We start from the raw sequence: 50,597 nt of genomic DNA, 5'->3' as shown, positions 1-50,597 counted from the left end.
GGGGAGGGGTGTGTTTGGGTCTTTGAGACGGCTTCTCTGTTACCGTGTGGTTGGGGACGGGGCTGGTTCGGGCTTTGAAACGGCTTCTCTGTTACCGTTTGTTGGGGGACGGAGCGGGTTCGGGCTTTGCGACGGCTTCTCTGTTACCGTTTGGCTGGGGTTGGCGCTTCTTCGGGTTTTGAGACGGCTTCTCTGTTACCGTTTGGCTGGGGATGGAGCTGCTTCGGGCCTTGAGACCGCTTCTCTGTTACCGTTTGGCAGAGGATGGAGCTGCTTCGGGCTTTGAGACGGCTTCTCTGTTACCGTTTGGATGGGGGCGGAGCTGGTTTCGGCCTTGAGACCGCTTCTCTGTTACCGTTTGGCAGAAGACGGCGCGATTTCGGGCTTTGAGTAAAGTTTCGATTAGGCCTTTCAACTGATTTCCACTCTGCTTGGGGAGTAAATCGCTTCTACTTGACTTTCCCTCTATTTTCTACCCAACTTCAGTCATATAGAACAACAACAAAAACCCGCCCAAAGATGCCCCTTACTTCAGCAACTCTAGACGGATTTTACTAACAAAACATCACTATTTCAACAAATAACTATTATATCTCCCCAACACCTTCACCGAACAACCAAGTGCCTCCAGCTCCTCAATCGCTGGCGGAATCAACGGATGAGCCACTCCCTCATTGATATCAATAATGAAAAAATAGTTACCCAAACCCGTTTTCATTGGGCGGGACTCTATTTTTGATAGGTTCAGCTTTCTCCAAGCAAATACGGATAACACTTGGTGAAGTGCGCCCGATTGGTCCGTTGGGAGCGACACCATGAGGGTAGTCTTCTCCCCGACATTGCCGTACTCTTCATTTTGAAGCATCACTGACTCATCGCGATGCAGGATAATAAACTTGGTATGATTGTTGTCATAGTCATGAATATTTTCTTGCAACACACTTAAGTTATATTCTTTTGCTGCTAGTGTATTTGCTATGCACGCAGCCTTTTTGGAAAGCCTGTGATCAGAAATCAGTTTTGCAGCAGCGGCAGTGGAGGACGTGGTTTCATACACTGCATTCGGATAGTTTTTATGTAAGAATTTATGGCATTGGGCAATTGCGTGGGAGTGGGAATAGATTACTTCCAGCTCTTCGCCATATTTTATATGATCAGGATGAACTAATAAATGCTGACTAATTGGAATGGTCAGTTCGCCTACAATCGGCAAAGGACAGTCGTGAATAAGGTAATCAAGCGTCACATTGACAGATCCTTCAATAGCGTTCTCTAGTGGAACGACCGCCATGTCGACCTTACCTTCTAACACTGCATCCATGCACTCTGGTATCGTGGAAAACGCTTTTTTACTAAACTCTGGAAAAAATTTTGTAACCGCCATATCAGTAAATGTTGCTTTCGGTCCTAAAAATCCAATTCTTGTCATGCTCTCTACTCTCCTATCTCCACTATGCTTCCTTAGGGTAACACATGTACTAAAAATTAAGCGCCTGTCCCTAAGATCTCTACTTTATCTACAAATTCTAATCGCTTCAGCATGGAAAGTAAAGCGTTGATATCACCTTTTAACCCAGACATATCCAGTGAAAGGGTCACATTTGCCTTTCCTTGTAACGGGATGGTCTGGTGAATGGTCAACACGTTACAGCCGACCGTTGCTACCGTTGCAAGAAGTTGCGATAATGCACCTGTCTGATCTTCCAGGTGAAAAAACAAGGTCATGATTTTTTCTTTGACCATGGTGTGAAACGGAAAAACGGTGTCACGATATTTGTAAAAGGCACTGCGGCTGAGGTCCACTTTTTGAACCGCTTCTGCGATGGAATCCACTTTGCCGCGTGCAAGCATTTCTTTTACTTCAATCGACTTTTTCATCGCTTCTGGCAGGACGTCCTCCCGAACTAAAAAGAACTTCTCCTCTAACATCGGATATCTCTCCTTTTTTTAAGGCATATTTTTTGAAGTATCTCGTTAACTTCCTGTTGACTTTCGTTCCAGGTGTTCGCTTTCCGTTGAGCGGTGCTTTAGCCTCCTCAGCAAACCTGCGGGGTCTCAAGTCTACCGCTACATCCCGCCGGAGCCTCACACCTTACACAACAGTCAACAGGAGGTGATTTCTGCAAATATTATGTATATGTAAAGAAGAGAGGATAAAATGAATTATCCCCTCTGGCCAATCTATTCAACAAATTCGAATTCGTATTTCTGTAGACGAACGATGTCGCCGTCTTTGGCACCGCGTGCACGCAACGCTTCATCGACTCCCATACCACGAAGCTGTCGGGCAAAACGTTTGATGGACTCTTCATGGTTGAAGTTGGTCATTACAAACAATTTCTCAAGTTTTTCACCTGAAAGTACAAAGGCACCGTCTGGATCACGTGTAATCATGAATGGTAGCTCTTCTTCCTCATGCTTGTAAACAACGCGTTGCTCAATTGCTTCTTCTTCATATAATGGATATTCTGGTGCATGTTCAAGCTCATCCGCTACTGCATATAAAAGATCACGAAGACCGCTGCGAGTTAGCGCAGAGATAGGGAAGACTTTTACATCATCGCCTACTTGCTGCTTAAATGTCTCAAGATTTTCTTCTGCATCCGGCATGTCCATCTTGTTTGCTACAACAATTTGCGCACGCTCTGTCAGACGCAGATTGTATTCTTTCAACTCTTCATTGATTGTTTTGTAATCTTCATAAGGATCGCGGCCTTCTAATCCGCCCATATCCACGACATGGATGATGACCCTTGTACGCTCAATGTGACGAAGGAATTGATGACCAAGCCCCACACCTTCATGTGCCCCTTGAATCAATCCAGGCAAATCAGCCATAACAAAGCTGCGGCCATCTTCGGTTTCTACTACCCCAAGGTTAGGTACAATCGTAGTAAAATGGTATTCCGCAATTTTTGGTTTTGCTGCAGAAACTACGGAAAGAAGAGTTGATTTCCCTACACTTGGGAAGCCAACAAGCCCAACGTCCGCAAGAACTTTTAATTCAAGGACAACATAGCGCTCTTGACCTGGCTCCCCGTTTTCGGAAACTTCTGGAGCAGGGTTTCTTGGTGTAGCAAAGCGTGTATTACCGCGACCTCCGCGGCCACCCTTTGCTACTACATATTGCTGGCCGTGTTCTGTTAAGTCAGCCAATGTTTCTTTAGTATCATCGTCCATAACAACCGTTCCCGGTGGAACCTTAACAATCATGGCTTCAGAATTTCTTCCATGCTGGTTTTTGGACATTCCGTGTTCTCCACGGTTTGCTTTAAAGTGACGTTTGTAACGGAAATCCATCAGTGTGCGCAAGCCTTCTTCTACTTGAAGAATGACGTCCGCTCCTTTTCCGCCATCACCGCCGGCTGGTCCACCATCCGGTACATATTTTTCACGACGAAAGGCAACCATTCCGTTCCCACCGTCGCCACCTTTTACATAAATCTTGACCTGATCGACAAACATTGATTATTCACTCCGATATGTCAAAAGGTAAATAAAAACCTTTTGCGTTCATTTTTTAAAACTTGTAAGACACTTGGATGGTACTTTGCTCAAGGGTTATTTCTTGTTCGACCACTGAGAAACGCTCCGGCTGTCTTTGCAGCCACTCCGTTAAAAAGTCTGTATCTTCTAGTATTCCATTTATATCAAAAAAGAAACGAATTTCCGCCTCTTCTATATGCAAACTTAAAAACAAATGGTTATCTGCTTTTTTGTTTACCGCATTTTCTAGGTCGGTAAACAAAGAAGAAATCCATTTGTACAATAGCTCATCCGCTTTTGACAGATTTACAGGCTCTCCGATGATTTCATATTCCATGGAAAATAATCTCGGTTCCCAATGGAAAGTAATCAGATATTCCGCAAATGCAGGGGCTTGTAAATTCGTCAAGTTGGATTCGTGATTGGCCTCAAGCACAATCTCCTCTATCAAATTATTCACTCGCTCCAAACGTCCAAGCGACAAATTCGCCTTAATTAACTGAATCTGATTCAGCCAATCATGCCTCGAATGACGCAACACATCCAACGTCCCTCTATTTCTCATAATACCGTACCCCTAGTCCAAACTTTAATTCCAAATCCTACTTAACTATGTCGATTATAGCACAAAAAAAGAAGAAAAGGGGGTCAGACCCCCAAAGGATTTTCGTTAACGATGTCGAATAATATCAAGTTACCTTCTATCTAACACGTGGTGTCTGCCGCTAGTCGGATTACGCGTTTATCCGGCGCATTAAAAAAACTCTAACCTAAACATAGGCTAGAGTTCCTTTGGAATTATGCTTCTTGAGCAACAGGATATACGCTAACTTGTTTGCGGTCACGGCCTAGACGCTCGTAACGAACGATTCCGTCAACCTTCGCGAACAATGTATCGTCTCCACCACGTCCAACGTTTGCTCCTGGGTAAATTTTAGTACCGCGTTGACGGTATAAAATAGAACCACCAGATACTAGTTGACCGTCTGCACGCTTAGCGCCAAGACGCTTAGAGATAGAGTCACGACCGTTTTTAGTACTACCTACTCCCTTTTTGGAAGCAAAGAACTGAAGATCTAATCTTAACATGTATTCCACCTCCTACTTAGAAATGGTTATATAATTTCCATAGTCACGTTCAATCGTCTCTAAAGACACAACCATACCTTCTAGCAACAGCTGTACCTTCTCATGTGTCGCCTCATCCAAACCGGATGGAACCGAGCACTTTAAAAATCCATCTGCACCTTGCTCAATATAAGGAGTAACCTGACATAATGACATGACCGCGTTCACTGCACCGAAAGATACAGCAGAAACACCGGCACACACAATGTCTGCACCCTTTTTGGCAAAGTTAGCATGTCCAGTTATGGTAAACGATTGGATCAGCTTGTGATCGTCTCGCTTAATTGTAACTTTAATCATCCGATCACCTTTAAATTACAGGTTGATTGCATCAACAGTAACTTTTGTGTAAGGTTGACGATGACCTTGTTTTTTACGGTAGTTTTTCTTCGCTTTGTACTTGAATACAGTAATCTTCTTCGCACGACCTTGTTTCTCAACTTTAGCCGTTACAGTTGCTCCCGCTACTAGTGGGCTACCAACTTTAACATTGTCGCCACCAACGAAAAGAACTTTGTCGAAAGTTACTACATCTCCAGCAGCACCATCAAGTTTTTCGATGTAGATCGTTTGACCTGCTTCAACCTTGATTTGCTTACCACCTGTTTCAATAATTGCGTACATTCTCTTGCACCTCCTCAATAGACTCAGACTCGCCAGTGTCAGGTATATGTAACGATTTCACGCCCATATTTCATGGAACCTGGACTGTGCGGTTGTAGCACGGGTGCTACAAACTAACAAAGAACATCTTAGCATATTCCAAACCCTTATGTCAATAAGGTTTCACAGCGTTTTTACCCTTTCTTTCGCATCCTCAATAGAACCGGCAAAACGTATGTCAAAACGTGGTACCCCGTCTTTTTCTATAAAATAAATCTGAAGTCCACTTCGCTCCATTATATCAGGTAACCCCATCAGCTTGTCCACGACTTCAGGACTTGCTTCCACAACTACAGCTTCCATATCGCTCCCCTTATACTCCAACAGTTCCCGTTCCAGCTGGTAGGTGACGGTATCCACAGAGAACACCACCCCTTTCCCGTCACAAGGTGAACAAGGTTGCAACAACATCTTTGTCAACGGCTCACGAACTTTTTTACGCGTCAACTGAAGCAGATTTAATTCTGTAAATCCAATCACTCTGACATGGGACCGATCTTTACGAGCAGCAACCTTAACCATCCGCAAAACCTGCTCCCGTTCAGCGTCACTTGCCATATCAATGAAATCAACTACAATGATACCACCGATTTGCCTTAGGCGAAGCTGTCTTGCAATTTCCACTGCAGCCTCGAGGTTGGTTTTCAACACGGTCTCTTGCAGCCCCGTCTTCCCTATGTATTTGCCTGTGTTCACATCGATGACCGTCATCGCTTCAGTATGTTCGATAATGATATATCCGCCGCTTGGCAGCCAAACAATCCGTTTCAACGCTTTCTCGAGCTCCTGTTCCATGCCCCTTCTTTTAAAAATGCCTTCCTTGCCTTGATAAAATCGGACAGGATAGCCCTTCTTTTTCAAAAACTGCGAAGTCCCCGCATGGTCTACCTCCACAAGTTTTACCTCAGTAGATGGGATCTCCCGAATAATTTTGGATAAAAAATGATCCTCTTCGTGGACAAGAGAAGGAACCTTTACTGATGCACTCTGTTTCTCATGCACCTCAAGGAACTGTCGCTGTAACTCTAGCAGTTCTGCCTCTACCACATCTGCCTCAACATGCTCACTTGCCGTTCGTAAAATAACCCCTTCATCCGAAGTCAGCCATTCTTGCAGAAGCTTTCTCCATTCCTGTCTTTTGGCATCCGACATTTTCTTGGAAATCGCTTTGTATTTTCCATAAGGCTGATACACGATATGTGTTCCTGGAAACTCTAGAAGCCCAGTTAATTTTGCCCCTTTTGTTCCCTCGCCCTCCTTTACCACCTGTACAAGAATTGCTTCCCCTTGATGGACAAAATGAGAGATCCCTTTCTGTTCCTTTTCCGCTTTAGAAAGCTTGGAGGTTTGATAGGAACACAAATGGTCGCGGTGAAGATATCCCGGCTTCTTTTGTCCAAAATCAACAAAAGCGGCTTGCATGCCTGGCAGGACATTCACAACGCGACCAACATAAATATTCCCTTCTATCGGATGCGTTGTCGGCCGGTCAATCAACAATTCGACAATTTTATCATCCTCTTTTATCGCGACTCTTTTTTCCGTCGCCTTCATATCCATAATTAACTCTATCAATGAATTAGCCTCAGCTTTCGAAGTGAAGTTTTTAGTATGAATACAGGATATCTCCTATATCAATTGTCGTCAACTTCTCCTTGAAATAAGCATGAAGCAGTTCATTTTCATCAAGCGGAGGCTGTTTGTCCTTCCCCTTCATAACGATGATACTGTGCTTGCAGTCCCGCTTGAACTTTTGAAGCACCTGATGAATCTTCTCTTTTTCATCCACAACAATAGGCGTAATTGTAGAAAACGAATTATTCTTTCCATAATAACGCTCCATCAAAAAGCGCATAAAGACAAAGTGACGTTGCTTCCACTCTGTATATAAGGAAAAAAACAGGAACACTGTGATGATCCATATATTAATGTGCAACGGGTCAATGACCAAATATGTTGTACAAAAAAGCGCCAAGAACACAAAGGAAGCTTGCAACGTTCGCTCATGCGCCTGTGCAAAAGCGGACGTACGACTAAACAACAACCCCATGATTTTCCCTCCATCCAACGGCCAGATCGGCAAAAGGTTCACGAGGAAAATCATGATATTAAAAGTAAAAAACATCTCCCACATGCCAGCAGAAAGATAGCCAAGCTTGAAAAGTAGGAATGCGCCCGCTGAAAGCCATACATGCTGCAGCGGACCAGCAAGCGTCACAACCAATTCCTCTTTTAACGGACGGTTTCCATGCTCCTCCATTTCGGCAACCCCACCAAATGGCAGCAACAATACCTGTTTGATGCGCCAATTATAGTGAGTTGCCGCAATCCCATGGCCCAATTCGTGGATAAAAACAATAAAAAACAAAATAAGCAACTCCCGGAAATTCGCCGTTAAAATGGCCAACCCGGCGAGAAACCACATAAGTGGATGTACATGAATCTTCTGTACTAGCCTCAGCCATTTATTATTCAAATGAGATCACCTGCATAGGGTCGATAAATTCATTATCTTTCTGGATCGCAAAATAAAACATCCCTTTTGAACCGTCTTCAAGCACCGTCGTTTTACCAAGCACATCGCCCGTTTCAATAAAATCAAAAAGCTTCACATCTACTTCTCCAAGCTGCCCATACCACGTATAACTATCATCTGGATGCTGGATGATAATCGTCTTGCCTGTATCCTCTCTGTTCCCCACAAACGATACAAACCCACCATTCATCGCCTCTACATTCGAATGAGCCATTGTTTCCACCATCACACCCTGCCCATTCGCTTCAAAGCTTTCGAAAACCCGTCCGGAAGCCGGTATCACATAATCATCCGCATTGACGTTTGGCTGATCGGTACTTTTCGGCAATGGCAACAACGCCAACGATTTCCCGAATTTCTCCTCATACCAAGAAGTGAACGCTGCAAACTGAAAACTCTGCTCCATCGTTTCAGAAACAAACTGACGCGGCTTTTCAAAAGTACTTGTAGGGTTCTGAAACATGATGGCTACCACCAGCACAAGAATCGCCGATGCCAAAATCTTAAACAGAAAAAGCTCTTTGTTAAATAACGGATGTCCCCCGCCTCCATCAGGTCCCCCTTCATAAGAGGTATAACTAGAACCCCCATATCTTTCCTCATCCCTCATGAACTGTTGCGTAGACCCTATGTTGTTCCGTTTCGGCAACTGATTTTGCCGTTGACGTCTTCTCTTTGCGGCCCGTCTCTTTATTTCCGCTATCCGATCATTCATATAAACACCCTTCCCGGAAATAGGTTTGTACCATTTTATGACTTGTCCGGTTAGGATATGACGGAGGTATTGTGCAAAAAGAAAAACTTTCCCTATGAAGAGAAAGTTTATTTGTATTCTTGGTTATTAACTTTGATACTGCCGTTACCTTTTCTTGATGGTGTTTTGTCAAACTTTTCTGAGCCATCAATAATAATTTTTCCATTACCTCTTACAAAGACATTCTCCTTAAAATGAATGGATCCAAATATATCTAATTTCCCTTGTCCTGCAATATCAACGGATTTGCTAAAAACAACGGAGCCATCGATTTCAAGCTTAGCTTGACCGGTAATCTTAATTGTCTCATCAATAACAAAGCTACCGTTAAGATAACAATATGTTTGTCCGGAAAGGTGAATTTTTCCATTATTACTATTTAAGTCTAAGCAGCTTCTATCATTTCCGCCAGACGATGGTGGTTGTTCTTTATCTTCATCATCTACAGGTGGACCAGTGTACTTCAAGCGATATGTTTCCACTTTGTCATCCTTGGCATCATTAACATATGCTTCACTCATATAATCAATCAGAATATAGTTTGAATCCTCAGGATCATATCTCACTTCATTTATGTACCCCACTCGATACTTCATCGTACCACTGTCTGTATCTAATGAGATCAATTCCGCTTCATCTACCTTTTTTAACACAGCCATAATCTCATCAGGACTCTTCGCTGTAGTCATGCCACTAGCAGTAATATTCTTCGCCACATCATTTCTAAAATAATGAATTCCCATCTCAGTTAGATTCTCAAGTTGTACATTTTCTTCCGTTTTTTTATTTTGAAGGGAACTGCTCATAACGCTGTTAATTAGTGGTGGTGCTATCAGGCCAATTACTACAATTGTAAGAAGAACAATCAGAATAGTATAACCTTTATCATTCCTTACTACATTCAACTTAAATCCCCCTTCTATTCAAAAAGATTTACATATTGATAGGTTTCATAAATAAAGCGGTCCTGACTAGCATTATTCATAGATTGATATGTTTTAATATGTACTCGGTGCAAGTTTAAATCTGTTTCCTCTGTTGATTGACATATGGTAACATATGAGTAGTAAGTCCTATTATTTTGGGTGAAAAAAAGTTTTGTGTAGTCTGGAGGATAGGATAGCCATTCATCTTGAGGGTCTTGGTCTGCAATGTACGAGACTAAAGAATGAGGTTCCGCATCACAGGAGTATGTATTGGTACTTAGAACTGATTCTATTGTACTACTTCCTTCGACATAATACAAAATTCTTTCAGAGATATTCACCCCAACTAGATTATCTTCTTCTTTGACAGAAAAAAGCAATGCTTGTGAAAAAAAGCTTAAGAATGCTAAAATTATAATACTTAATATGACAATTGATACTAAAACCTCCAACAAAGTAAAACCACTGTCATTATTTATCTTCTTCCTAGTAAATTTCAACATAATCAACCTACTATTCTTTTTAAATTTATGGATAAAGTGGTGAAGAAATTGAAAAAATATGTTCAAAATGAACGCGGTTTAACTCTTATTGAGTTGCTCGCAACTATCGTGATCGGATCTATTGTTATCGGCCTTGCAACAAGTGTATTTGTGTCTGCTGCCAAGCAGAATAAAATTACCTATGAGCACAATGCCCTAAGACAAGAAGCTAATTTAATTATTACCAAATTGCGACAAATACATCAAGAGCCAGATTCAAATCAAGGGCTCTATTCTTATTCTTTATGTTACGAATCTAATGAAAAAATATATTTAGACACCACTTTAACTAATTCCTTAGGAAATGAAAATTACACATTCAAAAACGTAGAATTCGTAAATGCAATTGAAAACCCTAACTCATATAAAACAATTGATAGTGCAAATGATTGTATAACAAATGTAGATATATATTCCCCGCTGCTAGTGAAGTTCACACTAGTAAACCAACAAGGCCAAGAATTTGACATGAATACAGCGATCGCAAGGATTACACCTCTTGAAGAAGTCATAAGAGAATGGAAAGAAAATGAGGATGAGCCGGTTGAACCCGAAGCTCCAGGAAAACCACAACCTGACGAAGAAAATACGAAGTTTGAAGAAATTAGTAATGATAATTTTAGAAATTATGAAGAGTTATCAAATGGGGATCTAAATAGTTGTAAGTATGTTAATACAAACAATAATTACAAAGTAACGGGGACTCTTGAATATCCTCCCAACAATGGTGGTCATTGCAATAGTTTTCCCAAAAGCTTATATGTAAGTAAATTGGAACTTTCTTCAGGATCCCTGAACATAATGGAGACTTTCTATAATGACGGTAAAACAGAGGTGAAAGGAAATTCCACCCTTAATGTTTTGTCCAACGCAAGACTTTCGGGAGACCTCGAATTAAAGAATGGTGCCTCACTGATTATCGGGAATAAATTGCAGGCTGCAAAAGCCACGCTAGAAGCAAACGCTGATATATATGTAGGAGACTCTGGAAAGTTCACCAGCGATCTGACGTTAAAAGACAACACGGAACTTTATGTGGAGAATAATTTATTTGCTCAAAAGACAACTGTTGGAAACGGTGCAAGGATAATTGTAGGTAACTCTGCTGTTTTCGATAAAACAATCACGCTGGATAACGGTAGCATTTGTGTAGAAGGAAATGTTTCATTTGGGTTTAAGCCAGAACCGATTGTTGTTCAGGCTGACTCATGCACAAACCCTTCTAAAAATAGTATTACTGTAGTGAAAAAGCCTTGAGGTAAGCTAGCTCTAATTCAGAGCTGGCTTTTTCATTATAATAAAACCGCCCCTATAAATAGAGACGGCCTGAATCATTTCCTTAGCGTACACCAAAGAACTTTTTAATTTTAAACATGACTCCCCTGTTTTCATCTTCAAGGGACTGTAACGGAACGGATTCACCTAAGATACGCCTTGCAATGTTGCGGTAAGCAATGGATGCTTTGCTTGTTGTATCCATGACGATTGGTTCGCCGCTGTTAGAGGCACGGATGACACTGTCATCGTCTGCAACGATTCCGATGATATCGATTGCCAGTATGGATACAATTTCATCAACATCGAGCATCTCACCGTTCTTCACCATGTGGTTTCGGATACGGTTGACTACAAGCCTTGGTGGTTCCATATTTTCTTCTTTTTCAAGCAGTCCGATAATTCGATCTGCGTCCCTAACAGAGGAAACTTCAGGCGTGGTCACGACAATGGCTCTGTCGGCGCCGGCAATGGCATTTTGAAAGCCTTGTTCGATTCCTGCAGGACAGTCTATGATGATATAGTCATAGTCTTGTTTTAGCTCTGCAACCAGCTTCTTCATCTGTTCAGGTTTTACTGCCGATTTATCACTCGTTTGGGCAGCAGGCAGAAGTTTTAAGCATTCAAATCGTTTATCATTGATTAAGGCCTGGTGCGTTTTGCAACGTCCTTCGATAACGTCGACCAGGTCATAAATGATGCGGTTTTCAAGCCCCATGACAACATCGAGGTTTCTTAGCCCGATATCTGTATCTACTAAACATACTCTTTTTCCTTGCAAGGCAAGAGCCGTCCCGATATTTGCAGAAGTTGTTGTCTTCCCGACTCCACCCTTACCAGAAGTAATTACGATAGCCTCTCCCACTTGTTACATTCTCCTTTCAAGCCGTGTTAACATCGGTCTTAGTTGTGAAAGCAATTGTAAGCGGTCTATGACAATTTGATCTGAATCATTTATATAGGCGCACTCCATTTCACTGCTTCCTTCTAGTTGCTCACTTAAATCTGGAGCGCGGTTTATCGTGTTATCGATAGAAAGCAAGGTCGGCTTCATCAAGCTCGCAGCAATGACGGCATCTTTTTTTCCTTGAAGTCCTGCATACGCGCTGCCGCGCAATGCGCCAAGGACAAAGACATTGCCGCCTGCCTTCACTGTTCCACCGGGATTCACATCGCCAATGAGTAGAAGGTCTCCCTCTACCTCGAGGACTTGTCCTGAACGGATCATCCGTGCAACGGGAACAATTTCTGATTCCTTTTTCCACTGAATGGCCTGTTCTTTTGTGACAACATTGCTTTCGATATCTTCCACGATAAAGTTTTTCTTGCTTCGTATTACATCTCGCAGTTTTTCTTGTTGCTTATTGGTTAGAAAACGATTCCCTACTTTTAAACGTACTCCTAAGAGCGGGGTTTCGTCTGGATTGCTATTCGACGTTAGTTTTGCTTCTATTTCAGCTAAAAGCTCTTGAAATGAGCATGTATCATCGAGATGCAGGGTTAGGCCCTCTTTTGTGCCCTTAATGGTTACATACTGTTGTTTTTGTCTATTCACGACGTTCACCTCAACAAGTATATAATTCGACATTGTCCTTCTATTTCCTTTTTCCTATACTCATAAAATAAAAAAAGATTGCTAGAATTAGTATGTAATGGAAAAGCCCGTCCCTTTTTTAGGGATTGGGCTTTTTTAGGATTAACTATACGCCGCTGTTGATTTCCACGCCAGGCTTCGCTTTCCGCGGGGCGACCTTGAGCCTCCTCGCTCCGCTGCGGGGTCTCAACATTGTCGCTACTCCCCCACAGGAGTCTCAGCCTTCCGTTCCAATCAACAGCTAGAAATCCCATTTATTAATCAACTACTCTATATTTCCTTTTAAGTCAACTCATCTTTCTGCTCGATTGCCAGGCGTTCCATGAACAGTTTGATTGGGAAGAGCAGAATTGATGCGATGATGGCATTGAAGATGAGTGTTGGTACCATGCGCATGGATAGGAAGTCGGAATGTGTCAGTTCTGTGGTTCCGATCAGGGAGTGAATGCCAAATACGAGATGCTCTGTAATGGAGATGGACACCAGCACCATTAGGAAGGAGATCAAGTAATTTGTATTCACAAACCGTAAGATACCTGACACGATATAGACGGATATTCCAAATGCGAACAGGTACACACCTAAAATTTCTGTGTAAACGACATCGTACAAAAAGCCGAAGAGCATCGCGCAAATCAAACCTACATAGGGGCTTGTGTAGATGGCACATAAAACAATGACAATCAGCATAAACCTTGGCACAATAATCCATTCTTCATGAAAGCTGTGCAGTCCAAAGAAGTCCACACTCATGCTTTCCAGGATAAACAAGAAAAGAAGCAGGGCTGGTAAGATGTACTTTCTCACTCAGAGCCCCCCTCTTTAGGTGCTTCGTCAGATACTTCCTCGGAAATTAGTGTTCGTTTAACTATCATTACTTGGTTGATGTCATAGAAATCAGCTGCAGGCTTAACATAAGCCATTTGCGTTAATCCATACTCATCTGCCACGACTTCCGTTACTTCCCCAATCATTAATCCTTCAGGGAATACACCACCAAGGCCAGAGGATAGAACGGTCTCCCCTTCTTTTACTTCTGCTTGGTGAGGAATTCTTTTCAATAGCAGGGCACCTTTTTCTTCATCATATCCTTCAATCAATCCGAAGATATCTTCTTCTCCTTGTATGTATGCAGAGATTCGATTCTTAGGATCCAGTGAACTCAACAATTGCACAGTGGAAGTGAAAGCATTGGCCTGCTTGATTTTACCGATCAGGCCGCCAGATGTGATAACGGCCATATCTTTTTCCACGCCATTTTGCTTACCCTTATTCAGTGTAATTTGTTCGACCCATTGATCTGGATTTCTGCCAATCACTGTGGCTGGTTTTGGTTCATAATCGCTCAGTGAATCGAGCTCGCCGATCACTTCGCGGAATTCTTCATTTTCTTGTTCTAGCTTTTGGACTTTCGTTTCTAAGAGAGCATATTCTTCTAGTCTAGCACGCAGCACTTTATTCTCTTCATACGTATCCTTTAGATATCCTACATTATCAAAGAAGCCCGCGACAACATGTGCGGGCCTATAAAAGATAGATTGGACAAAGCCTGTGGTGTCTTTTACAAACTGTTCAGGCCATGTCAAATCGTCCCGTTCTTTTAAAGAGAAACCAATCAATGCCACCAGAAAAATTAAGCTCACCAACAAAATAATCAACCTTTTATTGAGGAAAAATTGTGGCATGACTTAACACCTACTTAGCGATAATCTCTTGATTTCTTTTTAAACTCATCAATATAATCTAATGCTTTCCCTGTTCCAATGGCAACACAATCCAATGGGTTTTCAGCAATGATAACCGGCATTTTCGTTTCTTCACTGATCACTTTATCTAAGTTGCGAAGTAGTGCTCCGCCCCCAGTAAGTACGATTCCGCGATCCATAATATCCGATGCTAATTCTGGTGGAGTGCGTTCTAATGTAGCTTTTACAGAATCAACGATAGCCGTTACTGTATCTTTTAACGCTTCTCCCACTTCTTTAGCACTGATTTCTACCGTTTTAGGCAATCCTGTCAATAGGTCACGACCACGGATATCCATTGGTTCAATGCCTTCTGGATTTCCTGCAGAACCAACTTCAAGCTTCAATGCTTCCGCAGTTCGCTCCCCGATCATCAGGTTATAATTTTTGCGGATATATGCAATGATTGCATCATCCATTTCATCTCCGGCAACTCGGATGGACTGGCTGGTGACAATTCCACCTAGTGAAATGATGGCAACTTCTGTGGTACCGCCACCGATATCCACAACCATGCTTCCAGTTGGTTCCCAAACCGGAAGATTGGCACCAATTGCTGCTGCAAACGGTTCTTCGATTGGGTATGCGTCACGAGCACCTGCTTGGCGAGTCGCATCAATTACCGCTCTTTCTTCTACCGCTGTAATACCGGATGGTACACATACCATCACATAAGGCTTACGGGAAAAGGAGCTTTTGTTTTTTAACGCTTGTTTAATATAATATTTCATCATCGTTGCCGTTGTTTCATAGTCAGCAATAACTCCGTCTTTCATCGGACGCAATGCGACAACATTCCCCGGCGTACGACCGATCATATTCTTTGCATCGTTCCCGACCGCAACAATGGATCTTGTGTCGGTTTGCAGAGCCACAACAGAAGGCTCACGCACAACAATCCCTTTTCCTTTAATAAAAACTAATGTATTGGCTGTTCCCAAGTCAATACCAAGATCTCTCGTTCCAAACATATAAGTGTATCTCCCTTTCTGATACTAATGCGTAATAGTGGTAAATGAAAAGTGATTAAACGGACGCAGCATGCCCATATATTTTCATTAACATGTGGATAATGTTTATTGTAGAAATTTGATGGATTAAGAAGGTTGTCCTTCCAAACTCATGAGTAATATTATAGCGTAGGATATGAAAAAAGCATAGTACTTACACATAGCCTTTTTCTTTCAAACTGATGAATTTCTGATCACCAATGATTAAATGGTCCAAAAGCTCTATGCCTATTAGCTTTCCGCATTCGCTGAGACGTTTCGTCACATCTATGTCTTCACGACTAGGAGCTGGATCTCCGGATGGATGATTATGGATACAAATGAAGGATGCCGCTGAACGCCTAAAAGCTTCCTTGAACACCTCGCGCGGATGAACGATGCTCGCATTCAAACTTCCAATAAAGACAGTTTGCTGGTGAAGAACCTGATTTTTTGTATTCAAGTAAAGGCAGACAAAATGCTCTTGTGATAGAAAGCGCATATCTTCCATGACATAATTGGCTGCATCCTCAGGAGACCGGATAACGTACCTGTCCTCATATTGTAGCCGGTGAATTCTTCTCCCAAGTTCCACCGCTGCCATTAATTGGACAGCCTTTACCTTCCCGATACCTTTTGTGTCAGTTATCTCTTCAATTGATGCGTCCTTTAACAACCGCAGCCCTTCAAAATTAACCAACAATTTATTTGCGAGTTGCAGGACAGATTCCTCTTTGGAACCCGTACGAAGCAAAATTGCAAGGAGCTCGTGATTGGACAGACTTTTTGGGCCATCCTGGATCATTCTCTCTCTCGGCCGTTGATCTTCAGGGTAATCTTTAATCATCAGTGCTGTGGATTTAGTGGATTCCAATTCATTTTCCTCCTTAAATAGATGGAGGGTCATACAAAGGTCATTTTATCGAAAACTTTTCAATTCACGAACCGTTCTTGAAAGCGGAAGCCCCACAATAGAAAAGTAATCTCCTTTAATTTCTTTTACAAAAAGAGCTCCTACTTCTTGAATACCATAAGAACCTGCCTTATCCATCGGTTCTCCTGATTGAATGTAGAAATTAATATCCTCATCCGTCAGTTCCCAAAACGTAACAGATGTCTTTTCATAAAAGGTTACTTCTTTTTCCTTACTGAGGATAGCCACTCCACTGATGACATGGTGTGTGTTTCCACTTAATGTTCTTAAAGTAGCTCTTGCTTCATCTTCACTTTCCGGTTTTCCAAGCACCTTATCACCAAGGACAACAATTGTATCAGAGCCGATCACAACGGCTTCTTGATTTTCTTGAAAAACACTTTGGGCTTTTTGATAGGCAAGAGTAGTGGCGATTTCTTCTGGTGTTAATTCTGGATCGAAGGTTTCTTCGATGTTGCTTACCTTCACTGTGAATGGGAGATGTACTTGTTGGAGAAGTTCCTTTCTTCTGGGGGATCCTGAGGCTAAAATAAGAGGTTTCATGTTTTATCACCTTCCGCAAATAGTTAGAAATTCGAGAGATACAGGTTAATCCTAACACAAAGAAAGTCGGTGGAACAAATTTCTTATGGCATTTTATAAAGATTCTTTTTTGACCAGAAAAAAAGCCTCAAAATTTGTTTTTGAGGCTTTTGATCCATCTAGCGTTTAGTATAGGAATGCTGTGGCATCTAAGAGTTTTTGTTGGGCGTTCCATAGGGTTTGGGCATTTTTAGAATCTTGGTAGGATTTTAGGTCCTGGTAGGCGCCGTCAAGGGATGCTTTCCATCCTTTTGTTATTTCTGAGAGTTCGGCATCTTTAATGGCTGTCACTTTTTCATAGGTTGCATTTAAACCTTCTGCTGTTGAGCTGTCTAGAGAGCTGCCTTGTAATAAAAGAGCTGTCGCCACCGTTAACTGATTGTACAACACTTGTCCCTCTTGCAGTACTTGCGTATCTTGTTGCGTAAGGGAGTCTAGTGTTTTTTCTGATAAGGATATTTCTTTCGCAAAAGGTTCAAAGCCCTTATCTTTAACTCCTGTTGCAATCTGTTTCATCCCATCCACACTATGTCCTACCGCCATCAAGACAAAGGTTGGTTCAGATCCGACAGCAACTGCAGGTAAACCAGCAGCTTTCAGTTTGTCCATTTCTGCCTGTGCACCATCCTGTGTGGAAAAAGCACCAGCCTGGAGAACGGAAATATTTTGAGCAGCAATGGTAGCACTGCCATCCCCATTTACAGCTGCTGGAGTGTCTGTTTGTTCATTTGACCCTGTTGGAGCCGGGGCAGCTGTAGGCACGGAAGGATTAACAGGTGAATCTGACATGTTCATGACTCCTAAAATGAGAAAACCGAGACAGGTTCCAATTCCGATTGCCATTCCAATGGAAACCAATAACTGTTTGGAGAAAGATGGAGGGGCTAATTTTTTCTTTTTTCCAAACGGGGCTGGCCGCACTTTCGATCCTTTTCCTTTTTCCTTGTTCAGCTGGCGGAGATCTTCAATATAAGAGGGCTTAGTTGAAGAATCTTCACTGTTATTTTTTGGTTTCTCTGGTGTTTCTTCTGGAAGGACCCACTCAAATTCTTCCTCTTTTTTCTCCGCTGCTGCTGCAGTTTCATCTACAATGATGATTGGCTTTTCCTCTTCCGGGAAATCATCTCTTACCGGAACATCCTTTTGCTGTGTCTGTATTTTCTCCTTAATGTGCTTTTTTTTCTTTTTACCGTAGCCGTACGAATTTTCTTTCCCATTAATTTTTATTTTCACCTGGTGATTGTCCACTTTTCCCACCTCCGTGTACATTTGACAATTTTTGTCTTGGTCAGATTTGTTTCATCCTATCATAGGCCATAAAAAAAAGAACAAGACTTTTGTCGTCTTGTCCTAATTCTTTTCCGACACTTTCTTTGACGGACTTACTATTTCGACCATTTCCACAGAAATAATTTAATCATTGTCGATAAATGGATTAACTCGGTTAGCAGGTTCAGGCACGGATAAAGGAGGAAGTTCCTCGATTAAATCATCCAACTCAGGGTGATAAAAAGCTGAAAGTGTAACTGAATAAGTTAATGGTTGCAGTTCCTGATCTGTTGAAGTGACTTCAGGCTGACCAGTGAAACTAACCGATTCAATCTGAGTAATTCTAGTTAAACTTTCTAATGAACTAAGAAAGGTGGACAAATCTTCGTATACTTCCGATTCAACGGACAGGTTGACCGTCACTTTTTTCAACCCTTCCGGAAGATATGCCTCTTCTTCTACAGTCTCGTCCTCTTCATCATGCATCGTTTCATATTCTTCCAAAGTAGTGGTGGCTGGGACAAATTCCTCTTCCCCAAAAGACATATTTACAATGGTGCTATCAGATAGCACTTCTGCTTTTTCCAATTCCAAAATGAGTTGTTCCAGAAAAGGAGTAACAGGAATTTTTCGTTGCAGTTCAACTGTTGTATTTCCATTTGCCTGTGCGGTTACTTCTTGTTGTTCCAGCACTTGAATAAGCTGTTCTTCAATTGCTTTTTCCTGTTGAAGTTGTTCTGCTCGTACTTCCTTTGGTGCATAGGATAAATAATAGAAGCCTGCAATACCTAATACAATAAGGAGAACACAGGAACTAAGAAGAACATAATGTTTGCGCTCCAGTTCAATCATCATAGTTCTTCGCCTCCGTCCTCGTCCGTTTCAGTATCATTTTCCGTGCCATCCTCTGTTCCTTCCTCTTCTAATTCATCCATTGCTTGAAATGCAGTTCTATCAAACCCAAGGGTAAATTGACCAACATATCTAGGCAGTACATTCACTGCTTCTTCATCTCCTATTTCAACAGTAGAGATAGAGGAAAGATCAATCGAGTGATATTGAGGAGACTCATTTAAATGATAAAGAAAATATGCTGCATCTCTTGACTCGTCAAACTGAACGGAAAGATTTAATAGTCCTGTTTCATCATAAGAAAAGCTTTGGATGAATCCACGTTCTGGTAGCAACCTGATCAAGTCCTGCATGACTGGAACCATTTCAAGAGGATACTCTTCTGCCCAAGCTACTGTATCTTCTAGACGCTGTGCGGAAGAAGAATTTTGCGGGCGGTTCATCGCCTCTTCTTTTGCAATCCTTAATTGCTGCACCATCTCGAGATCCTGTTCAGCCGTTTCCACATCATTATTCACCATATTAGAAAAAGTAAAAAGAATGATTGCCACAAACAATAGGAAGAAGGCGCAAATGCCGTACACAAGAGGTGTGGTGATATTTCGTGATTTTCTCTTTGGTAATAAGTCGATATCAACTAGCATCATTGCACCTCTTTTAATGCCAACCCTAAGGAATAGTAGTATTTCGGGTCAACCGTCTCTTGGTCTTGTGTATAAACATCCTGCTCAAACGTATCTACTTTTACAGAAATCTTTTCTCGGAGCTTTGACAATATTAACGGGAAGTTCGGATGATCGCCATGAAGGAGAATTCTATTGATTTCCTCATTTCCTTGATTTAAGGAGTAGCGGAAAAAGTTCATGATTCTCTCCACTTCCACGATGAAATCCTCTAAAAATACATTAAATTGCACGATATCGCCTGCCCATTCCAGTTGCGTATTGGTAACCGATACCTCCCACACTTTCATGTCCTGAGGGAAGGTAACAGTGCGCATAAAAACAGGAACATGGTTCACGAAAATGCTTAGAGTAATGCAACTTACGTCAAAATGAACAACCAACAAGTGATCCTGTTCGTTTCGCTGACCAAATTCATAATAAAGGCGGTACAAACAAAGGGCTGAAACATCTGCTGCTGCTGGTTTTAATTTACTTTCTTCAAGTAAGTTGGACATCTGAGTCACCACTTCTTCTGGTGAAGCAAAAAGGACAAGCTCCGTCTTTTCCGAACGATGAAGCACATGCACATCAAATACCGGATCTTCAAAAGGCAAGTGAATGGTGGAACCTAACTCCAAATACAAGTGACCAACAATCTCATCGTCCATAATATTAGACGGGATGGTCAGTTTACGTGTGACAACGTATTGATCTGGAACGACAAAGCGGACATGCTTCCGTTTAAGCCCCCAGTCTTCTACACATTCTTCTAAAATCAGCCGAAAAATATTTTCGTCGACAATTTTTCCATCGCGGATAATATTTGGCGGCAAAAAACGCTCATTTGTGCGTTTAACGGTGAGAGGATCCAAACTCTTCAACTCTACCATTCGAATGACATGGTCACGGATAATAATATTTATGAAGTTGTTTTGCTTTGGTTGCAGAAACGAAAATTCCATCCAGAAAGCTCCTTATGTAAGATGTTTTACTAGAAGAGTAAAGTAAAATACCAACGCAGTATTTGTTCCCCTTTAAAATACGTGATAAGTGCAGCGAGTGCGATAGAAGGCCCAAAAGGAAATGGGACACCCCTTTTGACTTTTCCAAACAGCATCCCTATAAGTGCAGCAATCATGCCGATTAGTGAAGAAAGAAAGAATGTGAGAATAACTATTTCCCATCCTAAAACAAACCCTAATACAGCAAAGAGTTTGACATCCCCTCCACCCATGCCCCCTTTGGAGATGATGGCAACCAAAAAGGGAATTAAGAACCCAACTGCCATTCCAATGAGATGCTCGGGTATCGTTTGGTAAGGAATGAAAAATCGTTCCAAGATAAAAAGTCCAAAGAAGAAAAGTAAGATCCTGTTTGGGATAATCATAAAATGCAAGTCTGATATAACAATAATAATCAACATGGAAATGAAGGTCCATGCGACAATCAGTTCATACGTCCATCCCATCATAAGCGGAGCTAGGACAAAAAGCACAGCTGTCAAAAGCTCGAATAATGGATAAATAGGAGACACGGACTTTTGACAGTGCCGACATCTCCCTTTAAGAAATACATATGAAAGGACGGGAACTAAATCTAGCCCCGTCAATGTGGTCTTGCAATTCGTACAATGTGATCTTGGTGTGACTATTGACTCACCCTTTGGAATCCGTAGGCCGACTACGTTGTAGAAGGAGCCTAGGAGGAGGGCGAAAATAAATAAAATTGATTGAATGAGATTAACCTCCTGCAGGTGGAACAATTTCACCGTTCTCATCAAAAACTTTTGCTGAACCGTCATATGTCAATGATGCACCTGTAACTTTCCCATTAGTAGTTATTACTTTTACCGCAGTATATTTAGAGTCAATTTTTTCTACATACGTAGCAAATGTATCAAGTGCATGCTCTTTATCAGTTGTATTGGCTGATGGTTGAATATCGCCATTAGCAATAGCTAATCTTGCTCCACTCATCACTTGTAAAGCTGTTGCAGAGTGTGCTTCATTACGGCTTTTTTCAATTATATTCCCAATACTCGGTATAGCAATCGCAGCAATAATCCCCAAAATAACAACAACAGCAAGAAGCTCGATCAACGTAAGACCTTTTTCATTTTTAAGCATTTTTCTACATTTTTGTAACATCGTAATTTTCCTCCCTAACTGGAAATATGTAGTATTCGAATCTACTATAATTCTATTATACTATCTTTCAAATTTCAATATGATTTTACACGTTTCTACATCTGAATATGGTTAAAAATATCGAACATTGGAACTAGAATGGATGTGACTATAGTCCCGACTATGACAGCGAGCACGACAATCATTAATGGCTCTATCAAACTCTTCAATCTATCGGTTGCATAGTCTACTTCTTTTTCATAGAACTCGGCGATTTTCTCAAGCATCGAATCCAGTGATCCTGTGCTTTCTCCAATAGTAATCATCTGCGTGACAAGCGGTGGGAACGCCCAGTGTTCTTTCATGGGACCTGTGAGAGACTCCCCTTTTTCTAGTTCTATTTTACTAGCAGCTAGCACTCGAGCAATGACCTCGTTCTCGACAATCTTCTCCACAATGGATATTGCCTGCAGAATAGGCACCGAACTAGAAAATAAAGAACTGAGTGTCCTTGTTAACCTGGCAATTACCGCCTTTTGTAAAAGCGGTCCGAAGATAGGAATTCGCAGTAAAGCATAGTCTATATAGTATTTGGTCTGCTTCTGTTTATTCATTGCGCTCAAGCCCACTACAGCAGCTAACACGATTAGAAGAAACAACCACCAAAAGCTCTGCATCCATTCGCTCGCCCCAAGGACAAATCTCGTAATTAATGGCAGGTCTGCTCCAAAATCACTAAACATCGCCACGAACGTTGGTACAACGCCTACAAGTAAAAAGATAACGACCCCAATGGCGATAACACCGAGTACAAGCGGATAGGTTAATGCTGACACGATTTTTTGCCTTGTCTCGTTCTGCTTTTCAAACTGTGTTGCTAGGCGATCTAACGTATCATCCAAGGCACCGCTTGCTTCACCAGCTTTGATCATATTGATGAACATAGTGGAAAATACCTTTGGATGCTTGGCTGCCGCCTCTGATAGCGGATTCCCTTGTTTCATCTCTTCTTCCACATCAAACAATACCCGCTTCAACGCCTTACTGGAAGTTTGTTGTGCCAGAACATTTGTCGCCTCTACCACTGATATCCCCGCACGGATCAGGGTGGAAAATTGGCGCAGGAAGATGACAAAGTCACGAAGCTTGACTGGATTCCCAATGATAATTTCTTTTGTAAAAATCGATTCGGGAACTTCCTCTAGATTCATGACTCGAATCCCTTTTTCTTTTAACTTCACAATTGCTTCACGGCGTGAGCTGCTTGTGATGCTTCCTGTTTGCTTGCCGGCTGTATTTCTGCCGGTATAGGTGAACCTAGGCATGATGCATCGACTCCTGTAAGAAGCTTTCGGCTGACAATCTGCTTATGTCGCCTTGTTGGATGAGCCTTTTGATGCTCATATCAAGTGTGTGCATCCCTTGCGCCTTGCTTGTCTGCATCACATTTTGGATTTGATGAATTTTTTCGTTCCGGATAAGATTAGCCACTGCCGGTGTATTGACTAAAATCTCAGTGGCCACCTTCCTTCCCTGTCGATCTATGGTTGGAAACAGACGTTGAGAAACGATAGAAACCAATACGGACGCAAGTTGAATGCGAATTTGCGCCTGCTGTGGCCCAGGAAATACATCAATAATACGGTCAATGGTGGATGGTGCATTTGTCGTATGTAAAGTACCTAAAACAAGATGTCCTGTTTCTGCTGCCGTTATCGCTGTTTGTATCGTTTCTAAGTCACGCAACTCCCCAACCATAATGATATCTGGATCTTGGCGCAAAGAAGCGCGTAAACCTGATGCAAAGCTTCCGGTATCAATGCCGACTTCACGCTGGTCGATCATACATTGATTATGGCGATGCAAATATTCAATCGGATCTTCCAGTGTAATGATATGTTTTTTCTGCGATCTATTCATAAAATCGATCATCGATGCTAGAGTCGTCGATTTTCCACTTCCTGTAGGTCCTGTTACGAGAATCAATCCTTGAGGCTTGTCCATCAAAGATTGGAGAATGGAAGGAAGCTGCAGTTCTTCCAATGACGGAATCCTTGTTGGGATGATTCGTATCGCTATCGCTACAGAGTTTCGTTGTCTGTATGCATTCACACGAAACCTTGAAATCCCCGGAACACTGTAGGAAAAGTCCAAATCTCCTCTTTCTACAAAGCGTTCCCACATAAATTCTGGAATCATTTGCTTTGCCAATGTTTCCGTGTCTTCAGGAGTCAGGGTGTCTTCTCCATGTCGCCTTAGCTCCCCGTTAATACGAAAGACAGGCGGCACTCCAACAGATAGATGAATGTCTGATGCTTTGAATTCATATGCGGCATGAAGCCAACTATTTATTTTTTCAATCAATGTTATTCACCTACTCTGATAAAGCGACACGTAAGATTTCCTCTGTTGTCGTTAGTCCCATTTTTACTTTTTCCAACCCATCATCTATCAAGAACACGGTGTCTTGTTCATATGCTAATTCACGAATATTGGAGACGGATTCATTGTTCATAATCATTTTTTTCATTTTGTCATTGATGACTAAAAGCTCATGGATGGCAAGACGCCCCTTGTAACCTGTCATATTACAGGTTCCACAACCTTTTCCGCGCGGTACCTTTTCGACGGTTAACCCACGTTTGGCAAAGATCTCTATCTCCCTTGCTGTCGGTTCTTCCATTTTGGCACAATCACGGCATACTTTTCTTACCAAACGCTGGGCAAGCACTCCATTGATGGATGACGCCACAAGGAAAGGCTCTACCTTCATATCAATCAATCTAGTGATGGTACTGATAGAATCATTGGTATGAAGGGTGCTCAGTACCAGATGACCTGTTAAGGAAGCACGAATGGCCACTTCTGCTGTTTCTCTGTCACGAATCTCCCCTACCATGATTACATTCGGATCTTGACGAAGAATAGCACGGAGCCCCTTTGCAAAGGTCATGCCGACATTCGTATTCACTTGAATTTGATTGATTCCTTCAAGCTGGTATTCTACTGGATCTTCCACGGTAATGATGTTGATTTCTTCACTGTTTAAGTGATTCAATGCTGCATAAAGCGTCGAGGATTTTCCGGAACCTGTTGGACCGGTAATTAGAATGATTCCAGTCGGTCGATGGATCAAATCCATAAAGCGTTCGTTGTTCTTTTTATTGAACCCAAGCTGAGATATATCGTTCAGTGCGCTGCTCATATCAAGGATACGCATTACAATTTTCTCCCCGAAAACGGTAGGCAATGTGGATACACGGACATCTACAGGGTGAAAATCAATATTCGTTTTGATTCTTCCGTCCTGCGGTACGCGGTGCTCTGTAATATCCATTTTTCCAAGTATTTTTATTCTTGCTATCAGTACGTTCTGAGTATGTTTCGGTAGTGTCCTCTCGGTCCGAAGTACGCCATCAATACGGTAGCGAACGACCACTTTCGTTTCATGAGGATCAATATGAATGTCACTGGCCCTTTGTTGAACTGCATTTTGAAGGAGTTGATTCACGATTCGTACGATTGGAGAGTCATCTTCTGTGATACTCTCTTCCTGCATCTTCATTTCCACATTTGGTTCAAATCCATCCAAAAGTTCGTCCATGGAGTCAGTTGTTTCATAATATTTATTGATGGATCGCAGTATATCATCCTTGGTTGCAATGACCGGCTCTACTTCAAACCCTGTGGATAAACGCAGGTCATCCATGGCGAAGAAGTCCATTGGATCTGCCATTGCGACAAATAGTTTATCCTGTTCTTTTTTTAACGGAATAATCAGGTTTCTCTTTGCAAAATCCTTGGAGATCAAATGAATCAATTTTTCATCTAGCGGATAACGGTATAAGCTGACATGCGGTATTCCTAATTGGAATTCTAACACCTCAATCAGCTGCTGTTCTGTGATATATCCTTTTTGAAGCAGGACATCTCCAATTTTCTGTTCACGTGATTTTTCTTTTAATGCGCTCTGCAATTGACTTTCTGTGATGATCCCGGCATCAACTAGCAGGTCACCCAGTCTTTTTCTGATTTGTACCATTGGATTCATCCTTTTGCGTTACTTATTTACCGATATAGCCATTGCCAGTTCCCGGGTCGTCGTTTTCATCATCGTTTGCATTCCCGTTCCCTGAACCTGTGTTGTTAGTATTGTTCGTGCCACCCGTGTTCGTATTTTGGTTTCCGGTTGTATTGTTATTGGTACCCGATGTGTTTGTGTTTGTGTTGGTATTATTATTTGTGTTGCCAATGTTTGTGTTCGGCCAGTTATTGTTATTTGTATTCGTCCCGGTATTATTTCCGATTGTATTCGGATTGGTTGGATCTGTTGTAACGACCGGTTTGGTCAATGCATGTAATTCTACGCGTTGGATTGGGGCGTAGAAGTCTTCACTGTAAACGATGGTTTCTGTAATTTGCCCTGAAGCATCCGTTGCCGTTCGAACGAGCTGAACATATGCACCATTTTTGCCGGACTCTTTTACACGCGTTCCGGATCCTGGAATAGAAGCCGAATACTGGACTACAGTTTTAGGTGAAAGAGTCTGCATTTCCACTTGCTCCACTTCATAGGTGTATGGAAGTGGCCCGCCCTTTAGTTCCCCTGTAAGGGATGCGCCATTGACAGACATAGAAATGGTATATTCACTCGTATTTGGGTTAGTAAAAGCAAAATCCATCTTTTCTTTTTGATAACGAGCTTCATAGCCTTTAGATGCCCAAGAAGGAAGTTCTTTTGAAATATGTCGCTCTACTACGTCAAAGTTGGTAGGTGCGATTAATTCAAATAGCATGGAAGCAAACATGCTCGCAGCCTCATCAGATAGAGTAAGCTCTTCATTCTCTAGCCAAGTCTCCACTGAGAACCCTTCATTTCCTCGAAGTTTAATTTCCTTTCCATCCAGTGCCTCTTTTAGCTCTGTCATAGCCGCTTGGCCTGCTATATTCAATGTGATTTGAAGATTTGTCTGTTCCATCACTTCATCATCCACTAGATAGTTTGAAAATGAAAAAGTATGGTCCCCTTCTTTGAGGTGAGAGGCTACAACTTCTAAATCCTTTTTCAGTTTCTCTGTATCCATAGCAGAAAATATATCGGAAGTTTGAGAGAGTAGTTCAATCTGTTCCAGCAATGTTCCATTTGGAAGTTCTACCTTCAACGGATTATGAGAGCCATCCTCTGCAAGTTCTACAGATTCGGGAATGTAAAAGGTGAATACTTCTTTTGGAAGGGGTTGAAGATCTCCCGCCCATTCTAAATAAATCGTTCCATTAGTTAACCAACTATTTTTAGCAGCCTCCACCTTTTCCAATGCATCTGTTTTTGACGTATTGCTCACTTCTGCATTTGCAATAAGCGTCGCTTCAGAAAATGAATTGGTGTGCGGCAACCACTGATTGGTGATCAAGGTTCCCACTTGAGAAAAACCAAATATAAATAAAGTACAAACTAGCAAAGCAACCAAGAGTTTAATACTTTGCATCCCTTTCCCTCCAAACAATCACCTAATCTGTTTTAATATATTCCATCAAGAGTTTTCTAGTAGTCTTTCGTCGACCGGCTAGTTATGCTATTTTTGTGATCCATTGTGTGTTGTTTGTCTGTTGTAGATATGAATAATGGCAATCTTTGAAGAAGAATAGCGGTAAGCAACAGAAGAAGAGTCATTGATAGTATGCTATGCCATAGAGTGAGAAGTTCAAATATGTATATTCCTAACACGCTGACCACAAATGCGATAGTGGGAATGGCCCATTTTCCTATTTTAGAAAATTTCATTGGAAATAAAAAGAATAGTGCCAACAGTAATAGAAGTGCCAGACCGGCAAATAGATAGTCCCCCAACTCGTCACCGCTTTCTGTGTATTTTTACGTATTTTGTAGAAGTAAGTAGACTATTGTAATTGTATAATAAAGCCAGGTAATTTGAAATAGTAGATTACAAGATAAAACATTTTATTGAAAAAATTGTTTATCTTATTTTAGATATTACACTAACACCCTGTTTCCTTTCATTCCAGGTGTTCGCTTTCCTAGGGGCGGTGCTTGAGCCTCCTCACTTCGTTGCGGGGTCTCAACCAACCGTTACTCCCCCGCTGGAGTCTCACACCTTGCACTTCAGTCAACAGGGGAGCATTTTTCTAACCTTTATTTTAAAAATTTTACATATCCTTGAAACATTTTTGAATCTTGAACGTTAGTGTTGTGAAAGGGGGGCCAGATGAAACAGTCCATTGATGATATTTATGAAGAGCATATGCAGGATATATTCCGGTACCTCCTTTCTTTGTGCAGGGAGCATCACCTTGCGGAAGATCTTGTACAGGAGACTTTTTTGCGAGCTTATTTATTTTTGGAAAATTACCGGGGTGAGGAAGTGAAGCCTTGGTTGTTCCGAATTGCTCATAATGCGTTTATTGACCACTACAGGAAACACAAGCGAACCATCGTGAAGGAACAAGGCTTTTTTCAACGCCTTTTTAGTAAGGGGAAAGGAACGGAACATGAAGTCCTCTTGAAGTCAGAGGTTGCCGAGGTGATGGACGCCATTAACTCGTTGAATGAGCAACAGGCGCAGGCGATCCTTCTCTATGATTATCACAGTTTCACCTATAAGGAAGCAGCTGAAGCGATGGGCGTAACGGATACGTACTTTAAGGTCCTGCTCTACCGCGCTCGCCAAAAAGTAAGAACCATTCAAGGAAAGGAGAACGACATAAATGAATGATGACTTTAAGGATAGATTGGAACGTTATGATAAAGGCGAAATGACGCCCGAAGAAAAAATGGAGTTTGAAAAAGAAATGAGTGCCCAGGAAAAACAATGGATGAAGCCCACTTTGGAAAAAACGAAGCAACGAAAAATATTGCGGGCAAGCAAGTGGAAGGCGCGGATAGGGACGGCATTGACCGCCATACCCATTCTCCTCTTAATAATGATGGCCTCCTCATTCATAACAACCATTTACTACCATGGCTTTTCTAAGGGCTTATCAGAAGACTATACACGATCTCAGAAGTTGGCTGATATCATAAACTTCTCTCAATTAATAACAGACCCTTTTGCGGATAAGTATGGGGCTGATACGGAAGTAGGAACTTTCTTTAAAATGGGAGTAGATAAGGAGTTAAGAAAGCAGGTTGGGAAAGAATTCTATACTGTTGGAGAAATGAATGTTGATTTCCTGTTTTCTAAAATGGGGTCAGTTGAGAAAAGGTATTATGGAACCGATGAAGATACTCTAACAGAATTTCAGCACCCTTCCCTATTATCAGAATATAAATTTGATTCTACTCCAGAGTGGGAAAGGCTTGAAATGCTTCCTGAAGGAACAGTTGCTACCGCCTTTATTACCTTTAATGAGCTAATGTCAACGGAAAAAGTTTTTCAGCAATTTAAAGGGAAAGATCTTGAATTAATTTGGTTTCCAGTGGATGTAGCTGGTGAAGTGGATGAATATCATTCCATATCTAACATAGGTTTCCCAAATTATCCTATCTTTCACACTGATGATTGGACCCTTACTTCTAGAACAGAGGAACGTTCACTGTTCGGATCGACCATCACTGAAGGCAGGTCTGCACCTGCTTATACAATAGGCGACGCAGACATGCTCCATGAACAGTTTTTAAAGACGCTTCACTTCCTGAAAGATTACCAAAAGGAATTCAACCAACTTCAAGTGATGCATAATGATATAAAGTTGAACGAAGTGGTCCGCTATCTCGAAAAAAATGACATATCCCATCATGGGGTGGTGATAACTGGGCCAACCAAAGAAGTTCTCGCCTTAAAAAGCGAAAAGTGGATCGGAGCCATTCAAGTGGACGAAGTTGCCTTATGGAATTGGAGTAACTAAATAAAAAACTCTCGCCAGTAAATCTGCGAGAGTTTTTTATTTATGAAGTTTTCCGATATTCCGCAACTTTATTCCGTCCAGCCTTTTTCGCACCGACATACATGGCTCTGTCTGCGTGACGGATCAAGTCAAGTGTGTCCTCGGCATCATCTGGTGCTGTGGCAAACCCGATGCTTGCGGTTACTTTTACCATTTGAGCTCCCTTTGTTTCGCGGATATGCTGTTTCAGAGCAAAGGATCTTGTCGCAAGGTTCACCCTGATGCGTTCGGCAAGTTCAAAGCATTGACCACGTTCCATATCAGGGAGTAAGATTACGAACTCTTCTCCCCCATAACGAGCAACTGTCCCTTTACTACCAACTAGGACGGTAAGCCTTTCAGCAACCTGCATGAGAATCTCATTGCCGCTCTGATGTCCATACACATCATTAATTTTCTTAAAGTGATCCAGATCCAACATCATGAGGGACAGAGATTTGGAATGTCCTTTGTTTAATTTATCAAACTCTTTATCCAGGACACTTTCAAAAAAACGATAGTTGTATAGTTTGGTTAATGCGCAGCGTTCACTTTTCTGTTTGGTCTCTTGATAGTGGCGAGCTTTTTCCATTGCCACTCCAAAGTATGAGCAAAGGATATCAACAATCATCAATTGAGATTTATCATAAGTCCGTTTGGAAGTGCTTGCTAGCAATACAAGCCCTTCAATCTTGTGATTTCGGATAACCGGAACACACATAAGACTCTCAACATTTGCTGGAAGATGCGTTTTGGACATATGCTTCCATTCTTTTTTAGTGAGATAGCATAAGCTTTTTCCACGTTTCAGCATATATGCCAGAAGCTCTTCATCATCCGTATGCAAAATAGCATTTGCCTCCACACTGTTCTGCTTGTCCATGACGCGAAGGACTTTCATGATTTTTTCTCCATTTACGTCAATGATGGCAGCATAATCCACCTTAAAGAGCGTCGATATTTTATCTAGGAAGACATCCAGAACGCCTTGTGTATCAAGTCTTTCTGTCAACTGATGTCCCACATCCGCTGCTTGCTGTAAGTGAACATTTACCTTTTGGCTAGAATGATAGAGTTGAAGAATCAGTGTAAGGATGACAAAAGGCAATCCTACGTATAGAAGTGCTATCGGACCAACTTGTTCATATAGTATGTATAGGATCAAGCCTACCGGCAAGACCATGATGCTAGTAACCGCATCCCATTTGGTATCAGGTGTGATGAATTTGCTTTTACGTTCATATATTTGTACTTGTATAAAATATAGTGCCACTGTATTAAGCGTAAAATAGACTAGTTCATGCGCAAGGATCGGCGTGATGACACCAATGTTCAATAGTCTTGTATCTCCAGGGGTTCCCCCAAATAAATAAAATACGAACCCAGCAATTAAGGAAATGCTTGAAAACATAAGCATATTGATAGGAATTCTGAGTCTATTTTCCCTATTCAAGCGCATATAAGCCATCAATGCTAAAACGGATACTAGGGTCACAATCATTTCAATGAATATACCGAAGGATAAGAGGGCTGCCAAGGAAACACCCTGTGCCAGAAACAAAGGTACCTCTCCGACGACGATTGGGATTAGGGCGAGTATGATAGCCAACGCCAGAAATCCAATAATGTGCCACATAGGCAAATCTTCTAACACAACAGGAGAAAGCTGATATCCGAGCCATAAAAAGACGGGAACCATGACAACGAAGCTTGTCCAGATTACCACTTCTTTTTGGCGACTAACTGCTTGAACCACCAAACTAACCCCTCCCTTCTCTATCCTTTTTTCGACACACTTTCACAATAATTAAATATTATCAAATTTTCTAACATTTGTCACAACAAAAATAGGATAATTATCCCTTATTTCTTTTCCCTACCTTGTGTGAGTTTAGTCCTAATTTCGGAGATAAAATATAAGGAACCGGTAATCAGCAACACAGAATCGTTCCCAACCCTTGATATAGCAAGCTGTAACGCAATTCTCCAATCCTCTTCAAACTCTTTTTTGGCAAGTTCGCTCACTTTACATATATCTTCTGCTCGAGCCGCCCTTGGAAAATCAAAGGAAGTGAAAATTATCTCATCCGCGATAGTTTCCAACTTTCCTACCATCATTTCAATGGGTTTATCTTTCAGGGCACTGAACAGTACTACTATCTTCTTATTAGAAAACTTCCTATCTATAGAGTCCACTAACGCGTCCATAGCCTCTTCATTATGGGCACCATCGAGAATAATGGGAGGTTCTTTTTGGAGGATCTCAAATCTTCCAGGGTGTACGGCTTTCAATAGCCCAGCTTTTAACACACTCTCATCGTATTCCCATTCCCACTTTTCTATTAATAGGAAATAAGCCATGATGGCCAATGAAGCGTTGGCGGCCTGATGCTCTCCATACAGGGATAACTCTAATTCCTCCACATTTTTCGTTGCAAATCGAAAAGAGAGTCTCCCTCTTTCTTCCAAACGATAGGAGAAATCTTCATCGATAAAATAGACAGGACTTTCTTTTATTAAAGCCTCTTTTTGAATTACTTCTTTTGCAGCAGACTTTTGTTCCCCGGAAATGATTGGAACCCCGTTTTTGATGATACCTGCTTTATGATAGGCAATTTCTTCAACCGACGATCCAAGGAATCCTATATGATCATGTCCAACGTTAGTGATGATGCTAAGCAATGGTGTCATCACATTCGTGGAATCCTCTCTCCCCCCGAGTCCTACCTCAATCAACGCGATGTCCACCTTTTGGAGCGTGGCAAAATAATAAAAAGCCATGGCCGTTTGCAGTTCGAATTCAGTTAACCCAGCTTCATCTAACCCATGTTTAGTAAACAACTGAATAATTTCTATCATTTCTTCATCTGTTATGTATGTTCCATTGACAGAGAGTTGATCATTGATAAATTGATAAGCTGGTGAATGGAACACCCCTACCTTTAATCCCGCTTCTTTTAATACACCCTCTAAAAAACGCAATGTGGAGCCTTTCCCGTTTGTACCACCGATATGTACGACCTGTAATTGATTTTGCGGATTACCGACTTTCTCTAAAAACTGGACAATCCTGTCCAATCCGAGGTTTATTTCATTTTTTAACGTAAAATTCACTTGCTCTTGCAAATCTTTAAATGAACAAAACATATTAATCTCCTTTTTGCTTATCTGTTAGGTTAAAATGAAAAGTATTAATAACTAGAGGTGGAGCTATGATTAACAAACTGCCAAATGCCTTCTCCATACCGGAAAACATACGGACAGATTTCTCAAAAAATAAAAGTATGCTGGTTAAACGAAAAATTTTCTCGCCGTTCGGACAAATAAAGCGATACAAAGGTAGTTCCCCCATCTTAATGGTGATCCCTTCTACAGACATCAACCTGCTGGCTCTAGGCATCACCTTGCAAGAAATCAGCCTATGTCACTTAATGATAGTAAAGAGATTCACTCCAAAAGTAGAAACCAGAATAGAACGATATATCGCCCAATACAATATCCGTGGGTTGATAGGCATAGAAGAGCACGAAAACAATGGGTATGAATATATGTACAATGATCACTTTCATCCCCTCATAAACTATATAACAGAAAAATATATAGGGACAACTGTTCCAAACGCCATCACTATGGAAGAGGATTATTGCCTGAAAGAAAATAAGCCCTCAGTGAAGTTCTTCATCCATAACAAGGATGCTGCATCGTTCCTACCGGTTCTTCTTTCCATATTAAAAGTGTTACCAACTCAAATTGAGCATAACCAAAAACCTTGGACGACAGCTTCTGTATCGGATGCCTTTAAGGTAAGCATGATAACTCCTTTTAATCGCCTGGAACTCACGATAGAAACGCAAAAAAAATGGGGGCTCAGGGAACACGATTATGTATTTGTATTAAATCCCATCACAGGATCTTTCCGGAAATGTATCGTCTATGAAACAAAGAAAAATCTAAATTCCAATGAGGTCACCTTAAGTGCGGGAGTCAAGAAAAGCCTGTTTGGTTCATCCCCTCCTGGCCCAATTCTTATTCAGAAGGCGGCAAGGTATCCTGTTCATCAAATTCAAACACAGAACGCGGCTGATGTTCAGTTGAACCGAATCATTGTATCAGAAAACATGTTGAATAAATTAAAGGCAACGGAATCACCTTATGTAGAACTAATGAATCCTCACACCGGCGCATCTTTTGATTTTCATCTTTCGCAGTTAGCTCAACAGCCAGGTCTTAACGACGATAAGACGATCAAGCTGAACTATATTCAAAGACAGTTTTTAGATTATGAACAGCCCCCAGATTACATACCGCCAACTGTCTTGACTAATCTTTGCCTAAGAACGGACGATAGTAACAAGGAACTATGCCTGACAGATGCTGAACAAACCATATTAAAAGAAACATACGGTCACGGAAAGGTACTGGAACGCATTAGTTATCAAGAATCACTTCAATTGAAAAAAGTTTTGAAAAAGGCAGGATATTATCATACTTTTATGTATCCTGTTAATCATTATTATAAAGAATCTAGAAAAACGCCAATATTAAAGCGCTTAGGCAACAAACTACTCACTGCTTTTATCGGGAACAAACAACTTTCATTAAAGGTAATTAGACCTTATACTTCTGATGAGACAAGCAATATCATCCGCTTGACGAAAAGCACGATGACATTGCTTGGTATTGAAGAAGCGGATACAGTAATCTTATCCTACCGCAACAAAACCGCTAAAGCGCAAGTTCTGGAAATGAATGATTTAGACTTAATTAAAGAAACGAACATCATGTCTTCTAGCAGTCTGATGAATATATCGGTTGCGGTGCCTTCAACCATTAGGACCCACCTAGGGTTAAACAATATCGGCAAAGTCATCGTTGTTGAACGAGATATGGCATTCCTGTTGAAGAAAAACTTTAACATCCAGTTTGTCCCGATCATCGCGGTCATGTTCACCGTATTATCTGTTTCCATCTTAACTACATGGACACGGATTCTTTTACTCCTGCTTTTCGTTCCGTTATCTATGTACGTTACGCTTTCAAGAGTGCGTTATAGCATCTCCAATAAAAAACAGAGTTACTAACCAAAAGGATGGACGACTCATGAATTTTAACCTATGGGAAAAAACATTCATAGAAGAGAGCTTTCAAAGCAATCAACAAGGCTTTCACTATATCAAAGGAGTTCTACCAATTCTCCTGTCTGCCCCCCACAGCGTAACACAGATACGAAATGGGAAAGAGAAACAGGGAGAATTCCTGACAGGGCCAATGGTAATACATCTTCAAGAACAATTAAACTGCCATGCTATCTTTAAAACGAAAAATCTCAGAGATGATGCCAACTATGACCAAAAAAGCTCATATCGTGATTTTATAAAAAGAATAGTTCGGGAACATTCGATTCACTTTCTATTGGATTTTCATATTATGGCACCTTCCAGACCTTATAGTATTGATCTTGGGACTGGTAGAGGGAAAAACATTCCCCACAGTCAAGGTCCAACTATGGTGGATCATATCCAAAAGACGCTTATAGATCATGGCATCAATGATGTACTTATTGATAATATTTTTACCGCAGGCTATCCACACACTGTATCTGCCGATGTTTCAAAAAGCTGCAATATCTTTTGTTTACAAATGGAATTGAATTGGAGGCTGCTTGAAGGCGGCCCAAAATCTCTGTACTTTAAGAAGGTTCTTAAAGCATTGGAGGCTATCATTCATTATCTCGCATCAATGGAGGATCACACATGAAACATTTAGTTTGCTGGATTATTTATAACGGAAATCTCCCACAGCAAAAATTTATCGAACTAGCAGATTGGTTTGATAAGGAAGCTAGAAAACATCATATCTCAACTAAGCTATTGAAAAATAATGAACTGTTTCCGACTGTAGCAGACGGCCGGGCAATATTGGAAGGCGCTCACAACCATCAGGAGCTGCCAAATTTCGTTTTTTTTCTTGATAAAGATGTGTTACTTGCCCGCCACCTGGAAAAGATGGGAATTCCCGTTTATAACAGTGCCGCCTGCATTGAAATCTGTGATAACAAATCGCTCACATTTCAGACTCTAGCAGATCATGGGATACCAATGCCCAAAACACTGTTAGCCCCAATGGTGTTTCACGCTCATGAGAATGTAGAACCCTTTTACCACGCTGCAGAAATCCTAGGTTTTCCACTTGTCTTAAAGGAAGCTTACGGTTCATTTGGCATGCAGGTTTATTTGATTCATACAATTGATGAACTCCTCATCAAAGTGAAGGAGTTAGGAAACCGACCATTCCTTATGCAAGAGTTCATCTCTTCAAGCAAAGGCAAGGATATTCGCCTGAATGTTGTAGGAGATGAGGTGGTTGCCTCCATGATGCGTGTCTCGGAGACTGATTTCAGGGCTAACGTGAGTAACGGGGGTAGGATGTTTAGGTATGAACCAACAGACATTGAAAAAGAAGTCGCGATTAAAAGCGCAAAACTTGTTGGTGCAGACTTCGCTGGGGTAGATCTCCTGTTTGCTGAAGACGGCTCTCCACTTGTCTGTGAAATCAACTCCAATGCTCATATCAAAAATATCTTTGATTGCACAGGAATCAATGTTGCGACATATATTGTTCCGCATATTTTACAGAAGTGGAAAGAGACCAGGCAATGAGAACGAAAGGCTGGCTTATATACGAAGCAGAACACGCAAAAAAGAATCAAGCTTTTATTCAGTGGTTTTTGGACGAGGCAAAAGAGCTGGAGATGGAGTTAGATTTCATCCTTCAGTCCCGAATTTCGTTTGGAGTTCAGCTTAATGAATTAGTCATTATGTTAGATGAAGAAACAATCGCCCCACCAGACTTTGTCATCATGAGAAACATCGATCCACTTTTTAATGAACAGCTAGAACGCATGAACATCCCTTGCTTCAACTCCCACCACGTTTCCGTTATTTGTAACGATAAGGCGAAAACCCATCAATACTTGGCAGGTAAAGGGATACCGATGTTGGATACGTATTTCACTTCAGCTGAGGAACTCCTGACAGGAAACCTCCCACTTCCATTCCCGTTTATCGTAAAAGCGCGGACAGGCAGAGGCGGCGGGGATGTATTTATGGTGGAGGGTCTTGAACAGTTGGAAGCAGTCCATACGCAGCTATCTGCTCGTTCCATTATCCTTCAGCCTCTTGCAGGATCACCTGGTAAAGATTTACGAGTGTATGTGTTAGGACGGAACATCGTTGGAGCTGTACTTCGATCTAATTCAAAAAGCTTTAAAGCCAACTTCACATTAGGTGGTCAGGCAGAAGCATATACATTGAATGAAGCGGAGCGTACTGTCGTAAATAAAATAATTCATCAGTTTGATTTCGGTCTCGTTGGCATTGATTTTTTGTTTGATGAAAACGGGCGTCTTCTTTTCAATGAAATAGAAGATGTGGTTGGTTGTCGAACATTATGTCTAACAAGTGACATCAATATTGTGAGAATGTACTTGGAATTTATCTTACAAAAGCTTGGATATGGAGGGGAACCTACATGACATTTCAAACAATGAAGGAAGCAATTCCTTATATCTACTCCTCCCTTCTTAAAGCAAAGCCCTTTCAACGGGAGGAAAATGATGCACTAACACGGGCGCCCCACTTAACGAGGGAACTATTGCACACTCTTGACCTTATCCCTTCCGGTGACAAAGTAATTCTTGTCACCGGAAGTAAAGGAAAAGGCTCCACATCACGTATGATGGCAGCAATCCTCAAAAAGATGGGGTTAAAAGTTGGATTATTCACCTCTCCCCACCTGATTGATTATAATGAACGCATTAGGGTGAATGGAAAAGCAATCTCCGATGAAGCGTTTCTAACCTATTTAAACCGGCATGTACCTACCATTGATACCATTACAGCTTCCATTGAAAATCCCCAACATTACCTTGGACCGACGGGGATTTTGCTATCTGTCGCTCTTGCTCACTTTCAATCAGAAGGCACCGATATCAATGTTATTGAAATTGGCCGCGGTGGAACATATGATGACACAAATGTATTAGAAAATAATTGGGCTGTGGTGTCAAAGGTCATGGAAGAACATTTAGGGTTCCTTGGGCACTCTTTGGAAGACATCGTGAGGCATAAAGTCGGAATAGTGAAAGAGTGTACGCACTATGCTGTGATTGGGAAACAGTCCAGGGAAGCGTTGGAGAGGATGCGTGATTTGCTTCACGAGTCAGCGGCTTTTTTTGGCGAGGAGTACACGCTTTCAAACGTATCTACTAGCTTGAGTGGAAGTACTTTTACTTTACAGACCATGTTTGGGAGGTATGTTGATTTATCCCTCCCATTATTGGGATCCTTTCAAGTGGAAAATGCGGCACTTGCAATCCAGGCTTGTGAAACAGTGATAGGACGAGCATTTCCGAACGACTTATTGAAAGAAGCGTTACGGGAGTTAAGATGGCCTGGTAGACTAGAGGTGGTTGCTGATCACCCGACTGTTGTGTTGGACGGTTCCATTAACCGTGTTTCAGCTGAATATTTAAAGGAAATCCTGCCACTCGTAGATTCCAAGAAGGTCGTTACTATCATTGCGGTACCTTCGAATAAAGATTATGTAGGAGTCATCAAGGTGTGCAGTGAGTTTTCGGATATATTGGTTGTGACGACGCCGGATAACTCGCATAAAATGTTTCCTACCGATGCACTTGAGGTTGCCCGGAAATATCATGCTGCGGCGATGGAAGTCGGCTTGCTATCAGAGGCTGTTGCGTTAGTGCGGACTTTTGAGCCTACTCTTATTTTTGTTGTTGGAACTCAGTCGATGATCGGAAGTGCCAAAGAGATTTGGAAGGATTCATTGATGGATATTGGATAAATTACCGCTTCGGCTACCTCTATGAGGGGCGCCGGAGCGTTTTTTAATTGGATGGGAGGTTGTGGGATTGGAGGTTCTACATTTCCCCGCTGACCTTCTACATTTCCCGGAGAAGCTTCTACCGTTTTGGCGAAAACCTTCTACCCTAAACTGGCAAGGTTCTACCACTTACCCGCAACCTTCGACCTTTCCACATTTTTCGACACACATCCCCTCCCGAAAAAACCGCTAATCCCTCTGAACCCACCGACAAATACCTCAAATAAAAAAAATCCCAAGCGGACGCCCCCTAAAAAAGGACATCCACCCAGGATCTATCTCACAAAAAGCACTTACCCTTTCAACTCATCAATACGAGCTTGAACAGCGTCACGCTTTTCTACATAATCTTTCTCTTTTGCTTTCTCTTCTTCAATAACATTTGCAGGTGCTTTCGCGATGAAGCCTTGGTTGGAAAGCTTCTTCTGCACGCGCTCTACTTCCTTATCAAGCTTTGCAAGCTCCTTGTTTAGACGCGCGATTTCTTCGTCAATATTAATCAGCCCTTGCAGAGGAAGAATCAACTCCGCTCCAGTCACTACTGCCGTCATCGCCTTCTCGCCGCCATCTAACGCAACATCCGTTCCAATCAATAGCTCGCTAGGGTTACAGAAACGCTCTAGGTAAGAACGGTTACCCTCAAGTTTATCAGCAATCTCAGAAGTTTTCGCTTTTACAAGCAATTTAACCTGTTTGCTCATTGGCGTGTTCACTTCTGCGCGAACGTTACGTACACTGCGGATAATGTCTACTAGTAAACGCATATCTGCTGCGGCTTCCTTGTCCGTTAACTCATCGCGAACTACCGGCCAATTTGCAAGCGTGATGGACTCGCCTTCGTGAGGAAGCTGCTGCCAGATCTCCTCCGTGATGAATGGCATAAACGGGTGCAATAGTCGCATGGTGTTATCCAATACGTAAGCTAAAATAGAGCGTGTTGTCTTTTTCGCCGCTTCATCTTCGCCGTACAATGGAATTTTCGCCATTTCGATATACCAGTCACAGAAATCATCCCAGATGAAGTTGTAAAGGGCACGACCCACTTCACCGAACTCATATTTGTCAGCAAGCTTCGTTACTGTTTCAATTGTTTCATTCAAACGAGTCAGGATCCACTTGTCTGCAACGGATTTCTCTCCGCTCAAGTCAATATCCTCAAACTTCATGTCGCCCATGTTCATCAAGGCAAAACGGGATGCGTTCCAGATCTTGTTTGCAAAATTCCAAGTCGACTCTACTTTTTCATAGCTGAAGCGTAGGTCTTGACCCGGTGAGCTTCCTGTTGATAGGAAGTAACGCAGAGAATCCGCTCCGTACTTTTCGATAACTTCCATTGGATCTACACCGTTACCAAGGGATTTACTCATCTTGCGGCCTTGCTCGTCACGAACGAGTCCGTGAATCAGAACATCTTTAAATGGACGCTCTCCAGTGAATTCTAGTCCTTGGAATATCATACGGGAAACCCAGAAGAAAATGATATCATAACCAGTTACTAAGGTACTTGTTGGATAGTAACGTTGGTAGTCCAGAGATTCTGTTTCCGGCCAGCCCATGGTAGAAAACGGCCATAACGCAGAGCTGAACCATGTATCAAGTACGTCTGTATCCTGCTCCCAATTTTCCGTGTCTTCAGGAGGATTATGGTCAACATGGATTTCGCCTGTTTCTTTGTGATACCAAGCTGGAATTCGGTGACCCCACCATAATTGACGGGAAATACACCAGTCACGGATATTCTCCATCCAGCGCATGTATGTGTTCTCAAAGCGGTTCGGTACAAAATTAACCTTGTCTTCTTGAGACTGAAGGTCAATCGCTTTGTCAGCAAGCGGCTGCATCTTAACGAACCATTGTGTGGAAAGATATGGCTCAACAACCGCTCCACTACGCTCACTGTGACCAACAGAATGCATATGTTCTTCAATTTTGAAAAGAACGCCGCTTTCCTGCAAATCTTTTACAAGCTGCTTACGGCATTCAAAGCGATCCATGCCATTGTATTTGCCAGCTTTTTCGTTCATGCTTCCGTCTTCCTTCATAACAAGGATTCGCTCCAGGTTATGACGGTTTCCGATTTCGAAGTCATTCGGGTCGTGAGCAGGTGTAATTTTCACAGCACCGGACCCGAACTCCATGTCAACATAGTCATCTGCTACGATTGGAATCTCACGGCCAGTGATAGGCAGTGTTACCATTTTTCCGATTAGATGCTTGTAGCGCTCATCTTCCGGGTGAACCGCAACGGCTGTGTCTCCAAGCATTGTTTCAGGTCGCGTTGTTGCAATTTCAATGTGGCCAGAACCGTCAGTCAGCGGGTATCTCATGTGATAGAAGGCACCTTGAACATCTTGGTGGATAACCTCGATATCAGAAAGAGCCGTTTTCGTAGCCGGGTCCCAGTTGATGATGTACTCGCCACGGTAGATAAGTCCTTTTTTGTACAGTGTTACGAACACTTCGTTAACCGCTTTGGAAAGCCCTTCGTCCAATGTGAAACGCTCGCGGCTGTAATCAAGGCCAAGTCCTAGCTTGGACCATTGCTCTCTAATATGTTTCGCGTATTCGTCTTTCCATTTCCATGCTTCTTCCATGAATTTTTCACGACCAAGGTCATAACGGTTGATTCCTTGGTTGCGAAGCTTTTCGTCTACTTTCGCTTGCGTTGCGATTCCGGCGTGGTCCATTCCCGGTAACCATAGAACGTCAAAGCCTTGCATGCGCTTCATCCGCGTGATGATGTCTTGCAGGGTGGTGTCCCATGCATGACCTAGGTGAAGGCGGCCCGTTACGTTTGGTGGCGGGATAACGATTGTGTATGGTGTTTTGTCTTGGTCGTTTGTCGCTTCAAAAAAGCGGCCGTCCAACCAGTATTGATAACGGTTTTTTTCAATTGTTTGTGGATCGTATTTTGTCGGAAGGTTTACTTCATTCATTTCCATCCTGATTCCTCCTGTTCTCTTTTGTGGTTCTCTTGGATTCCGCTGTTGATTTTCCGCGCTAGGCTTCGCTTTCCGCGGGGCGGTGCTTGAGCCTCCTCGGCTCCGCCTGTGGGGTCTCAAGCTACCGCTGCCTCCCACCGGAGTCTTCGCCTTTCGATCCAATCACCAGCTGCAAATCTTTAGAACCAAATAAAAAACTCCCTTCATCCAAATAAAAGGACGAAAGGAGTTAAGTTTCGCGGTACCACCTTTTTTTACAGGGTGAAAATAGATAGACTATCCCCTGTACACTCAAATCTGTTAACGGCTCTCCACCGGTTTCAACTACTAGACGCAGTGCGTTCGCTGAAACTACTCGAGGGCGACCTTCCAATCCGACATTCCTGAGAAACCTTTCAGCTAATGGTTTCCCTCTCTAAAGGGGTCTGCAATTGTACTCTTCCCTGTCACTGTATTTGATCGTTATCTTATTACCTTACTATGTTACATAAAGGATATGCTAATAGTCAATAAGCTTCTCCAATTTTTTAATAAGTTATGCACAAAAAGAAATATTTGTTCCGAACTGGGCACTATTTTCCGCTCCAAATCATATCTTAGGTATATATACATCGAGAAAAGTGTGCTTAAGGAGGTACCATATGCGAAAATATAACCCTTATTCCTTGCCGCCTTGGTTGAGACAGGTTCGAGGGGTATGCGCACAATTCATCATTCCTATCTGTGTCTTTCAAGGAATACGTACCATCTTTCTTCCCACTACCTTTGACGTTCTGATACTTGCCATCTGCATCGTGGTTGCCATTTGCTTTCATTTGGAATGGATTTAGGCCACCTGAAAAACTGCCTCTAAAATATTGAGGCAGTTTTTATTTGGTTTTTCGACACATTACCTGTAGCTTATTTCCTATGAATCATCCATAATACTACATAAAGATATGAATTTTCTACCAATTTCGACTTTAAAAGGAGACGTCCATGATTTCATTTATGCAAAAACCTAAAAAAGTTCCATACACTGCTGAGATGCAATTTCCGGAAAGAAAAGATGTTGTCGGCCATTCAAAGGATGCGGATCTGGCAAGCCGCCTTTTTTATATGGGTTTCACAAAAGAACATCTGCTAGCATTACAAAATGCGAAGCCTATCATATTTGAACTACTAGATGAAGTACTGGAAAAGGTACTGGAACATTTATATAAACAACCTCCGATGAAACAGGTTGCCACAAGCAACTCTAGTAAGGAAAGACTGAAGGCCGTATTTGTTCTCTATTTTCAAAGTTTGTTAAGCGGACAACTTGATGAAGACTTCTATAAGATGCGAAAAAGAATCGGTCAAACTCACAACGGGGTTCATCTGCCTGTCACATGGTTTTTAGCGACTTATTCCGCCATGCAGACCCTTCTCCTGCCGAAAGTGGTGGAGTTGCTTCAGGACAGTCCAAAAGACCTTGTCACTACTTTAACCGCGTTGACACATATTATAAACTTGGACTCACAGCTTGTCGTGGAAGAGTATATCCATGTGCGTATCGACTTGCTGGAACAAGCAAATGAAGCAAATCGTACATTGCAGGCTGAGCTTACCAAAATTAGTGAAGAAGTCGCCGGTACCGTGTCAGAAACGGAGGAGACGATCCAAACAGTCACCCTAAAAGCCGAAGAAGTTTTAAAAGACACCGATCTCACACAAAAAAGCAGCCAAAACTTGTTGCATCTAACGAATGACAATGAGATGCAGATGGAGAAAATGGTAGGAAATTTTGAGGAAGTCATGAAGGAAGTCAGCCAATCACTTGAAGAGATGCATACATTGAAATCTGTATCAGAAGAAATTATCACGATGACACAAGGCATTGATAATATCGCGGATCAGACCAATCTATTGGCCTTGAACGCTTCCATTGAAGCAGCACGTGCCGGTGATGAAGGTCGCGGATTTGCGGTGGTTGCAAGTGAAGTACGGAAACTTGCCGAAAGCTCGAAGGAACTTAGCAGCAAAATCAAAGTACTTATCGATAAGAGTGATCACCAAATCACCAATGTGACGAGCATGATGTCATCGATGCACAAGGTGACCGAGCAGTCTCAGCAAAATATCGTCCAAGTGAAGGGTGGCATTGTCACAGTCAAAATGGAGATGGATAACTACCTAGACCGTTTTAACAAAAATAAAGCAGACCTCGATATCATTGTTAATTCTTTTAAAGAAATCAATGAATCGACAGTCAGCTTGTCGATGTTGACTGATACTTTGTTGCAAAAAGCTGTGAATAGGTAACTAATAAATACGACCTATATATATTTTACACTTACCTGTTGATTTTCGTTCCATGCGCTTCGCTTTCCACGGGCGGTCCGGGAGCCTCCTCACTTCGTTGCAGGGTCTCCCATCTCCCTTCCTCCCGTAGGAGTCTGCGCGCCTTCCACTACAATCAACATGGTTACTGCTTTTAAATTAGTTAAATTTAACTCTCATGAACAAGGATACATGTCTACCATCGAATTATTGATCTTTAAAAAAATCATAATCAATACTTTTAATTACAAACGTTTCACTGATATCTACACCAACATTGTGATCAATCATAAGTTTAGCTAATTGTTTTCCATCAATTAATATTATCTTTTTTGCTTCTAAACGTTCTGCATATTGCTTTGCATTATCTGTAAAGTAAGAAGTAGTAATGAACACTCCTTTTCTTGCACCCTTACCGTCTAATGCACCAGAAAAACTTTGTACAATATCCCTACCAACTGAATTAGTAGCTCCATATCGTTTTGCTTGAACATAAATATTGTCAAGACCTAACTTGTCCTCTTTTATAACTCCGTCCAACCCTTCGTCATTCGTTCGTTGTGTAACTTTTCCATCACCATATCCCATAACAGTCAATAACTCAATTACAATATCTTCAAACTTAATCCAATGGACATTGCGTAATTGTTTTAGTAATGTTTCTGCCAATTCCTGTTTTAGTTCATCCAATTTTTCTTTAACTATAGTGAGGGGATCAATAACCTTTTCAAGTTCTTCTATTTCTTCTTCGATTTCATTCATATTTTCAGTTAATAGTTCAAGACCCTCGTCTGTAATTTGGTAAGTAAGTTTATTAACTTCTTCAATATAGTTCTCCTTTTTTAAACTATACCTTACACTTCGTACTCTAGATAAAAAGATGATGTCAGATGTATTCTCATATTTCATGACTTGTTGTTCACCCGTTAATCGAAAATGATTTACTAGCTTTTCTGTTATTTCACTGGCTGGATAGGCTTTTCCATCTTTAATCATATGTAAATAAGGAATCATCATTTCTTTTATAGAAGGAATTGATTCTTTTACATTCTTTATTGAACTATTAGAATTAAACTTGTCAAATAAAGCCTTTTCTTCTTTTTTGTTCTTGGGTACTCCTTCATTTGAAAAAAGCAGCTTTATTTCTGCTGAGTTTAACCCAGTTTCATTCAGCCTTTTTAAAAGCTTCATAATTCGTAATGACTCAGTATTGTACATAACTCTAGTACCTGTTAATTCTTCTGGAATATACTCTTTAAAATGCTTTACCCATCTACGGCCATTTGCTTCCGACCAGCCAACAATTTCTGACATTTTCTTTTTTGAGTATAGTAGTTTTTTCACTTATCTCCCTCCAATCTAACCAAATTTCTTACGTTATTAATATATTAACATGAATTTACTTCATTTTATGTAAGTATATTCCTAATAAGTAAGGTATTTTAAAAATCAAATTGATAATAACTATTTATCAATGAAAAGGCCCATCCCAGCTTAACTGGTTTGGGCCTCTTTGTTTTTATTTTGCTCTTCAATCTGATTGATCCTGCCTGCTACATACTCAATATTTTTGGCTAGCCAATAGCTTCCCTGAATTTTTTTTACCAATTCCCTTTCCGAAAGAACTCGCCTTTGGTTTGGATTCTGCGGCTGTTGAAACTGCGTTACTGCCTGCATAAAAGACGCGGGATGAGAAAGATAACTTAGTGTAAGATCTTTTTCATATTCTTGGAGGCTAAAACCTTTTTGATATACATAGAACCAGTCAATACAGTCATCACAGAAAAGTGGATATGTTCGTAAATATCGTTGATAGAAGGAGATAAGGTCGTTTGCAGGTGCAGCTTGCTTTGCTCGTTCCCAGCTAATAAAATAGCCCCTGCCCTCTGTATCTTTGACAAAGTGGTGAAACGAAACCCTTCCATGTGTCATGGCCACACGGTGTTTTTTCGTTTCCTTAACCGCCTCCTGCCAGTTTTCCAGCTTCTGCAGGGAGAATTTCTGAGCAAGTGATATTTCATGAGCGTAGGTGCAAACTTGAAGCTCAAAGGGGGACATATACAGCCTTTTCTCACATACATCCACAAATTTCTCTAAGTCTTCTTGCTCTTTCGTCCATTCCTCCGAAAGCCGGTCGTAAAATGCGGTAATCTCCTCTTCTGGATATTCCTTTTCTTGTACAGTCATGCTATGAAGTTTGGCAAGCTCTTTGAACATCAAGCTGTCTTTGAAATCCAGCTCCCTCTCCTCATTGTCCTCAATCCACGGCATCAAGTAGTATGCATCTGAATAACTTTCAATAAAATAATAGCCTTGTCTTGTCTGATAGATGGGAACCACCGTCTTGATTCCACGCTGAAAGAGGGAATGAATATTGCGGAACAATGGATATGCCTGTTCTTTTTTAATTTTTTTAAGGGCAAATGCACCTTTATTCGTTGCAACTCTCCAAACCCCACTATGCTGTTCTATAAATTCAGGTACGATGCCATATTGATACATTAACTCTTCTACGCTTTGCTCATTTGTCTGCATCGCGAAAACTCACTTCCTCTGATATTTTCAGGTAAAAAAGAAGTGAGAAAAGGTCACCCCTTCCTCACTTTCCTCCAAAGCCGGTTATTGACTCTTAGAGGAAGCCTTTACCGGAATATATAACAACTGCCCTTCGTTAATATGATCATCTGTGGAAAGCCTATTGACCCTGATCAACTGCTGAATGGAGACATCATATCGTTCAGCTATATGGTCCATCGACTCTCCTTGCTGCACAATGCATATTTTCAATTTGGTGAAATCATCTCCACCTTCATCTGCAAAAATTTTAGTCAGGGATAAATCATTCTCATCCCTTGGCTCATCGGAATGCTCCTCATATTGCTGCGGATCTGCAACCGCCTGTTGGCCTTTCCTTTTATCAAATAAGGAAACAACGTTTGATGCTTCGTCCTCGTTTTGATAGTGTTTACCTGCATGTAAGGAATGTAGCGGGGCATAAGCGTCCTCTTCTTTATTTTGATAAATAAAGTCAGCAGGATTATATGGCGCTTCTTCCTCTACAACAGGAGACTTTCTGGCTTCCACTTCAAACGGGGCATATTCACCATCTTCATTGTAATTGTATTGCATATTCCTATCTACTTCATCTTGATTGAGGATCTCTTCTTCTTCGTCTTCATCGTCCTCTGTATAGTACTGGTAGTTATCTTCTTCGTATTCGTTATCGGAGTTTGCACTGCGATACATTGGTTCGTATTCGAAAGCCTCTTCTTGTTCTTCTTGTGTAGCTTCTGTTTCTTGTTGTGTTTCTTGTTCTGTTTCTTGATCTGTTTCTTGATCGTAAAGGTGTGATTGATTTTGTGAAGCATAAGACTCTTCATGGTCCCGGTTAGGTTCCACTTCATACTCAAATGATTCTTCCTGATCCTCTTCCCAGGCTGGGGCACTTTGCTGATGCCCATAAATACCAGAGATGGACAACTCCGCATCCAATTGCAGGCATCCTCGAGTTGGGACGCTGTAGTCGAATGACTCTATCGCCACATAAATATCGTCTAAACTTTGAATTCTGTTCTTTGGTATCGTAATATCGACTGGAAAGCGATGATTCAATACGCAGACACCATCTTCTCGCTGCTCTACTTCCTGTACAACACGGGCTTGAGGTTGATACTCCTCCTCATCGTCCGCCTCCGCATTCACATGATATTCCCCCGCTAATAATAAAGCTCCACGTATGGAAACATATTGGTCCTGCTCATAAATTTGTATATCAGGATCTAACGCAATGGAGATAAGCTCAGATACTTCCTGTCCCTTTTGAAACCATATCGATTCCTCTACTGAAAACCGCAAGCACGATTGCTGTTCTGAAGACAAAGGGGTTCCTCCTTTCACACCTATCAAAAATTTACTATATCAATAAAGATGTATGATGGAATTTGGGAGAATATGAATAGTTAAAAGAAAAATTTGAAGGGGGGTCAGACCCTTGCAGGAGATTTACGACGTGTGTCGAAGGGGGCTTTTCATTCTGGGGCGTTAGTTAGATTGTATGATTTGGGTGGTGATTTGATGTTATGGTGTTTGTTTTTAGTGGTATTTTGGTGGAGGTTTGGGGTTTAAGTGTAGAAGGTATCTTATGAACGGTAGAAGGGAGGCTGGGAAATGCAGAAGTTGTTTTGAAAAGTGTAGAAGGTTATCCAGGAAATGTAGAAGCTCACATGGGAAATGCACAACACTCTTTGCACCGCATGACCACCACCCAAAATTCACCTAAACACCCCAAAAAAACCCGCCCTCATGCAAACTAATGCATCAGGGCGGGCCTCCTTACTACTCATAGAAACTAATCTTTATCCTTTTATCGCAGAAAACGATTTTTCAATCGCTTCTAATGTCTTTTCAATATCCTCATCACTATGAGCTGTGGATAAGAACAATCCTTCGAACTGGGATGGTGGTAGGAATACTCCATTGTTTGCCATCTCACGGAAGAACTTTGCGAAATAACCTAAATCCGAAGACTTCGCTACATCATAGTTAACAACTTCCTCACTATTGAAGAAGAAACCGATCATAGAACCTGCACGGTTAACCGATACAGGCACATTGTACTTCTCACCTAAAGCGACAATCCCCTCTTCTAATCGATCCGCTTTTTTGCCGAACTCTTTATACGTTTCAGGTGTCAATTGGGCTAAGGTTTCATATCCAGCTGTCATGGCAAGCGGGTTACCAGACAATGTTCCAGCCTGATAGATCGGTCCGCTTGGAGCAACCTGCGCCATAATCTCGGCTTTACCGCCGTATGCACCAACAGGCAGACCGCCGCCGATTACTTTTCCAAGACATGTCAAGTCAGGTGTTACGCCGTAATATCCTTGCGCACAATGGTAATCCACACGGAAACCTGTCATTACCTCATCAAAAATCAATACTGCGCCATATTCTGTCGTTACCTCACGCAAGCCTTCCAAGAAACCTGGTTGAGGCGGAACCACTCCCATGTTACCTGCAACAGGCTCCACAATGACACCAGCGATGTCGTCTCCGAATTCCTTGAATGCATAACGGATGCTTTCCAAGTCATTGTAAGGTACAGTAATCGTGTTTTGCGCGACACCTTCAGGGACACCAGGGCTGTCAGGCAATCCAAGCGTAGCGACACCAGAACCTGCTTTAATCAAGAGGGAATCGCCATGGCCATGGTAGCAGCCTTCAAACTTGATGATTTTGTTGCGTCCTGTGTATCCACGTGCTAAACGAAGCGCACTCATCGTAGCTTCTGTTCCGGAGCTCACCATTCGCACTACTTCGATGGAAGGTACTCTTTCAATAACTAGCTTTGCAAGCTCGTTCTCGATAAGTGTCGGAGCACCAAAGCTTGTCCCTGATTCTGTTACTTTTTTAATTGCTTCCACTACGCGATCATTGGAGTGGCCGTGAATTAGGGGTCCCCATGAAAGGACATAATCTATGTATTCGTTCCCGTCCACATCGTAAATTTTAGAGCCTTTTCCTCGCTCCATGAAGATTGGGTCCATGTCTACTGATTTAAAGGCACGTACTGGGCTGTTCACGCCGCCTGGCATCAGTTTGGACGCTTCTATAAAAGCTTCTTTAGACTTTTCATAACTTCTCATTCTTCTATCATCCTTTCTTTTATCTGAAATGGATTACAACTAAACTTAACCGTTCCTTTTCGCTGCAGGCACTTGCTTTCCGCGGGCGGTCCGGAAGCCTCCTCGGCTGCGCCTGCGGGGTCTTCCCTGTCCCTTCCTCCCGCAGGACAAGGAATGCTTCGACAGCAAGACATCGCACGAAGAAAATGCGTAGGCATTTTCGAGGAGTCAAGTGCCTTCCGCTCCAATCCACTCATCCTAGTAAATCAGGTTATTTCTTCTCATCCAACCAACGAGCCACGTCTTTTGCGTAGTAGGTGATGATTAAGTCTACACCGGCGCGCTTCATGCCGATTAGTTTTTCCATCACCACTTCTTGTTCGTTGATCCATCCGTTCATGGCTGCCGCTTTGATCATGGAGTATTCGCCACTCACATTGTAGGCTACAACCGGAACATTGAAGTTGTTTTTCACATCACGGATGATGTCCAAGTATGCCATGGCAGGCTTCACAATTAGGAAGTCCGCTCCTTCTAGCATGTCAGACTCTGCTTCACGAAGTGCTTCTTGGCGATTGGCAGGGTCCATTTGATACGTTTTTCTGTCTCCAAATTGAGGAGAGCTGTGCGCTGCATCACGGAATGGACCGTAGAAAGCGGAAGAGTATTTTACTGCATAGGACATGATTGGTACATCTTCAAAGCCGTTCTCATCCAACCCAGCGCGTATTGCCGCAACAAATCCGTCCATCATGTTAGAAGGAGCAATGATGTCCGCACCTGCACGCGCTTGGCTGACAGCTGTGCGCGCCAACAGGTCAAGTGTTGGATCATTTAAAATCCGACCCTCTTCCACAATTCCACAATGTCCGTGGGACG

General features: G+C 41.9%; 47 protein-coding genes, 1 pseudogene and 2 other annotated features (1 of these 50 only partly in view). Of the genes and pseudogenes, 11 read left to right on the top strand and 37 right to left on the bottom strand.

Going from position 1 to position 50,597, the window contains the following annotated elements; genetic code table 11:
- Nucleotides 1-568 precede the first annotated feature (568 nt).
- The 12 genes from pheA to HC179_RS06360 form a co-directional block, all read right to left on the bottom strand.
- Nucleotides 569-1,429: a prephenate dehydratase gene (pheA, locus tag HC179_RS06415; RefSeq protein WP_168863586.1), complete on the bottom strand. Its 861-nt coding sequence runs from the start codon at nt 1,427-1,429 to the stop codon at nt 569-571.
- 56 nt (nt 1,430-1,485) lie between these two features.
- Nucleotides 1,486-1,929 (bottom strand): ACT domain-containing protein, encoded by a 444-nt coding sequence (locus HC179_RS06410; protein ID WP_010195933.1) that lies wholly within the window; start codon nt 1,927-1,929, stop codon nt 1,486-1,488.
- Between the two features lie 252 nt (nt 1,930-2,181).
- Nucleotides 2,182-3,465, bottom strand: coding sequence for a GTPase ObgE (gene obgE, locus HC179_RS06405; RefSeq protein WP_168863585.1), 1,284 nt, complete (start codon nt 3,463-3,465; stop codon nt 2,182-2,184).
- A 55-nt stretch (nt 3,466-3,520) separates the two neighbouring features.
- On the bottom strand, nt 3,521-4,051 hold the full coding sequence (locus HC179_RS06400) for a Spo0B C-terminal domain-containing protein (protein WP_168863584.1): 531 nt from the start codon (nt 4,049-4,051) through the stop codon (nt 3,521-3,523).
- A gap of 233 nt (nt 4,052-4,284) precedes the next feature.
- A complete protein-coding gene (rpmA, locus tag HC179_RS06395; RefSeq protein ID WP_168863583.1) occupies nt 4,285-4,575 on the bottom strand; it encodes a 50S ribosomal protein L27 in 291 nt (96 codons plus the stop codon).
- A gap of 12 nt (nt 4,576-4,587) precedes the next feature.
- Complete coding sequence (locus HC179_RS06390; RefSeq protein ID WP_168863582.1) at nt 4,588-4,914, bottom strand: ribosomal-processing cysteine protease Prp; 327 nt, start codon at nt 4,912-4,914, stop codon at nt 4,588-4,590.
- A gap of 15 nt (nt 4,915-4,929) precedes the next feature.
- Nucleotides 4,930-5,238 (bottom strand): 50S ribosomal protein L21, encoded by a 309-nt coding sequence (rplU, locus tag HC179_RS06385; protein WP_060664909.1) that lies wholly within the window; start codon nt 5,236-5,238, stop codon nt 4,930-4,932.
- A gap of 15 nt (nt 5,239-5,253) precedes the next feature.
- Nucleotides 5,254-5,342: a sequence feature (ribosomal protein L21 leader region), on the bottom strand.
- A 58-nt stretch (nt 5,343-5,400) separates the two neighbouring features.
- Complete coding sequence (locus tag HC179_RS06380; RefSeq protein ID WP_168863581.1) at nt 5,401-6,852, bottom strand: Rne/Rng family ribonuclease; 1,452 nt, start codon at nt 6,850-6,852, stop codon at nt 5,401-5,403.
- Between the two features lie 31 nt (nt 6,853-6,883).
- Nucleotides 6,884-7,753, bottom strand: a complete 870-nt coding sequence (locus tag HC179_RS06375) for a M50 family metallopeptidase (RefSeq protein WP_277351306.1) — start codon at nt 7,751-7,753, stop codon at nt 6,884-6,886.
- The gene (locus tag HC179_RS06370) at nt 7,746-8,528 is read right to left on the bottom strand and encodes a M23 family metallopeptidase (RefSeq protein WP_168863580.1); all 783 of its coding nucleotides are present in this window, start codon (nt 8,526-8,528) and stop codon (nt 7,746-7,748) included. Before HC179_RS06370 ends, HC179_RS06375 begins: the two co-directional genes overlap by 8 nt.
- A gap of 107 nt (nt 8,529-8,635) precedes the next feature.
- Nucleotides 8,636-9,472 (bottom strand): hypothetical protein, encoded by an 837-nt coding sequence (locus tag HC179_RS06365; protein ID WP_168863579.1) that lies wholly within the window; start codon nt 9,470-9,472, stop codon nt 8,636-8,638.
- Nucleotides 9,473-9,486: 14 nt separating this feature from the next.
- Nucleotides 9,487-9,996, bottom strand: coding sequence for a prepilin-type N-terminal cleavage/methylation domain-containing protein (locus tag HC179_RS06360; protein ID WP_168863578.1), 510 nt, complete (start codon nt 9,994-9,996; stop codon nt 9,487-9,489).
- A gap of 48 nt (nt 9,997-10,044) precedes the next feature.
- Here HC179_RS06360 and HC179_RS06355 point away from each other — a divergent pair, with 48 nt between their 5' ends.
- Nucleotides 10,045-11,292, top strand: a complete 1,248-nt coding sequence (locus HC179_RS06355) for a PulJ/GspJ family protein (protein ID WP_168863577.1) — start codon at nt 10,045-10,047, stop codon at nt 11,290-11,292.
- Nucleotides 11,293-11,374: 82 nt separating this feature from the next.
- Here the strand turns inward: HC179_RS06355 and minD are convergent, their stop codons facing one another.
- The 17 genes from minD to HC179_RS06270 all read right to left on the bottom strand — a co-directional run bounded on the left by minD (nt 11,375) and on the right by HC179_RS06270 (nt 27,552).
- Entirely contained in the window at nt 11,375-12,175 is an 801-nt protein-coding gene (gene minD, locus HC179_RS06350; protein ID WP_168863576.1) for a septum site-determining protein MinD, read from the bottom strand.
- Nucleotides 12,176-12,178: 3 nt separating this feature from the next.
- Nucleotides 12,179-12,898 (bottom strand): septum site-determining protein MinC, encoded by a 720-nt coding sequence (gene minC / locus HC179_RS06345; RefSeq protein WP_010195907.1) that lies wholly within the window; start codon nt 12,896-12,898, stop codon nt 12,179-12,181.
- 288 nt (nt 12,899-13,186) lie between these two features.
- Nucleotides 13,187-13,711 carry a rod shape-determining protein MreD gene (mreD, locus tag HC179_RS06340; RefSeq protein WP_168863575.1) on the bottom strand — a complete coding sequence of 175 codons (525 nt, stop codon included), beginning with the start codon at nt 13,709-13,711 and terminating at the stop codon, nt 13,187-13,189.
- Nucleotides 13,708-14,589 (bottom strand): rod shape-determining protein MreC, encoded by an 882-nt coding sequence (mreC, locus tag HC179_RS06335; protein ID WP_168863574.1) that lies wholly within the window; start codon nt 14,587-14,589, stop codon nt 13,708-13,710. The genes mreD and mreC overlap by 4 nt, the downstream gene beginning before the upstream one ends.
- A 14-nt stretch (nt 14,590-14,603) precedes the next feature.
- Nucleotides 14,604-15,620, bottom strand: a complete 1,017-nt coding sequence (locus HC179_RS06330; RefSeq protein ID WP_168863573.1) for a rod shape-determining protein — start codon at nt 15,618-15,620, stop codon at nt 14,604-14,606.
- Between the two features lie 193 nt (nt 15,621-15,813).
- Nucleotides 15,814-16,485 carry a RadC family protein gene (radC, locus tag HC179_RS06325; protein WP_168863590.1) on the bottom strand — a complete coding sequence of 224 codons (672 nt, stop codon included), beginning with the start codon at nt 16,483-16,485 and terminating at the stop codon, nt 15,814-15,816.
- A 72-nt stretch (nt 16,486-16,557) separates the two neighbouring features.
- Nucleotides 16,558-17,115: a Maf family protein gene (locus HC179_RS06320; protein WP_168863572.1), complete on the bottom strand. Its 558-nt coding sequence runs from the start codon at nt 17,113-17,115 to the stop codon at nt 16,558-16,560.
- Between the two features lie 165 nt (nt 17,116-17,280).
- The gene (locus HC179_RS06315) at nt 17,281-18,402 is read right to left on the bottom strand and encodes an SPOR domain-containing protein (protein WP_168863571.1); all 1,122 of its coding nucleotides are present in this window, start codon (nt 18,400-18,402) and stop codon (nt 17,281-17,283) included.
- Nucleotides 18,403-18,567: 165 nt separating this feature from the next.
- Complete coding sequence (locus tag HC179_RS06310) at nt 18,568-19,278, bottom strand: pilus assembly protein PilO (protein WP_168863570.1); 711 nt, start codon at nt 19,276-19,278, stop codon at nt 18,568-18,570.
- Nucleotides 19,275-19,922, bottom strand: coding sequence for a PilN domain-containing protein (locus HC179_RS06305; RefSeq protein WP_168863569.1), 648 nt, complete (start codon nt 19,920-19,922; stop codon nt 19,275-19,277). Before HC179_RS06305 ends, HC179_RS06310 begins: the two co-directional genes overlap by 4 nt.
- The gene (gene pilM / locus HC179_RS06300) at nt 19,919-20,902 is read right to left on the bottom strand and encodes a type IV pilus biogenesis protein PilM (protein WP_168863568.1); all 984 of its coding nucleotides are present in this window, start codon (nt 20,900-20,902) and stop codon (nt 19,919-19,921) included. Before pilM ends, HC179_RS06305 begins: the two co-directional genes overlap by 4 nt.
- Nucleotides 20,903-20,931: 29 nt before the next feature.
- Nucleotides 20,932-21,717 (bottom strand): prepilin peptidase, encoded by a 786-nt coding sequence (locus tag HC179_RS06295; protein WP_168863589.1) that lies wholly within the window; start codon nt 21,715-21,717, stop codon nt 20,932-20,934.
- Nucleotides 21,680-22,087, bottom strand: coding sequence for a type II secretion system protein (locus tag HC179_RS06290; RefSeq protein WP_168863567.1), 408 nt, complete (start codon nt 22,085-22,087; stop codon nt 21,680-21,682). Before HC179_RS06290 ends, HC179_RS06295 begins: the two co-directional genes overlap by 38 nt.
- A gap of 95 nt (nt 22,088-22,182) precedes the next feature.
- On the bottom strand, nt 22,183-23,391 hold the full coding sequence (locus HC179_RS06285) for a type II secretion system F family protein (protein WP_168863566.1): 1,209 nt from the start codon (nt 23,389-23,391) through the stop codon (nt 22,183-22,185).
- Nucleotides 23,384-24,430 carry a type IV pilus twitching motility protein PilT gene (locus HC179_RS06280; RefSeq protein WP_168863565.1) on the bottom strand — a complete coding sequence of 349 codons (1,047 nt, stop codon included), beginning with the start codon at nt 24,428-24,430 and terminating at the stop codon, nt 23,384-23,386. Before HC179_RS06280 ends, HC179_RS06285 begins: the two co-directional genes overlap by 8 nt.
- 10 nt (nt 24,431-24,440) lie before the next feature.
- The gene (locus tag HC179_RS06275) at nt 24,441-26,108 is read right to left on the bottom strand and encodes a GspE/PulE family protein (protein WP_168863564.1); all 1,668 of its coding nucleotides are present in this window, start codon (nt 26,106-26,108) and stop codon (nt 24,441-24,443) included.
- Nucleotides 26,109-26,130: 22 nt separating this feature from the next.
- Nucleotides 26,131-27,552, bottom strand: coding sequence for a VanW family protein (locus tag HC179_RS06270; RefSeq protein ID WP_168863563.1), 1,422 nt, complete (start codon nt 27,550-27,552; stop codon nt 26,131-26,133).
- Between the two features lie 738 nt (nt 27,553-28,290).
- On the opposite strand from HC179_RS06270, the gene HC179_RS06265 reads away from it, so the two are divergent.
- Both HC179_RS06265 and HC179_RS06260 read left to right on the top strand, forming a co-directional pair.
- Nucleotides 28,291-28,797, top strand: a complete 507-nt coding sequence (locus HC179_RS06265; RefSeq protein ID WP_168863562.1) for a sigma-70 family RNA polymerase sigma factor — start codon at nt 28,291-28,293, stop codon at nt 28,795-28,797.
- The gene (locus tag HC179_RS06260) at nt 28,790-29,929 is read left to right on the top strand and encodes an anti-sigma factor (protein WP_168863561.1); all 1,140 of its coding nucleotides are present in this window, start codon (nt 28,790-28,792) and stop codon (nt 29,927-29,929) included. The genes HC179_RS06265 and HC179_RS06260 overlap by 8 nt, the downstream gene beginning before the upstream one ends.
- A gap of 40 nt (nt 29,930-29,969) precedes the next feature.
- Here the strand turns inward: HC179_RS06260 and HC179_RS06255 are convergent, their stop codons facing one another.
- Both HC179_RS06255 and HC179_RS06250 read right to left on the bottom strand, forming a co-directional pair.
- Nucleotides 29,970-31,703 carry a sensor domain-containing diguanylate cyclase gene (locus HC179_RS06255; protein ID WP_346775128.1) on the bottom strand — a complete coding sequence of 578 codons (1,734 nt, stop codon included), beginning with the start codon at nt 31,701-31,703 and terminating at the stop codon, nt 29,970-29,972.
- A 107-nt stretch (nt 31,704-31,810) separates the two neighbouring features.
- Nucleotides 31,811-33,094 (bottom strand): bifunctional folylpolyglutamate synthase/dihydrofolate synthase, encoded by a 1,284-nt coding sequence (locus HC179_RS06250; RefSeq protein ID WP_168863559.1) that lies wholly within the window; start codon nt 33,092-33,094, stop codon nt 31,811-31,813.
- A gap of 65 nt (nt 33,095-33,159) precedes the next feature.
- Between HC179_RS06250 and HC179_RS06245 the strand changes: the two genes are divergently transcribed.
- From HC179_RS06245 to HC179_RS06225, 5 genes are read left to right on the top strand one after another with little or no spacing between them, the layout of a single operon-like run.
- On the top strand, nt 33,160-35,028 hold the full coding sequence (locus HC179_RS06245; RefSeq protein WP_168863558.1) for a hypothetical protein: 1,869 nt from the start codon (nt 33,160-33,162) through the stop codon (nt 35,026-35,028).
- 19 nt (nt 35,029-35,047) lie between these two features.
- Complete coding sequence (locus HC179_RS06240) at nt 35,048-35,704, top strand: hypothetical protein (protein ID WP_168863557.1); 657 nt, start codon at nt 35,048-35,050, stop codon at nt 35,702-35,704.
- Nucleotides 35,701-36,606 (top strand): ATP-grasp domain-containing protein, encoded by a 906-nt coding sequence (locus HC179_RS06235; protein ID WP_168863556.1) that lies wholly within the window; start codon nt 35,701-35,703, stop codon nt 36,604-36,606. Before HC179_RS06240 ends, HC179_RS06235 begins: the two co-directional genes overlap by 4 nt.
- Complete coding sequence (locus HC179_RS06230; protein ID WP_168863555.1) at nt 36,603-37,481, top strand: ATP-grasp domain-containing protein; 879 nt, start codon at nt 36,603-36,605, stop codon at nt 37,479-37,481. The genes HC179_RS06235 and HC179_RS06230 overlap by 4 nt, the downstream gene beginning before the upstream one ends.
- Nucleotides 37,478-38,812, top strand: a complete 1,335-nt coding sequence (locus HC179_RS06225) for a bifunctional folylpolyglutamate synthase/dihydrofolate synthase (protein ID WP_168863554.1) — start codon at nt 37,478-37,480, stop codon at nt 38,810-38,812. The genes HC179_RS06230 and HC179_RS06225 overlap by 4 nt, the downstream gene beginning before the upstream one ends.
- 332 nt (nt 38,813-39,144) lie before the next feature.
- Here HC179_RS06225 and HC179_RS06220 read toward each other — a convergent pair whose 3' ends face one another.
- Nucleotides 39,145-41,793 carry a valine--tRNA ligase gene (locus tag HC179_RS06220; protein WP_168863553.1) on the bottom strand — a complete coding sequence of 883 codons (2,649 nt, stop codon included), beginning with the start codon at nt 41,791-41,793 and terminating at the stop codon, nt 39,145-39,147.
- Between the two features lie 212 nt (nt 41,794-42,005).
- Nucleotides 42,006-42,252, bottom strand: a binding site (T-box leader).
- Between the two features lie 182 nt (nt 42,253-42,434).
- Here HC179_RS06220 and HC179_RS06215 point away from each other — a divergent pair.
- From HC179_RS06215 to HC179_RS21330, 3 genes and pseudogenes are all read left to right on the top strand, one after another.
- On the top strand, nt 42,435-42,623 hold the full coding sequence (locus HC179_RS06215) for a hypothetical protein (protein ID WP_010195840.1): 189 nt from the start codon (nt 42,435-42,437) through the stop codon (nt 42,621-42,623).
- A 148-nt stretch (nt 42,624-42,771) separates the two neighbouring features.
- Nucleotides 42,772-43,308: pseudogene (locus HC179_RS21335) on the top strand (protoglobin family protein); the annotation flags it as partial.
- Between the two features lie 222 nt (nt 43,309-43,530).
- Entirely contained in the window at nt 43,531-44,076 is a 546-nt protein-coding gene (locus tag HC179_RS21330; protein ID WP_481747956.1) for a methyl-accepting chemotaxis protein, read from the top strand.
- A 225-nt stretch (nt 44,077-44,301) separates the two neighbouring features.
- Here HC179_RS21330 and HC179_RS21270 read toward each other — a convergent pair whose 3' ends face one another.
- From HC179_RS21270 to hemB, 5 genes are all read right to left on the bottom strand, one after another.
- Complete coding sequence (locus HC179_RS21270) at nt 44,302-45,438, bottom strand: restriction endonuclease (RefSeq protein ID WP_346775127.1); 1,137 nt, start codon at nt 45,436-45,438, stop codon at nt 44,302-44,304.
- Between the two features lie 150 nt (nt 45,439-45,588).
- Entirely contained in the window at nt 45,589-46,629 is a 1,041-nt protein-coding gene (ysxE, locus tag HC179_RS06200; protein WP_168863551.1) for a spore coat protein YsxE, read from the bottom strand.
- 84 nt (nt 46,630-46,713) lie between these two features.
- Complete coding sequence (spoVID, locus tag HC179_RS06195; protein ID WP_168863550.1) at nt 46,714-47,973, bottom strand: stage VI sporulation protein D; 1,260 nt, start codon at nt 47,971-47,973, stop codon at nt 46,714-46,716.
- Nucleotides 47,974-48,449: 476 nt separating this feature from the next.
- Nucleotides 48,450-49,739, bottom strand: coding sequence for a glutamate-1-semialdehyde 2,1-aminomutase (gene hemL, locus HC179_RS06190; protein WP_168863549.1), 1,290 nt, complete (start codon nt 49,737-49,739; stop codon nt 48,450-48,452).
- 250 nt (nt 49,740-49,989) lie between these two features.
- On the bottom strand, nt 49,990-50,597 hold the 3' portion of the coding sequence (hemB, locus tag HC179_RS06185; RefSeq protein ID WP_168863548.1) for a porphobilinogen synthase. Its footprint extends 376 nt past the window's final position; only the last 608 of its 984 coding nucleotides appear in the window; its start codon lies beyond the right edge, outside the window; it ends in the stop codon at nt 49,990-49,992.

The organism is Bacillus sp. RO1 (assembly GCF_012524115.1).
Taxonomy (GTDB): Bacteria; Bacillota; Bacilli; order Bacillales; family Bacillaceae_I; genus Sutcliffiella_A.
The sequence above is the reverse complement of the archived record's forward strand: the minus strand, read 5'-3'. Positions and strand labels throughout refer to the sequence as shown.

Excerpts from the sequence above, each read along its gene's own strand:
- HC179_RS06275 (WP_168863564.1), bottom strand. The coding sequence starts at position 26,108 with ATGGTACAAATCAGAAAAAGACTGGGTGACCTGCTAGTTGATGCCGGG.
- HC179_RS06230 (WP_168863555.1), top strand. The coding sequence starts at position 36,603 with ATGAGAACGAAAGGCTGGCTTATATACGAAGCAGAACACGCAAAAAAG.
- HC179_RS06265 (WP_168863562.1), top strand. The coding sequence starts at position 28,291 with ATGAAACAGTCCATTGATGATATTTATGAAGAGCATATGCAGGATATA.
- HC179_RS06235 (WP_168863556.1), top strand. The coding sequence starts at position 35,701 with ATGAAACATTTAGTTTGCTGGATTATTTATAACGGAAATCTCCCACAG.
- obgE (WP_168863585.1), bottom strand. The coding sequence starts at position 3,465 with ATGTTTGTCGATCAGGTCAAGATTTATGTAAAAGGTGGCGACGGTGGG.
- rpmA (WP_168863583.1), bottom strand. The coding sequence starts at position 4,575 with ATGTTAAGATTAGATCTTCAGTTCTTTGCTTCCAAAAAGGGAGTAGGT.
- HC179_RS06295 (WP_168863589.1), bottom strand. The coding sequence starts at position 21,717 with ATGAGAACGGTGAAATTGTTCCACCTGCAGGAGGTTAATCTCATTCAA.
- pheA (WP_168863586.1), bottom strand. The coding sequence starts at position 1,429 with ATGACAAGAATTGGATTTTTAGGACCGAAAGCAACATTTACTGATATG.
- HC179_RS06370 (WP_168863580.1), bottom strand. The coding sequence starts at position 8,528 with ATGAATGATCGGATAGCGGAAATAAAGAGACGGGCCGCAAAGAGAAGA.
- hemL (WP_168863549.1), bottom strand. The coding sequence starts at position 49,739 with ATGAGAAGTTATGAAAAGTCTAAAGAAGCTTTTATAGAAGCGTCCAAA.
- pilM (WP_168863568.1), bottom strand. The coding sequence starts at position 20,902 with ATGGAATTTTCGTTTCTGCAACCAAAGCAAAACAACTTCATAAATATT.
- minC (WP_010195907.1), bottom strand. The coding sequence starts at position 12,898 with ATGTCGAATTATATACTTGTTGAGGTGAACGTCGTGAATAGACAAAAA.
- HC179_RS06330 (WP_168863573.1), bottom strand. The coding sequence starts at position 15,620 with ATGTTTGGAACGAGAGATCTTGGTATTGACTTGGGAACAGCCAATACA.
- HC179_RS06250 (WP_168863559.1), bottom strand. The coding sequence starts at position 33,094 with ATGTTTTGTTCATTTAAAGATTTGCAAGAGCAAGTGAATTTTACGTTA.
- HC179_RS06320 (WP_168863572.1), bottom strand. The coding sequence starts at position 17,115 with ATGAAACCTCTTATTTTAGCCTCAGGATCCCCCAGAAGAAAGGAACTT.
- HC179_RS06400 (WP_168863584.1), bottom strand. The coding sequence starts at position 4,051 with ATGAGAAATAGAGGGACGTTGGATGTGTTGCGTCATTCGAGGCATGAT.
- HC179_RS06290 (WP_168863567.1), bottom strand. The coding sequence starts at position 22,087 with ATGTTACAAAAATGTAGAAAAATGCTTAAAAATGAAAAAGGTCTTACG.
- HC179_RS06285 (WP_168863566.1), bottom strand. The coding sequence starts at position 23,391 with ATGCCTAGGTTCACCTATACCGGCAGAAATACAGCCGGCAAGCAAACA.
- HC179_RS06360 (WP_168863578.1), bottom strand. The coding sequence starts at position 9,996 with ATGTTGAAATTTACTAGGAAGAAGATAAATAATGACAGTGGTTTTACT.
- HC179_RS21330 (WP_481747956.1), top strand. The coding sequence starts at position 43,531 with ATGCAGATGGAGAAAATGGTAGGAAATTTTGAGGAAGTCATGAAGGAA.
- HC179_RS06220 (WP_168863553.1), bottom strand. The coding sequence starts at position 41,793 with ATGGAAATGAATGAAGTAAACCTTCCGACAAAATACGATCCACAAACA.
- HC179_RS06390 (WP_168863582.1), bottom strand. The coding sequence starts at position 4,914 with ATGATTAAAGTTACAATTAAGCGAGACGATCACAAGCTGATCCAATCG.
- mreC (WP_168863574.1), bottom strand. The coding sequence starts at position 14,589 with ATGCCACAATTTTTCCTCAATAAAAGGTTGATTATTTTGTTGGTGAGC.
- rplU (WP_060664909.1), bottom strand. The coding sequence starts at position 5,238 with ATGTACGCAATTATTGAAACAGGTGGTAAGCAAATCAAGGTTGAAGCA.
- HC179_RS06215 (WP_010195840.1), top strand. The coding sequence starts at position 42,435 with ATGCGAAAATATAACCCTTATTCCTTGCCGCCTTGGTTGAGACAGGTT.
- ysxE (WP_168863551.1), bottom strand. The coding sequence starts at position 46,629 with ATGCAGACAAATGAGCAAAGCGTAGAAGAGTTAATGTATCAATATGGC.
- radC (WP_168863590.1), bottom strand. The coding sequence starts at position 16,485 with ATGATTAAAGATTACCCTGAAGATCAACGGCCGAGAGAGAGAATGATC.
- HC179_RS06245 (WP_168863558.1), top strand. The coding sequence starts at position 33,160 with ATGATTAACAAACTGCCAAATGCCTTCTCCATACCGGAAAACATACGG.
- HC179_RS06225 (WP_168863554.1), top strand. The coding sequence starts at position 37,478 with ATGACATTTCAAACAATGAAGGAAGCAATTCCTTATATCTACTCCTCC.
- HC179_RS06310 (WP_168863570.1), bottom strand. The coding sequence starts at position 19,278 with ATGATGATTGAACTGGAGCGCAAACATTATGTTCTTCTTAGTTCCTGT.
- HC179_RS06240 (WP_168863557.1), top strand. The coding sequence starts at position 35,048 with ATGAATTTTAACCTATGGGAAAAAACATTCATAGAAGAGAGCTTTCAA.
- HC179_RS06410 (WP_010195933.1), bottom strand. The coding sequence starts at position 1,929 with ATGTTAGAGGAGAAGTTCTTTTTAGTTCGGGAGGACGTCCTGCCAGAA.
- HC179_RS06270 (WP_168863563.1), bottom strand. The coding sequence starts at position 27,552 with ATGCAAAGTATTAAACTCTTGGTTGCTTTGCTAGTTTGTACTTTATTT.
- HC179_RS06260 (WP_168863561.1), top strand. The coding sequence starts at position 28,790 with ATGAATGATGACTTTAAGGATAGATTGGAACGTTATGATAAAGGCGAA.
- HC179_RS06305 (WP_168863569.1), bottom strand. The coding sequence starts at position 19,922 with ATGATGCTAGTTGATATCGACTTATTACCAAAGAGAAAATCACGAAAT.